Here is a 57671-nt window from a genome sequence, read left to right as displayed (position 1 = left end):
ACAATAATAAGTTTCTGCTTTAAGATTTTTAATCTTTCTTAAAGACTGTTCTGCTTCCTTAATATTTAAACAAAAGTATAGATTAGCGATAGCCAATTCATGATTCTCATTAACAGCTGCATCACCCGTAATTACACTCTTTAAACTTGGAAAATATAATGAAATATGTCCGGAAGTATGCCCTGGTGTTGCTACTACTCTACAATTGTTATCTAAAATCATATCGCCATCAAGTACCTTTTCATCAATAGAAACATGATTTAAAGTCTTTAATTGCTGTATAAACCATTTACCAAATTCAATTTTTTCATTTGACATAGTTTTGAGCATTTTTTCGGCTTGAATCAACCTTTCTGACTTCATTGCACCACTGATGTATTTTGATTCGATTTCACTAGCAATAATATTGATCCAAGGATACTTTTCTTTGAAGTCATATAAGGAACCTATATGGTCATCATCATAATGAGTAATAATTATATTCTTTAACTCCTTTATTTCATATCCTTTTTTTGAGATTTCTTTACTAATTAAAGTTAAAAAACCTGTATACCCTGTATCGACTAAGGTTAGTTCATTATTCAATATAATTAGGCTAGGATAAATGTGGTTTTTTTGTCCATTAAATTCAAATTCAATTGGTAGGTCTACTATTTTCACTTTTCTCCCTCCATACTACCCATTTGTGAACCGTTGGATAATCGAATATACTCTACATTTATTCTTCGTCTTTTTCTTTCTTTTCTAATTTTTATAAATTATATCACCGTTTTTTATGTTAATTTCACATATCAATTAGATATTGAAATCCCTTTTACTTTTTCCAACCATGATAGTCACTCTAAAATTCATCTTAAAATCACATTAAAAATAGATGAAAATAGTAGAAATTTATAAATTTAGTGGTATAGTAACAGCTACATAAGCTCTCTAAGAAAGAAACTTTATTATAAATTAGCTATATTAGATTAATAAAGACAGGAGTAATTGTAATGAAAAAATTGACCTTAATATTTGTATTAATATTTGCAATAGCTTTACCGAATGTTGCTCAGGCAAAAGGATTTAGTGGTCATAGTTCTTTCAGTCACAGTTCTTCGTTCAGTTCTCATTCAGGTAGGGGCACTTATTCAAGTGGCACTTATCATTCTGGATATAAGTCTCCGTCAAGCAACGTTACAAGAACACCATCATATGCTAGGTCTCACACGACATATAACCAGACCCCGCCTTCACGAGCAAAAAGTATACTGACTCATGCTGCAGCTTTTGGAACAGGTGCGTTTTTAGGGCATATGCTTCATCCATTTGGTGGGAATTATAACGGTGCATATGGAAATAATCCTTCAAATGGATTTTCTTTTTTAGGAATTCTTGTAGATATACTTGTGATTTTAGTCATCATTTGGGTAATTAAAAACATCTTTACAAGAAGAAGATATTAAGGAGAAATTTAGAATGGAAGTACTATTTAACGAACAAGATATTGTGGATAGCATTTGTATTTATATTGCTCTAGAAGAAAGAATTGAACCTGAACAGGTAGAAGTAGATTTGGAGCTTCATCCTTCCCTCGGGATTACTGCTTCTACCTTAGCATTAGAACGTACAGCGCGATTGCATGAACAAGACATCATTGATGCTGTTGCAGTATATTTACAGGACTATCACCAGTTCGTCGCAAATCATCTACAAGTTAATTTATCTTTTTCAGAAAAGAATGGATTTACTGCATCTATTCAAGTATTAAGTAATTAGTAATTAATTTTTGATATGAGACTTCCGAGCATTTTCCTACTGGAACCAATAAGTTCTCTCATTATAAGTTTAATTTATTATAAAAAGATATATATAAATGTGAAATAAAAAGAAGCCTCAGTCTTTAAAAAAGAAGGCTTCTTTTTAATGAATTTCTTCTATATTACATCGTTTTTATTAAGATAGGGATTTAAGTTCCTCTGTTAAACGTAAAAAAGCTTGTTTATCTTTATTCTTTAAAGACTGGTCTATTTCCTTAAGGATCTTACTTCTTTTGAAGTCGTTCATCGTTTGATCCAAAAACAATTCAGCCAGCATTTCATCACGTAAACTTGGATCAATTTCGTTAAGTACATTATTTTTCATTAAAAATCAACCCCTTTATCTTCTTTCCTTTTTAAATATTATTATCCTTTTTGACGTTGTTTATACGAGATTGATAGATAAAGTGAAATAATGAATATATTTACCCCATGTATTGATAATCCTCTTGTTATTCTGATTGTTATTTCCTACTTATAAACCCTAAAGTGAGCACAAAAACTGTTTTATTTATTTGTTGAAGGAGATCTACAAACTAACTTTTAAGAATATAGGTTTTGACAGTCATGTTTAACGACGGCAAACCACTAGCTTAATCTATTTTCCTATCAGAAACGTTCGTAAAAGTATATAGTTTTTAGAAGACGTTCGTAATTTATTTTCAAACTTAATCGAACGATGAAAATGACAGGTTTTCTATATAAGAGAAAATTTCGTAAACATATACCTTTACAGACAGTGTATTTGATTTTGTTTCAAAATGTCCAAATTTATGAAAACTAGTAATTCAAACCTTGATATTACTGTAAATTCAAACCTTTCCATATATAATAATTAACAAGGAGGTTTGGAACATGAAATCAATTCAAGTCACACAATTTGGTGGACCTGAGAAATTAGTATTTACGGACGTTAAAGATGTAGTAGCAGAAAAGGGCGAAGTATGTGTTCGTTTGTACGCTGCAGGCGTCAATCCAAGTGATACTTACACATTATCAGGTACATATGCGTTTAGTATACCTCAGTTGCCTTATACTCCAGGATTAGACGGTGCAGGGGTTGTGGAGGCGATTGGAGAAGAAGTTACAAATGTTCATGTCGGTGATCGTGTATTTATTGCGTCTTTAATGGGAAGTAAAAGTACAGGCACCTTTGCACAAAAAGTAGTATGTGATGCAACGTTGGTTCATCCATTACCATCCCATGTATCTTTTGAACAAGGTGCGGCATTAGGGGTACCTGCATTAACCGCCTATCGTGCGCTATTTCAACGTGCCTGCCTGAAGCCCGGTCAAACCGTGCTTATTCATGGAGCCAGTGGTGGAGTGGGATTACAGGTTGTACAAATGGCGAAATCTCATGGTGCTAAAGTGATTGGAACAGCAAGCAAGCCCGAGGGTAAAAAAATGGTTCAGCAAGCTGGTGCAGATTTTGTCACTGATCATGTGACTGAAACAACGATTGAAGATGTGTTAGCCTTAATGGATGGCAATGGACCTGATGTAATTATTGAGTTTTTAGCAAATAGGAATTTAGAAACAGATTTAAAGCTGATTGCACCATTCGGTAAAATTGTAATTGTTGGAAACCGTGGTTCAATAGACATAAACCCACGTCTTGCAATGCAAAAGGAATGTGATATTTTAGCAACAGCTCTTTGGAATGCACCAAAGGATGAATATGAACAAAGTATTCATGGTGTAATTGGCATGCTAACAAGTGGTGCACTTCGTCCGATCATTGGTACAACTTTGCCACTCCAGCAAGTATCGCAGGGCTTTGAACAACTAGAAAAAGGTATAGGAAATGGTAAACTTGTTTTGATAATTGACTAATTAATCTACATAATTTTAAGACATTCACTTAAATTAAATGCTGCATTAGTCTACTAAGTAAGTACTAGAAGGACCTTACAGGGTCCTTTTCTTAATTAAAAAGTGAAAATATAGGTGGATAGGTTAACAAAGTAAGCTAAATGGGTATGTACTATTAAGATGAAAGGAGTTTTTACAGTGTTAGCTTTAATTCTTAAACTTACTATCTCATTTTTTGCTGTTATGAATCCACTCGGAAACATACCTATTTTCATTACTCTTACGAATGATTATTCTATTCAAGAGAGACGTCATAGTGCAAGGAAGGCTGTCTTTATCTCTTTTATTATTCTTACCCTATTTTTACTTTTAGGAAGTTTTATCTTTTCCGCCTTTGGGATCACCATACACGCTTTTCGTGTAGCAGGAGGAATCTTAATCTTTGGCATCGCCTATAGCTTGCTTCATGCTAAACCTTCTAATGCACAAAGTCCTCATTCGCATGAACAAAAAGCTGCAGCTTCCCAAAATGATATTTCCATTACTCCTCTTGCCCTGCCGATTATGGCTGGACCTGGAACAATTGCGACAGTCATGTCTCACAGTTCTTATTTGATAGCAACTCTAGGGAGTGTACTCATTAGTTACACCCTTATATTAGGAGTTACTTTTATCCTTTTCTATTATTCTACATCTATTATCAACAAGCTCGGACAGAATGGTTTAAATGTTATCTCAAGGTTAATGGGATTAATACTGGCAGTGATGGCTATACAAATGATTGCAGAAGGTGTTCACGGGTTATTTCCTCATCTGTAATCATTCAAAAAGACTGTTTCTATAGGAACGAGCATATGAATAAAAGGTGCACTTTTATTCATCTATTTGTCACTCAGCCCGAGAGGAAACGTTGATAAATCAAGGATGTATAAAAAGCTGCATAATACAGAAACTTTACCCTCAAGGAACCCCCTCTACGCCAAGAGGGTTCCTTTTTCATGTCTTCCGGAAAGTCGTTTTATGTTAACTCATTCTGTATGTCAACTGTTTTTTCTTTCAAAAAGAGTAAGGACCAAATAAGATCATATTAATTCTTGGAGTTAACATCTTTCCCCTTTTCCAAACTATTTCGTTGGATATAGGCGCCATAATAGGCGTCTTTTTTTTGCACAAAAAAGGCAATTCACTACGTTTTCCTGAATGTAGATAGGAGAATAATGAAGAAAGGAAAGGTGTGAATGATAAGAAAGTTATCTATTCCTATTTTAACTTTAGTGATACTATGGACAATTATTCTTTGCATAGAAAAACAAGTTATGGTGGCCTGTTTTCTATGGATCGTTTATAGCGCCTTGCAATTTTTTCGAAGGGAATAATTTTTATCTTCTACCTAAAGATTTTTAGGAAAGTATATGAATTGTACATAAGTGGATTTCTAATAGATCTTTGTATTCCTTTAGCAATACTACAAACTTAACCTCCTTCCATAAACAAAAGACACTGGCTCTTAACCAGTGTCTTTTATTTTATGCTCAATAATTTTCATAGAAATGTCATTCATGTAAATCATTAGACACTTTTCAGTTCCCTTGGATCTGTTACTTTGTGTTTGTATTTCTTTTCAAATTTATTGAACATGGATATATTTGCTAGTACTCCTACAGCAAACATAAGCAATGTAAGAGAAGAACCACCATAACTTACAAAAGGTAACGTTACACCTGTGATAGGAAGAATTCCCGTTACTGCTCCTAGGTTAACAAATGCTTGAATGCCAATCATAACGGAAATACCGATAGCTAATAAAGCACCAAAAGGATCGTTGCATCTTTTAGCAATTTTTAAGCCTTGTAAAATAATTAAAAATAGCAACCCTAATACAAGCAGCACTCCCCAAAAACCTAATTCTTCAGCAATAACTGCCATAATAAAATCTGTATGAGACTCAGGTAGATAACCAGCCTTTTGAATGCCTTGTCCTAACCCTTCACCTGATAGTCCCCCAGTTCCTATAGCTAGGTAGGAGTTAACCAATTGGTACCCATCTCCTTGTTGATTTTCAAAAGGATGTAGATAACCAGTAAAACGAGCTAAACGAACAGGAGAAAACACGGTATCAATATGTCCTGTTAACAATAAAACAACTAACATAATAATAATGCCTACTACTCCTAATAAGGCAATCTTTAGCATTGATTTTATCGAAATACCTGAACATAAAACAATGGCTAAGACTGTGCCTAAAATAAGTAGGATTCCACCGTAATCCGGTTGTAAAGCAATTAAGAAACAAATAAACAAGACAATAAGAATAGGTGGAATAATAGCGCGCTTTAAATCGTTTATATACTCTTGTTTATTCGCAAAAACCGCCGATAGGTATACAATAATTGTTAGTTTCGTAAATTCTAGCGGTTGTATTCTAATCGGTCCCAGTATAAGCCAACTTTGTGCATTCCCGGCGGTATGTCCAAAAATAAGGACCAAAGCAAGAAGCGTAATTACTGTTACTAATAAGATTTTTAACACTTTTTTTCTCGATAAATTTTATAGGGAATAAAAGCAGAAATACAGAAAAAGAAGAAGCCTGCTATGAGGGCAAGTTTTTGCTTTTGATAAAAATAATCCCCTTCAACACCGTAACGACTAACAGCCGTTACCATACTAGCACTGTAAACCATGACTAAACCGATAAGGCTTAGAACAATTAAGGCTACAATAAATTTGTAATCATAACATTTTACTATTTTCTTAAACATAAAAACTCCTCGTTCCTTGCAAGTGTAAGATTCTTATTTTCATCATAAAAAAAGATTCTTAGTAAATTATATAGAGTAAAAAGAACACTCAATAGTATAATAACAGTTCCTCGCGCTTTGTGCTTTCCTACGATATAATCATTTACACCATGCAATATAAAGGATACTGAAACCATAAGAACAGCTATATTGTACCAATAATCGATATCAAAAAGCCAAGCTATACCCTCTTTCTTGGATCACACCATTTTATGTTTTTGATGTTGATGATAAATGTAATGGTCAAATATAAAGATGCTAGAATAATGAAGAATACATAACTTAATATAAACTCAAACGAAAATGAATTATAAATGTCCATATAAACAATAAAAGATATAATAACTGTACTTAATACACATAGTGTATATATGATAGATGTTATGATATTTTGTCTCAATTTATCTCCTCTTCCAGCTTTTAAACTTATCTTCTATTCACGAAGAAATGCTTTTACTGTAAACAAGCTTCGTTGCTCTTTTGAAAATATTTTATTTAATACGATAAAAACTTCGGGGAAATGAAATAAAGAAATGCTATATGTATAGTACTTGTTTCCTTTATAAAACGTACAAAATGAATTCAATAACATAAACTAAAAGACCAATCGTCCATTTTACTGTTCGGAACCATTTAAATTTATCTAATTTACTTGATAGATAAATAGCGATTATGCCGATAACAACGTAAGCCCCTGGTAACCTCCATGATTGAGGAGTCAGGGTAAAGAGTATCCAACATGTCCCTAATAAAAATGCAGCACTAAGCTGAGATGAGTACTCTTTAGTTTTATGTCCTTCACTTCTTGTCGGTAGCTGATTAGTGTTCATTCACTTCTTTCTCCTTCCTTATCGTTACATTTTATCGAAGAATTGGTATGATTTCAGTCGTTAATGAAAAATTTGTATAATAAGGGTGTATAAAGGAGGGAATTAAATGAATAAAAATATAGAAGAAATTGTTGTAAAAACCTTTTTTGAGAATAGAATTCAAGAAAGAGTCATGTTTGAACTTTTTTCTTCTAAAAAACGGGATAAAGCATTGTATCGCCTTAACCATGATTATAAAAGAAATCTACGTGAACAATATTTGATTGAAATTCCGGAGCCTAATTCATGTTCTAGCGAATTAGCTAATCTACTTCAAAAGCATGGTGCAGGAAAGCAGTGCTATGCCCTTTCTTTTAATGGAGATATTGATGGGAAAGAACTACCTTTACTTACTGCTTTAGAGCATGCAGTAGGCTATGGGTTTCCTTCTCTTATTGTATGTATTCCAAACAAACTTGCCTATTTTGAAGCTGAGCAAGTTTATGGCCCTCCACCACGTTACATTTTAAAGTGATAAATTAGAAATAAATACAATATCCAGGTTTACATAATGCGTGTTCTTAGTAATAATGTATAAAAGCCCTTTTAAAGGGCTTTTATACGGGATCCATTTATCTATTCATTTTTATTAGTAGCTTCTTGCCAATCCCAATATGACTGATATAGTTCATCATGCAAAAACTCTTCTTCCACTTCGTCTTCTTGTTTTTCCACCAACTTCAAACCAACCCAAGTACCATTATCATCTTCTAAGACAGGATCACTTACTCCATCAAGTAAACAAAAAGCACTGTGAAAAGTACCCATGATATTATCTCTTACAATCTTTTCAATTGCTCTAATACTTTCATCTTTTAACTTCTGAGATTCTAAAGCATCTATTTCATCTTGAGTTAAATTGAATTCTTCCCATAATAATTGCTCAGTAGGTTTTCTCAATTGCTCCCCTACCTCTGAATATTCTTTAATAACGGTATGTAGTTCCTTTAAAAATAACTGCTTAGAATCCATATTTCATTCTCCTATATGTAAGCATTTGTATGTTACCACTCTCTCCACTCTTCTGTGATATCCTCTTCAGTCTCTAAGCCAGCTGCATTTGCAGCTTTAATGATAAACTCGCAAAGTTCTTCTCTTTCTAATGTTTCAATGAAATAATCAAACTGTTCATTTAACTCGTTTAATCCTATAACTACCTCTTGTACATATTCTAAGATATCTTGTTCTGACATTTTATCTAAAGAACCTTCAAGTCTATTCATATAAGTATCAAGGATTTCATCAGTGGCTTTAATATTCTCTGCAGTGAAAATCTCATCATCTTCCATTCTTTGTTGCCAAGCTGCTGTCGGTTTGCTATTTTTTAGTTCTTCCATTGTATTATCACCTTAATCTTATTTGGATTTCCATTTAGCCATAAGCCTAATGCTTATATGATTATATATCAAACTTAACCTAGAAGGTTGTAGATATCTTTTTTATTTTTAGTTACTGTGAAACAGGTGATTATGGATATGAAAAATGTGTTAATTAGTGGATAAACCCTACTTTTTACCTAAATAAAAGGTCAATTTCTTCTCGATCATAATCCAAAATCCAATTATTATATTCTTCATAAAGAAAGCGTATAGATTCTTTACTGGAGGCTAAGACATCACATCCGCGATCATCATACAAATGAAAAATCATTTTTTTAGAGAGGTTAATAAAGTAAATATCATAACCACTTTGGGGATTATTCTTCAGAATAGTAGATGGATGAGCAAAATCTTCATAATTAATAGCCTTTAAAAGTTGCGCATATCTTAATTCTGTTTTCTTACAAGAAAGTACAAAGCGATGAGTCAAAGATTGATCATCGTCTTCGTCTTCATCCTGAAATACACTCGGCAAACAGTGATGGTTTAATTGATATAGCCGCTTTTTATCTTTTATGTATTTTAAATAAACGTTTAAAGGTCTTTTTTGAAGGAAAAGATCTTTGTTCGTAGTATGCACATCCGTAACAAAAAGAATCTCATCTCCCTCTCCAAATACCCTTTGAAATAATGTGATTGATCTATGGAAAGCTTGATTCAAACAATCTTTTTTGTGAGATGAAATTAATGGATCTGATATTTCAAAGCGAATGCTATATTTCCACGAATAAAACAGAGCTGGCCTTAAAGTTAATCCTTCACAGTATTCTTCTAAAAATGAAGATAGAGTGTTAGTGCTCATGTATTTTTCTCCATATTTTTTAGTTCTTATAGTTTATAAGTAACTTTTTTTACTTAAACATTAAGTAATTGTTTTAATTCTTTTTTTAAACTTTTATAATGCCAATTAATATGGTCAAGTTCTAACTCTATTTCAATTAATTGTTCTATAACTTTCTCTTTATCTAGTGAAGAGCTGAGAAGAGCTTTAATTAACCCCTCAATTTTATTACTACTCTCAGAAATGTCATTTAAATCTACTGCTAATTCAACATATTCTTTTTCAGATGATAACGGAGAAAGTTTCTTTATTAACTCATTCACAATTAGTTCATTCATTATATTCTCCCCTTGTTACTTCCTTATCAAATTTTGATTTGATAACTTAATTCCCAACAATTAAAACCTGAATGTGTATTCTATACAACCGTAGTTAGTACAAAAAATTTACATATCTTTAGTTTCAAGACAAGAATATAAAATTTTTAAACTATAGTGCTGCTTATTTCTTAAATCAGTCTATTTATTAAAATAAAAAGCACCTCAATTAATAGATGCCTAGTTTTTATTATTATTTTTCTTCTGTAATCATAAATTGTACCACGTTATTTAAATTGATGTGCACTAGCTCTTTTTCATTCGAAATGAATCTTTCATATTTTGTTATATGACTAATGACTTCTTTCTTTGATGTGGATTCGAATTTTAATTCCTTTGTCCTGCCATTTATAAATTCGAAAATAACTTTAAATTTAAGCATAGGTGTATCTCCTCATTATCTACTTATTATTCTTGTTTCATTAATTCTTCTTCAAAGAAAAAAATACTTGGATATTTAGTAACCGTATAAGAGTATCTTTTCATGTTTTTTACATAATGACTTTTTAAGATTGTTACTAACTCATTCGATACTCTTATAGTTACTGTTTTTCCATTACTAAATATTTTCACGCTTATATCCCTCATCTTCTCTCCTATTAAAAATAATAAGATTATCGTATTATTCTTATAATAGAGCTGAGAAAAGATTACATCAATCCGTATAGATTTTTTTATGACCTACTGTCACTTTTCTACCTCTCCTACGTTCTGCTCTTGCCTTTTTATTAGCAAACAGAGCCAAGGAATGTTCGCCATTAATGATGAGTGGGAAAAATGTGTCAGTCCCTAGTCATTCTTATTATCTTTGAGCTAACGTTTACATACGCATTAATGCGCCACTAGGCTTTGGTAACTCCTCAGCTGTTATCAGATTCATTTTACAAAAATGTTCAAAAAATTGTTGTGCCAGCTCTCTTTCCTTTGGATCACTTTTCAAATCAACTATATCAAGCAAAATTTGAGCCATCCATAAATTATCAAAATAACGGTATTTACCTGTATTCCATGTCATTTTTTGGGATGACCTTTCATTTACATAATATTCCCAGAAAAGCATCTGATCCGATTCCTGTTCTGTAAGTTGGAGTCTGTATTTTGAATGAGCAGGAATATATCCATCTTCACAAAGCTTACCGATAAAATCTTCATTTACCATATAGACGCCTAAGATACGTCTGTCTTTTTCAGGCATACTGGAATCTATTGCTGTTAACAAGACAGCGCTATTTTGGTGCAAACGGATGGGTTTGGTTGGCTTGCCCTTGTTATTACCACTTTTTATTACGCCTGAAAAAACCTTCCACTCTAAAAAAGAACTATTCTGTTCTTCTGTGTCACACCAAAAAACCATTTGTGATTCAGAATGAAGTTTATGATTTTTCATAAGTTTTTCAAGTCCCCAGCGAAGTTCTTGGTTTTTTCGTTGTAGTTTTTTTTCCTCTTCCTTCTTCCGTTCTTTCTCGTTGTGTTCCATTTCCTTTTTTTCTATAACTTTTTCGAGTAAATCAGCAACACTTTTATCATGCAGTTTTAGATGCTTTCCAAATACATCGGGGAAAACAAACTTTTTATTTTCCGATGCGAAATGTATTTCAATACTAGAATCATTATATTTAACTATACTGCCTATCCCAAAAAGCTTGTGTGTAACTTTCTTATTGATTAGATTCATTATTCTAGGCCTCCTTGTAGAATAAAAACTCGGTTACTATTAGATAGTAAATTAATAATTTTATTCAACTAACTTACCTTTAAAGCTCACACAACTGTTTGAGTTTTTTTCAGTTTAAAAAAGGGTATTGAAAAAATGTATCCATAATTCTATCTAAAAAAACACAGCGGAATTCGGAATACGATTGAAAAAACAATTGTAAAACTATTATAACATTTTTTGAAGATATTACAAATTTTTTCATTGACAATATATTTTAATTTGAGGTAAAATGGAGTTTTATTATTTATAATAACTTGAAATAAAAGTCTCCAACAAGTCGCGAAACTTCTGGAAAGTCCGTATCAATAACCACTTGATTACCGGTGATAAGCGAAGTGATTCCACCATTAAACTAATCTCTAAACTAATCCTCATTACGCTGGAGGCTTAGTTTAAGGATGTACTACTACAGTAAGTGTTACAAGTAAAAAGCAAAAGAAGAAGATATGAACGTTATTACCAAGTGTTTAGACATTCTCATATCAAAAATTCCGTGCATTATTCAATGAAAATAAAATGGTAATAAACACCAATTTATATAAATGATTATTACTCCTTTATAAGCTATAATATAGTATGAGGAGTAGTGATGTTAGTATGTATTATTACGGCAAAAGAAATCAAGAACCTTTAGTTCAAGAACAAACAGAGGTTTTGGAATGTACAGTAGAAGATTGTAAGGGCTGGATGAGAAAAGATTTCTCTTACGACAACCACCAAAAATGCCCTTTGTGTGGAAATCACATGGAAGCTGGAGAACGACTTATTAATAAAATCCCCCTTAATCCCCATCGAAGATAATTTGTACCAATGCTATCGCATAGATTAAAAATTACTACTATATTATTTAATTTAATTGAAAACATAGTTAATTTATTTGCATTTGCTTTCTATTTCTATTGTATGTTATAACTAGTTATACCTTGTATCGATCGTCTTGTCTAAAACCCAGGCTTTTTTAAAGCCTGGGTTTCCTATTGAATTATAGTAGATAAATCATGGTTTTCTAATTATAAGACCATAAAAAAAAGACTCCTTCACAAGGAGTCCTTTTTTTTATCACTTTTAATTATGCTTTGTGAACGTTAGCAGCTTGTGCTCCACGTTGACCTTGCTCGATATCAAAAGTAACTTTTTGACCTTCTTCTAATGATTTGAAACCTTCACCTTGAATAGCACTGAAATGAACGAATACATCGTCTCCGCCTTCGATTTCAATGAAACCGAAACCTTTGTCTGCATTAAACCATTTTACTGTACCTTGTGTCATAATGTTGCCTCCTGCTGTGGAATACTCCACAAATGTATTACCTCTCTTGCCCAATCATACTATTTCAAGATAAAAACTTCTGTTTAAGGTTTTTTCTTCTCTCAATCTTATACCGAACAAAAACAAGTTAAATATAGTGTAACACATAGGAATATTGATAGCAAATAATTGCTTTTTTTCATTTAACCGTTATAATCATACTTGTCTACGGACTAAACTAAACAGTGAGAAAGAAGTGCCATTATGAGAAAGTTAAAACCCTCTTTTCAAAACCTAGTCAATGAAAACAGACATAAAATACTAGAAGATAAAAAGGTCATGGAAAAGATTGAAGAAAAAAATTGAAGCTCGCCAGGAGCAGGCTATAAAGATGAAAACGAAATAAGAGTAGAATAAAAACATCCTATGTAAACTGTAAACGGATGTTTTTTTGTATTGTACTGCTATTGCATTTCTAGGTAAATGGCTTTTTACAGGATATTTCATCTGCTATGTCGAATCTAGAAAGTCACAAGAAAGGAGCTGTTAATATGAACTCAAAAGAGCAAAAGAGGTTGGCAACTTCTAGAGAACAAACGAGGAATACTAAAGAACAAACTGATTTATCTTCTGAGTTAGAACAAGACTTAGAGAATTTAGGATTACAACGACGAATGAAGCAATTAGAGTTAGAAAGCAAGTTCCTAAAAGACCAGAACGATGAACTTCTTTAATTCACAGCACCCGTTCAGGGGTGTTTTTTCAACATTTTAATACTTTTACCTCAGAACCCCCTATCTATGATCAATACCTTCTCCCAGAACAAACAAATATTAGCATTCCAAGTGGAAACGTTAGAACCCTATATTCTTGGACTTTTAATAATTCAGATAAGCCTTGCGTTAATACAAAAAAGCAAATGACTACTTTAAAAAACAAACTGATAAACCAAATAATAGCTATGACAACCTCAATATGATTAAAGAAGCTAAGTTGCAAAGTCTGCCCTAACATATAGCTTGGATAAAGCTGCATTCCCAAGTTCTTTTCCACAATAGTCTTTATAAACAAAAAATTTCTTTAGTATGGCTATGTCATCAGTTTTCTTTTGTAAACCAATAGAACCTACCACTTCTTTATCATTATTTAAAGCGATCCAAAAGTTTCCTCCTTCGTTAATATAATTTGATTGAATATCTAGTATATCCGGTTGTTCTTCGATACTAATCCCTACACCAGCTTCTACATTTTGTACATACAATATTAATTTAATGACTTCTTCTTTATATCTCTCATCATAAACAACAATCATTTATTAACCCCTCCTTCTTTTGATATTTCTTAACTTTAACTTGTAGTTCATTATTAGTGAAATTGAAGTTTTCGAAGTAATCTATTGATTTTTTTGATGTTATTGAATTAAGAATAATGGCCCTTTTTATAGAGAGGGTAATAGGCGTATTAACCTTTATGTTCCTTCTTAAAATAAGTTTTATGTAAACTAAAAAAGAAGAAGCCTATTTCTAAAGAAAAAAGCTACTCCCATACCCGGGGAAGTAGCTTTTCTTAAGAAAATCATATATGAAGAATAGTAGGAATTGGGGTTCCTATCCTCTTAGATTGCTCAAAAACTTTAATTTTATACTTTTATTTTGAGTAAAAAAGCAGTTCCCCAGTAAGAGACTGTCATCTTAATCCGCTTGATATAATGAAATTTCTCTATAATTTCTCCATAGAAACTCTTTTCATTAAGCGTTTTAACTTATTTTCCGTATCAGTTTCCTCTACTGGTGTGTAGATGCTACACCGCAAATCCATATCTCCTTGAACTTGGAGGGAAGTTAAATTAAATAACATTTTCCCTGCCTTTGCATGTCTAAATTCAATAACCATTTCGGGAGCTTTACTCACTTGGCTTTCATTCCATAGGGTTTGGAATTCTGGATGTAAATGACTCATCTGACTAATAAACTGGTTGTACCATTCATCACCTAAATAATGTCCATAATAGGTACGGAAAATAGCAAGAAAACCTTTCGCAAAATGCTCCCAATTGACAGCTAATGCTTTCAATTCTTTTCGGGCGAATACTAATTGAATTAGATTTCTTTGATCATTTGGGATTTGTTCAAAATCTAGAAAAACATGAGAAGCTGCGGAATTCCAGCCCACAATATGGCAATGTCGATCTGTAACTATAGTAGGACAATAGGTTAATTCAGCTATTATTCGTTTTAAAGAAGGGCTAAGCTCTGATTGATCTTTTTTAGGATGAACAATTTCTGACTTTGCTTCTAATGCCAAATCATATAAGTAGTCTCTTTCATCGTTATTTAGTTGTAGAGCTGTAGAAATACAGTCAAGCACAATAGAAGAAACTTTTATATCTCTTCCTTGCTCTAACCATGTGTACCACGTGGTGCTTACCCCTGCTAATTGTGCAACTTCTTCTCGGCGTAATCCGGGTGTCCTTCTTCGGATTCCAGTTGGCAACCCGATAGACTCTGGTTTAATTTGAGCTCGCTTAGCTTTTAAGAATGTAGACAAAGCTTTAAGCCTGGTTTTATCGTTCATTTTTAAAACTCCTCATCATACCAATTTACCCTAGTAGTAGCTATACTAGGATAAACAATCCCTTGTAATAGGATAAAAGGACTGTAAAATACAAGTATATTATTGATTTGGAGTGATGAAAAGTGGAAAAAGTTGTGATTACGGGTATGGGAGTAGTCTCGCCTATAGGCAATAACATCAGAACATTTTGGAACAACCTAATTAAAGGAGAGTCGGGTATCTCCTCTATAGATACATTTGATATTACTGACCATAAAGCAAAAATTGCAGGAATCGTTCGGGATTTTGATGCGGATAAAGTTTTAGGAAAAAAGGAAGCAAGGCGTTTAGATCGCTTTTCACAATTCGCTTTAGCTGCGGCTGAACAGGCTTGGACAGATTCTAAGTTAGATCTCAACCATATAGATCCAGAAAGGTTAGGCGTATACGTAGGTTCAGGTATAGGCGGCATTGAAACCTTAATTGAAAATATTGAGGCACTTAGACAGAAAGGGCCAAGGAGAGTCAGCCCAACTCTCGTACCAGGTATGATTTCTAATGCTGCTGCAGCACAAATCAGCATCAATTGGAATGCAATGGGCCCTTCTATGTCGCCTGTTTCTGCTTGTGCCATTGGAAATACTGCTATTGGCGAAGCCTTTAGACTCATTCGTTCTGGAGAAGTGGATGCTGTGTTTGCGGGTGGAACAGAGGCTGCTATAACAGACTTATCAGTAGCCAGTTTTGGAAATGCCACCGCATTATCAACAAGAAATGATGATCCTACTCAAGCTAGCCGTCCTTTTGATGAAGACCGGGATGGGTTTGTCATGTCAGAAGGAGCTGGAATTCTAATCTTAGAATCTCTATCTCATGCTTTACGTAGAGGAGCAAACATTCATGCAGAAGTCATTGGATACGGTGCAAGTTCAGACGCACACCATATAGTTGCTACACATCCAGAGGGTAAAGGTGCTTATCTTGCAATGAAAGCAGCTTTAAGAAACGCAAACATATCCCTTGAGGAAATTGATGTTATTAGCGCTCATGCAACAAGTACAAAAGTAGGTGACATCTCTGAAACCAAGGCTATTAAGGACCTATTTGGAAAACAAGCTTATCAGATTCCAATAACAGCTAATAAATCGATGGTTGGTCACATGTTAGGAGCAGCTGGTGGAGTTGAAGCAATTGCTTTGGCAATGAGCCTTAAGGAGGGCATCGTTCCTCCCACAATTAACTTAGAAAATCCCGATCCATTATGCGATTTAGATTACGTATCAGGTATTGCTCGTCAAGCAAAAATAAATGCAGGTTTATCTAATTCCTTTGGATTTGGAGGTCATAATGCCGCTATTATTTTAAAGAAATACGAGTGAATATGTTTTGAGTGTAATAAGAGGAGCAAACTCAGAAAAAATTCTGATTTCGCTCCTTTATCTTATGTCAGTTAAAAAAGAAGTCGGTATCTCCTTAGATAGAGGCCTCTTCCACTATTTAAGAATGCGTTCATTTCCGCATTACTGATATCACAACTTCAGATGGCAAAGAATTACTAATTAGGAAATAGATTTTAATTTACCAACTAAATAAATAACAAAATAACGAACTTAAATTTTTTTAGACGAAGTTGGTCTAAAGAGTCTTTTCAAAAGTTAGTAAGCCAGCAGAAACGGTGCCTAACTACTTACGAGGGCCCGACCCTAACTGAACTACAAGTAAATAACAAATAGCGCTCTGTAATTAGATCTCCCAGACATCTTGAGCAATTTGAATTACATGTTTAATTTTATTCCATTGCTCCTCTTCTGTTAATTCATTTCCTTCTTCGGTACTGGCAAAGCCACATTGAGGACTCAATGACAAATTTTCTAAAGGAATATATTCGCTTGCTTCTTTGATTCTTTGCTTAATAATCTCGGCTTCTTCTAATGTAGGAAACTTAGATGTTACTAATCCTAATACAACGGTTTGATTGTTACGTGTAAAGCTTTTTAACGGTCCAAAATCTCCTGAACGGTTATCATCATATTCAAGGAAAAGTCCATCTACATGTAAGTTAGCAAAGATGGCATCAGATATAGTATCATAGCCACCACTTGTGATGTACGTAGATCTGAAGTTTCCGCGACAAATGTGCATAGTAATAATCATATCTTCAGGCTTTTTAGAAATGGATTCATTTAAGCAGCTTACTCGCGTATCAATAATGTCTTTTACGTCCATATCAAGCTTCTCAACAACCGCATCGATGCGTTCTTCAGAAACAAAATCAATCCAAGAAGTATCATCTAATTGTAGGTAACGGCAGCCTGCATCATAAAAAGCTTGGATGGCTTTTTGATAGGCAGTTACAGTATCGTGATAAAACTGCTCTCTGTTTCCATTATAGTATGTATCTTCTTGAATTCGAGTGAATAACATGTTAGGGCTTGGAATGGAGAATTTAGCAACTTGGCTTCCATCACCATACTGTTCGACTGCTTCTTTTAAGAACGTGAAGTGTTCCAGCATATAATGCTGATTGAAATCTACTTTACCTACTACCTTAATCGCTTTATTTTTGGTTTTTGCGCCTTTGAATTGGCTGATATATTCTGTTTCAAACTCCTCTACACCTTCTAATCCTGATAAGAAATCCAAGTGCCACCATGAGCGTCTAAATTCACCATCAGTAATAGATTTAAGCCCTACCTCAATTTGTTTCTGGACAAGTTTCTCAATTTCTTTGTCCTCTACAGATTTTAAATCAGTTTTATTGATTATTCCCCTCGCGTATGCTTCTCTTGCTTCTTTAAGGGAAGTTGTTCGTAAGAAGCTGCCTACGTGATCAGCTTTAAATGGAGCCTTCACTAATGTCTTTGTCATGGTTTTGTTTCCTTCTTTCTTTTCAATATAAAAAACCTCTTCTTAACAAATAAGAAGAGGTTAATAATCGTTATGGATTCTCTTCTTATCTTCAAGCAAATTGCTACTGGAATTGGCACAGTACCTTAATAGTCTGTTGCCGAGGCTTCCTAGGGCCAGTCCCTCCACCTCTCGAGATAAGAATATTTAATTTAATTTAATTAACTAAGAAAAAGGTTACACTTGTTTTCTTAACTTGTCAATAAAAAGATTGAAAAATCAGAAACAAAACATCTTTTATCTCACAATTTACTCATTACCTAATGCAGGGGACCGTCAATAATTTTGTGTAAATACGAATTTCCTTTTCTTATAGACGTTACTCACTAGTTTGTTTTAAACATCATTTGTAGCTCTGCGCGAGCTTGATCAAAACCAATGTGACATCTTGTGGCAAAGCGCTGATTATACTGGTCAAATTGAGAAACGAGGAAGCGTTCAAGTGACTCTTCGTTTGGGAATTGTTCCTTACGCTTACTATATTTCTTGATTTGTTTATTAAAAGATTCAATGAGATTGGTCGAATAAATACTGCGCCAAATAGACTTAGGAAAGTGATAAAACGTGAACAAATAAGGGTTATTGAGCAATGGTTTTGTCACTTTTGGATACTTAGATTTCCACTTTTCAATAAACGAATGCAGGGCCTGTTGGCCCATTTCAAGGCTTTCTGCACGGTACACAGATTTAAAGTCTTCACAGATTTCAGCTCGATCGGATACACGAACTTTATGAGCAATCGTCCGTGAAAGATGGACGCAGCATGTTTGATAAGAAGAAGCTGGATAGATAGAAAAAACACTGTCTGAGATTCCTTTTAACCCGTCGGAAATAAACAACAGAATCTCCTCTACGCCACGAGATTTGATGTCTTCTAAAAGTTCTTTCCAGACAAAGGCGGATTCGTTAGGAGCGATTGTATAGCCAAGCACTTCTTTTGAACCGTCTTCGCGAATGCCAACGGCAATATAGACAGCTTCTTTAGACACTGTATCCCGTTTTAAAGCAATATATGTAGCGTCTAAATAAACGCACGCATAGCGTGCACACAACGTTCGATCTCGGAATGCTTCTACCTGTTCAGACATCACCTTTGTCATATTTGAAATGGTTTGAGGTGTGTAATGGTGACCATACATGCGCTCCATCAAATGGGCAATTTCAGCAGTCGTTACGCCCTTTTGGAACATATGAATAACAAACGCTTCAAGCGTATCATTGGCTCTTTTATAAGGAGCCACCGTCTGTTGCTTAAAGTCGCCATTCCGATCACGAGGAATAACGAGATGAAGTTCTCCAAACTCTGTGTGCAGTGTGCGTTCGTACGAACCATTTCGTGAATTCCCGGTATTAAATCCAATACGGTCATATTTTTCGTAGTCCAAAAAAGCTGTCAATTCGCTCGCTAAGAGCGTATTAACCGCATTTTCTAAGTGAGAACGGAAAATTTCCGTCACATCTTCTTTTTGGACTAGAGCTTGAACAAGATCTGTTGTAAACTGATTCATAGGAAGACCTTCTTTCTTTGAATTGGTTGTGGTGACTTAATTCTACAAGAAAAGGTCTTCCTTTTTGTATTTATTCATTTACACAAGATATTTTACGCTCTCTAATGCAGTAAGAGTTCTTCTTTATTTTTTGTTTGATAGGTAAGTTTACTGCAGTAGCTCCATCATAGTATCTAAAGAATTATGACTTGATTACTAATCAGTATCTATTTCAGTATCGTTGTCGTGTTAATACTCATTGTGGACATACAGTTTTAATTAGCCACTTTTCCTTTGTTAATCCGGATTACACTTTATCTTTCCATATCTCAATGCATCATAGATAGCCCGTCCATCACTTAAACTCGTTTCTGAATATTCAAAGGGTAAGAGTGAGAAAACAATATAATAAATAGAGAAATAAACAAATTGGTAAGAAAAGAGATTCTTTGAGAGAACGCCCAACACAATTAAACCATACACAAGAAGGATAGACGCTAAATTAGCTATGGTACCTCCAGCATAAACACAAACATGGGTAAACCGGTTGTCATACTTTAATTTTTCGCAAATACAAAAGGAGTGCAAAAAATAAATAGATTTTATTTTGATTTTTTTCCACCTAAAAATCGTTCTCCCTTGTCAAATGGTAAAATCGACCTTTCCTCCTAAAATAATTGCCATAAGTGAGTGCCCCAGTTGGTGAATAACAGACACAAGTGGAATGACAATTAAAAAAGAAAATAATAATTTCGGCATATCACTCCATCCAAACATACCTGTCTCCCCTTCATCCTAAAATAATCTTACATTTGATATTCCACATTTTCGTCTATCAAAACCGGTGATTTTATGAGGACTGTATAAGAGAATGGTGCTTTTCTATGCTCTGTGTTTATGATTTCCATTAGGTTAAGTAAATAATTAAACCGGACTTTTTTTACAATAAAAAGAGCTACCTCCAAATAGAAAAAGGTAGCTTGCTCTACTCAAGAAAAAAATTACATACGTTAATCGGGTTAAAACAATTTAAGCATTTTAACATGATAAAAATATGAATAAAACACTTTTATTTTTTGTTCTATTCACTTATTTCCTTTGTTACAACGAAATTATAGGGATTAGAGTAGAAAGGTGGATGGAAGATATGAGTACAAATCTATTGATAACTTTATTGGTTATATTTCTGACAACAGTAGCTATTACTATTTTAATTAAGATTCCGGAGGGAGATTAAACGACATTATAAAATAAAAAGCACCTCCTTCTATTGGCTTGGAGAGTGAGGTGACTTTTTTGATTTTGAGTTATACTTTACGAAAGTATAAGAAAGGTTAGGTCTACTAGTAATTATAACACATTAATTAAAAGGTTGTCATACAAATTTCGTTATAGAGCACCCTTTCATTCACATACATACAAGGGTGCTCCTTAACAGGGTTCATACGTAAACAATCTATGAGAGAACAAAAGTTCAACATGCCCCCCTATGAATGTAATCTTTTTCAGAAAAAACCTATATATAAGGCAGGGTTTTATACATCTTTCTTTCAATCATCTGAGAAGAAAAATTCGTTATATCAAGGATGTATAAAGAGCTGCATAAAAAAGAAATCCGTAGCCTTATCGAAAACTTTGCCTACCGAGGGTTCTTTTTGTTGGTGTGTTCGAGAAAGAGTGTTTATGTAAACTCGGAAAGAAGAAGCCTGGATCTCCTTAGATGCAGGCTTCTTCCCATACTGTTTAAGAAGTTGTTCATTTGCCCTTGTGAGGCCCTTTCGTTACGTATATCGGTTCATAACCAAAGTGCCTTGTGTGAGATACGAATATCTACTTTCAATTTGAGGCAATACGTTTGTTGAAGTCGCTGTTAATTCTTTCAAAACTAATCAGTCCCTTCATAAATTAAGTATTTACCTTCCCACAACAACCAACAATAATATTAGCGTTGTACTATATGTGTACCACATGTTTTAAAGTTAAAACGTTAATCCAACAGATTTTTTATGGTTTTCTCCTTCATATTAAACAGTTTGTTAATGTAAAAGAAGAGAGCAATTTAATTATTAAAGTATAAAAATTGCCCTCTCATTATTAGTTTTTGCCTAACAATGAAAGGGCAGTTCGAATGAATCAGCAGTTATTTTACTAATACTATTTAATTAAAGAATCAAACAGATGATGGCAGTGAATTTCATTTCATATTAAAACCTGTTTATTCTCTATCAAAAAGGGAGTTTCCAGCAATCCCTGGATTCGTCATTTCAAAAGGATTTAAAATTAGATCTAATTCTTCTTCTGTTAAAACATCATACCTTAAGCATAATTCACGTACAGATTCACCTTTTAGGATTGCCTCTCGTGCGATTCTAGCAGCCACTTCATATCCAATATGAGGATTAATAGCCGTAATAATACCTACACTTTTTTCTACGTATTCTTTTAAATGTTCTTCATTCGCTTCAATCCCCTGCAGGCAATAATCCGTGAATGTCTGAAAAGCATTATTCATAATGCTAATTGATTGAAGTAAATTAAAAACAAGAACTGGTTCCATAACATTAAGTTCAAGCTGACCTGCTTCAGAAGCTAAGCAAATTGTATGATCATTACCGATAACTTGAAAGGCAACCTGGTTAATCATCTCTGGCATGACAGGATTAACTTTTCCAGGCATAATAGAAGATCCTGGCTGACGAGCTGGCAAAGTGATTTCTGCTAGTCCTGCACGGGGACCAGACGCCATTAGACGTAAGTCATTCGCTATTTTCGACATATTTACCATACAAATCTTTAATGTTGCAGAAACTTCTGTATAAGCATCTGTATTTTGAGTCGCATCTACAAGGTGATCGGCATTTTTAAGTGGTAAACCACTGATATTTGCTAGATATCTTACAACATTTTCAATATAACGTGGATCGGCATTCAAACCCGTCCCAACTGCAGTTGCTCCCATATTCACCTCATATAAATGTCCATAGGATTGCTTAATACGTTTCATATCGCGCTCAAGAACACGACTATATGCTTCAAATTCTTGACCAAGACGGATTGGAACAGCATCTTGTAGGTGAGTACGCCCCATTTTTATAATAGAATCAAATTGTTCTGCCTTTTTATGAAATACACTGTGCATATAATGCATTGTTTTTAGTAACTTATTTAACAGATTAAGCGTTGCAATGTGGATAGCAGTTGGGAATACGTCATTTGTTGACTGTGACATGTTTACATGACTATTAGGGCTTAAATCGGAGTAAGAACCTTTTTTATAACCAAGTAACTCTAAAGCCCTGTTTGCGATAACCTCATTTGCATTCATATTCATGGAGGTCCCTGCACCACCCTGTATTGGGTCAACAATAAAATGATCGTTTCTTTTTCCTTCAATAACCTCGTCTGCTGCTTCAATAATTGCATTACCCAACCCATCATATAACCTTTTTGTTTTCATATTAGCAAGAGCAGCAGCTTTCTTAACAATTCCTAATGCTTTAATGAGTTCCGGATGAATCTGGTAACCTGTTATTGGGAAATTTTCAACTGCACGTAATGTTTGAATCCCATAATAAGCGCTGACAGGCACTTCTTTCGTTCCTAAGAAATCTTTTTCAATTCTTACATCTTGTTTTTCAAGTGTTCCTATATTTGTCATAATATTGATCTCCTTCTTTATAAACAAATAAATTATTTTAAGCTACATCTGATTTTTTAATAGAATCTGTATAATGCTTTGCTTTTTCTTTATCGAATCCGCCTTCCCACTTAGACATCACAATAGCAGCTAATGCGTTACCTACTACGTTGACAGATGTACGAAGCATATCTAAAATGCGATCAATGCCAGCAATGAATGCCATACCTTCTAAAGGTAATCCCATTGAGCCCAATGTTGTTAATACAACAACAAATGATGCTCCTGCAACTCCTGCCATTCCCTTAGAAGTCAACATCAACACAAGTAAAAGTGTAATTTGTTCTATGAAAGATAGATGAATGCCATACATTTGTGCAATAAAAAGGGCAGCAATGGCTTGGTAAATGGATGATCCATCAAGGTTAAAGGTATATCCTGTCGGAATAACAAATGATGTGACAGCTTTTGGACAACCAAAGTTCTCCATTTTAGTCATTAACCTTGGCAATACTGCTTCAGAGCTGGCGGTTGTAAATGCTAAAATCAACTCATCTTTTAAGATTTTTATAAGTACTAAAACATTAGTTCCAGCCATTTTCGCAATAATACCTAATACTACAAAAACAAAGAAAATCATGGTCAGATATATAACGAGTACTAACTTTCCTAAAGGGATTAATGAACCAATTCCAAACTTTGCTACATTCAAACCAATTAAAGCAAATACGCCAAACGGGGCAAATTTCATAACTAAGTTTGTCATCCAAAACATGGATTCTAGTACGCCTTCAAAAAAGTTTAAAACTGGTTTGCCTTTTTCTCCAATTGCTGCAACTCCTAGACCAAATAAGACTGAGAAAAAGATAATCGCTAATAAATTCCCTTCAGTCAACGATTGGAATATATTAGTTGGGATAATATGAACGATTTGAGCTGCTACACCTGCACTCTCAGTTGTTTTAGATGTTTCTTCATATTTGGATATATCACCTTTCTCGAGGTTCCCCATATCTATACCAGTACCTGGATGGAATAAATTTGCGGCTAATAAGCCCACTGCTAATGCAACTGTAGTAACAATTTCAAAATAAAGAATGGTTTTTCCACCTAGTCTTCCTAACTTTTTAATATCACCTACACCAGCTATAGATACGATTAGTGCAGATACAACGATAGGAATAACAATCATTTTAATTAGGTGAAGAAAAATATCCCCTAAAGGTTGAAGAATGGCCATCACTGTATTATTTCCATAAAAAATAGCACCTATAGCAATACCGAACGCAAGTCCAATAAATATTTGTGTAGCTAATCCAAATTTCTTCATAGTTGTAACCCCTTTCAATTTGCGGTTCATTAAAACACTTAAAGAGAGCCTATGCTTAGGCTAGCGTCTATAAAAAAGACAATAATTAAAAATAAGTCTAATGTGTGTATTATCTTTGAAGTAAATAGTAATCATATGAGTTGAAATTAGCCCCACCTTTCAGTAAAGCGTTTTCATAATCTTCATTGTAAAAATACACTTTTTCGGCTTACCTTATATACTTGAGCATATAAGGTCGTTTATAAAGAGATTTTCTATTATCCTTTTAACCTTTTTGGAATCCTGTTTTTTGTCTAACATTCATATAAATATACTAACAGTCACTTCTATATTTATATGAATGTTAGACAAAAATATCCTAATCTATTATTCCCTCATTTCATATAAAGAAATATCTTCTCTTTTATCTAGTGTCTAGAGATAAGGTAGCGATAACACTAGATATCTCTATAATTTATTAAAATAATTAAATTTCTTAAAATGTTTTTCTTTGAATGAAATGATATCGCTTTCAAAAATCTCGATCGCAGTAATTACATATATCTTCTCTGAAAGCAAAAGGAATTTAGGATTTATTCCATGTGTAACTTAATTAACGAAACTACAGCATTAAGTTGGGGTATCTTCTTCAATCTCTTCATACTGTAATCTCATTATAATAAACATCTGTTTCTTGTATAGAGGTAATGAATGGAATCAAAAAAATTATAACAACGAAAAGTGTATTTTTAATTTCACGTTCTCTTTTTGCGTACCTCAGTTATATTATATTTATATACAATAGATAAATCAAGAAAATTATTATTCATTTCGCGTACATTTTATTGTAGGTTTCATAGAAGTGAGTGTACTTTAATAATGATGAACTGTTATTTAAATATTAACAGTTTTTAGCGTGAAAGAGCCTATGCTCTCAAGAAATGCTATAAGCAAGGCCGATGCGATAACTGCAACTCAGCTTACTTCAAAAGTTTGGTAAAAGGTGGCGTTTTCTTGCGCGAATACTAGAATTGCGGCATGAAGAAAAGTATATAAGCATAGATGATTATATATGAAAAGGAGAAGGTTTTTAGCCTTCTCTTTCTTTAATTCAACCTTGTTTTTTCAAATAAGCATCCTTCTTTCGAGCATGCGTCTTTTACGCTGGTGAAGTTTTACACGTATCTCGGCTGAACTCCGTTAAATAACTAAAAAGCCACCGAGTGGTATCAGTGGCTTAGGGAAGTCCTCATTACTAATCATTCTTATTGCTATTCCGATTTAACCAAAATTTCAAGAATAAATAAGGCTGGTTAGAATCACCCTCTATAGAAGGTGACAGATGGAATAAGCTAAAGATGAGGTTAGAAAAAAACCAGATAAGCAATACGAAGCTCATATAAGCTTTCTCAAGGATAATTTAAAGCAGCTAATCAGGAAGAGACATAAGAAACAAGGAAAGAGCTTATGGTGGTAAATAAACTGAATGAAAGAAAGAGAATCATTGATTTCTTCATTTCAAATCAGTTAATGGTCGGTATTGTTCAGAGGTAATTAAATCACCTTCCATGAGAATATAAGGATGTGTTTCCATCAAAATAGTTTTGAGATACTCTGGCATCCTCTCTCCTTTGTATGCACAAATTAATGGGAATGAGCGTTTATTCACCGCACTATCGACTATTTTTTCAAAATCTTCGATTAGATATAAAGGATCTTCCATCTTACTTACTCCATTCTACATGTGCCCATGATCTGAAAGGAATTCTATTTTCTAAGTAGGGCTGAACGCTCTTATTAAAATAATTAGGAATGGCAGGAGGATGATAACTACCACTTGAATAATAGAAATCGAAGTTATTTATACGATGTATCATTTTCATTTGACCCGTGGTCAATAGTGTTTTCAAATAATTATGAATGAAGAGATAAAAACGGTCAATTTCAATAAGAAGAATGAAATCTCCAGCAAAAATCCCCTCTTGGATATAACTTACAACTTGTTGTATATAATTTTCTTGCTGGTCGTAGGAATAAAGTATATGAACACTCTTTTGTTCTGCAAACAACTGATTCATTTTACTTTTCAACACATAACCCCTTCTTTCTTCTCTTTCTCATTATACTGGGATTATCGTAGCTAACATTAATAAGTAAGCCTATTTATGTTAGAGTGTACATAGAAACATGTATGAGTTTGGAGGCAAGGTCATGAAACGTGCAATAGGGATATTTCTTATTGCTCAGGCTTTATTAACGTACTTAACTATTAAGATGATTTATACTCCGTTTATCGTTAGAACATTAGATAGAGATACTGGAGTTATGACAGTTTCATATAGTTTCCCTTTAATGTACTGGTTATTTTTTACAAATTCAGGCATTATGCTTATAGTGGGAACGTATTTAGTTTTTGCTAAAGAAAAAAAACAGATCTTTAACTAAAGGTCTGTTTTTTTATTTCTACCGATAATACGTTTTATGGTGCGACAAGAAGTCGCTTTTATATAGCGTGGCTCACGTACGGTTCTTAGGGGAGTTAGGGGCAGCGATGCCCCTCGCTTACCCGACATAACTAGATAACCATTGAAAAAAATAAATATACTCTGCTTTTCCATACTGATCACTTCCCTTTTTCAGAGTACTAATATCAGCATGTTTAAGTTTTAGAGATTGCTTACAAGTGAATTCAAGATTTCCCACCAGCACCTCATCAGTATCTTATTGTTAGTTCAATTGTGACTCTGGTTCTACAGATTCTATCTTAGATGCCTCTAGAAGAATAATATCGCGCCAACTTGAGGGTATTGAGATACGCTAAAGGATAGTGGTTATTGTACTTTCTTACCTATGCTTTCAACAGACTAGAGCTAGATATCTGTGCTCTGACTTCTTTATTCATACATTTCCACTAATCTCATATTAAGCCAGTTACAGCTTGTCCTTTTTAAACCATAAAAAATCCTCCTCCAAATATAATGCAACACCCACTTTTAAAGAGTGCTTTTCTTACACTATATTTGGAGAGGATCATACTAAAGTTTATTTATTTTCTTGCATTACTTGAGCTAATTCAGTGAAGATTACGCCCAAACCATGTGCACCCGCGTCTGGATAACCAAGACTTCTTTCTCCAACCGTACCGGCGCGCCCCATACGTGCAACAATCTGTTCGGTTGATTTTGCTCCTTCAACAGCAGCTTCTGCTGCTTTGACAAGAGCATATTTCAAACTTTCACCTTCAACAGCACTTGATGTTAACGCATCTGCATAAGGTACTAAGGCATCGATTAAAGTTTTATCTCCCACAACAGCTCCACGTCCAAAAGAACGTTCTCCTGTTGCTTGAATTCCTTTTACAGACGCTTGGACCATTTCAGCAAGTTCTGTTAAAGTCAGTTCGGTTTTAGATTCAGTGTTCTTTCCATCCGCACGAAATGCTGATCCCCAAATAGGCCCTGATGCTCCACCACAATGCTCCATGATAACGATGGAACAAGCCTCTAAGAAGTTGCCAATATCATTTGATTTATTTTCTAGAATTTCGTGCCATTCAGCTTTCAACTGTTTGAACCCTTTAGCAACACTCATACCAAAGTCTCCGTCACCAGCATGGGAATCTAATTCACAGAATGGTACTTCATTTCTAATAATACATTCACTCATTTGGTCAACCATAAAAATAATATTATTCAACGTCAATCGATTTTCCGTTACTACGGAATATTCTTTGTTGGTTTGCACCTCATAAGACACTTTCGGGGCCTCCGCGGTACCGATGATTTCATCATAAGTGACAGCTGGTACTTCACCTTTGATTTTTAGCGCAGGAGTATCGCACTCTTCAGATAAGAGACTCTTTAAGTTTTCATCTAATTTCATAACCGAAATAGAAGCACCCGCCATATCAATGGCTGTCATATAGTTTCCGACAAACGTTCTTGCAATCGTTACGTTTCTACGTGACAATTCACGAATGACAGAATGATTTAATAAATATAGTTCTTGAAGAGGTGTGCTTCCAAATCCATTAATTAGAACAGCCACTTCTCCATTTCCATCTTCTATCCCTACTTCTTTTAATAATGACGTTACCGTACGCTCTGCAAGTTCGTCTGCTGAAATAATTTTTTCACGACGGATACCAGGTTCTCCATGAATGCCAACGCCAAACTCCATCTCATCTTCTGCAATCTCGAAAGTAGGAGTTCCTTTAGCAGGAACTGTGCAGGAAGTTAGTCCAAAGCCAATGCTTTTGACATTCGCAATAGCGTTTTCTGCTGCCTCTTTCACTTTTGGTAGATCATATCCGCGTTCTGCTGCAGCACCTGCTATTTTATGAACAAGAACAGTACCAGCCACTCCCCGTCTTCCAACGGTATATAAACTGTCCTGTACAGCAATATCATCATCTACTTTTACATAATCCACTTGAATTCCGTCTTCTTCTGCTAGATAAGCAGCATTCTTGAAATTCATCATGTCACCACTGTAGTTCTTAATTACTAGTAAAGTTCCCTTATCGCTGGCTATTTCTTTAATGGCTTGATAAATCTGTATTTGAGAAGGTGAGGCAAATACATCACCACAAACTGCTGCATCTAACATACCCTTCCCAACATATCCAGCGTGGGCAGGTTCATGTCCACTGCCGCCCCCACTAATTATACTTACTTTATTTTTATTAATTTGCTCTTTTTTAATAACTTTATATTTTTCAATTAAATTCAATTCAGGATGTGCTAGAACCATTCCTTTACACATCTCAAGGACGACATCTTCTGGTTTATTAATAATTTTTTTCATCTTATATTAACCTCTTCTTATAATCATTTCCAATTTGATCTGCTGCAAGGATAGCTGCAGCTACTGACTCTGGAGTAACAGGGAATGGCATAGAATAGATAGATTCCTCTGGGATACAAGCTTTATTGGCTACTTCCATTAACTCTTCTTGTGTAATTTGTTCCACTCCAATATCAGCAAGACAAACTGGGAGTCCTACTGCTAAACAGAAATCTAGCACTTCTTCTATTTCCTCAGTTGGCGCATTTTCCAATACCAATTGTGCTAATGTACCAAAAGCTACTTTTTCACCATGGAAGTAGTGGTGTGCACTTTCTAAAAGAGTAAGTCCATCATGAATCGCATGTGCTCCAGCTAATCCGCCACTTTCAAATCCTAATCCTGATAATAAGATATTGGCTTCAATAATGTTTTCTAAGGATGGAGTAACAACATTATGATCGCTTGCAGCTTTTGCTTTAACTCCATCCTCTAATAGAGTGTTATAACAATGTTTTGCTAAAACTAATGCTGCATTTGTACCTTTTGCTGGTGAACATAAGTCCTCACGTACTCCACAAGGTAATCCAGCATTTACACTAGAGAAAGAACGTGCTGTTGCTCTTGCTTCGAAATAAGTGGATAACGCATCCCCCATACCAGATACTAAGAATCTAGTAGGTGCATTAGCAATTACTGTTGTATCAATTAATACAACACTTGGGCTTTGCTTAAAGTATGCGTAATCATCAAAAGCACCATCTGGTGTATATATAACTGCGGAATGACTTGTAGGTGCATCTGTAGCAGCGATTGTTGGGACGATAATTAATCCCTCTCCCTCTGCCACACATTTTGCTGTATCAATTGCCTTACCACCACCTAAACCAATTGTACAATCACAGTTGTTTTCTTTTGCTATTTCCTGCAATCTAGAAATTTCTGGTCTTGAACATTCGCCATTGAATCCGCCTTCAAAAAATGTAATACCATATTTTTCTGCTGTTGCATCTAATTTGTCTTGTACACGTTTAATATCTTCAGGATGTGCTATTAAAAGTGCAGAAGTACCAAATGTTTTCACGAAATAACCTAGGTTTAAAATCTCATTTTCACCTTGAATGTATTTTGAAGGACTAATAAATGCTTTCCTCATAAGTAAAACCTCCTAATTAACTTTGTAATCCCTTACAATTGGAATTTTACTATCTTTTGTCCAAGATTACATTAGTCTTAAATGACGAGTTTTTACAACCTTTTATCGTATTTTTTTGCTCTTTTCATTTAATATGGTATTATTATGACATTATTTCAGGTGAAAATCCTACCAAGTTCATGTTGAGCAGAGATTAACTTTATCGCTAAAAACTCTTTTATTTCATGAACTAAGGAATAAAGAAAAAGTATTCTCAAATAGTTGATTTAAACTACCACAAGGTAAGTAAGGGAGATAAAAACATCATTGAAAACTACTTACATGAATTTAGATAAAATACTAGATTTAAAAAAGTGGCGAAATCTTCAAGATTCGCTTGCGCTTGTTACAAAATTAGCGATTGTCACGGTTAACTATAAAGGAGTGCCAATTTCTCAACACAGTGGCGTACGTCCATTTTGTGAGGCTATGCGTAAAAATCCTGATACAGCAAAACTTTGTGAAAAGTGTGATGCGAGGGGAGGATTAGAGGCAGTCAGAACCAATGCCCCTTATATCTATTTATGCCACTGGAATATTATTGATATTGCCATTCCCATTATAATTGATGATAAATATGTAGGTGCCATCATGGCGGGAGAAGTGAAAATTAAGGATGGTGAAAAACATCCTCCCTTGGAACAAATGCTTACTGTTCCATCTAAGGGATTTGAACAGAATTTAAATAATGAGGAAATACAGCGTCTATATGATTCTATCCCTACTCTATCCTATACAGAAATTAATGACGCTGCTCAAATGTTATATAGGCTTTGTAACTACATTGTAGAGGAAGCTATGAATAAAAACTTAATTTTAGAAGTATATGAAAAGATGGCTCCAGTAAAAGAGGACCTCTCTACTGAAGATATTTCTTACGGTTATTCCCTAGATAATATTCAAAATATAAAAAAGGAATTAGCCAATACGGTTACTAATGCTTACGTAAAAACGTCTATTAACGATCATTTAGTTTGTAAAAACAAAGTATTACAGCCAGCCTTTGACTACATTTATAAACATAAAAGGGAAAAAATATCTCAACAAAAGATGGCTGATTTATGTCACATTAGTACAGGTTATTTCAGCCGTATATTTGTCAAAGAAACGGGTATGAATTTTTCTATTTTTATTTCGCTGAAAAAAATAGAATGGTCCAAACAATTATTAGAAAAAACGGATTTGTCTATCGCTCAGATTAGCGATGAATTGGGTTTTAACGATCCCGGGTATTACATCAAGACATTTAAAAAATATGAAAATATAACTCCTAACGTCTATCGGAAATATTATCAAGAAAAGCTGTAGAGTTTTCAGTACTGACGTAAGAAATATATAACTTTTCCATACTGATACTAGTACTCTAAAAAAGGATGTTCTCAGTATGGAAAAGCAAAATCTCTTTTATCGGTTTAGCTCCTAATCCCTTAACAGATTCACTTCTGATATTTTAATCAAAAAAATCGTTTTGGGGTTCAGTTCATCAGACACAGTGGCTTTTTTGTCTTTACGCTATAAATAACATATAAACCTCTATTCCGCACGCTTATAAACATCCGGTCTCAGGTTTTTAAATATTGGGATGTTTTTTTGTTGTTCTGTAACTTTCTGTAGATGGATCTCCGCTGTTATGATTTCTTCTTGGTCTCTCCCCTCTTCTACAATGTTTCCATTTGGATCAATGACCATTGAATGTCCCGCGTATGTGTTGCCTGCATGATTTTTATGATTCACCTTCCCCACGCTGTTGCATGCAATGACGTATACACCATTTTCTATAGCTCTTGCCTTCAACAGTGTTCTCCAATGGTCTATATTTTTGGTAGTCCATTGTGCAACGTAGAATATAACTTTTGCACCTTGAGACGCTGGATAGCGTGTAATTTCTGGAAAACGTAAGTCGTAACATATAATTTGACTAGCTTTAATACCGTTAATTTCAAATACTTCCGGTACTTCATCTCCGCCGGTTAAATAATGATGTTCATCTAACATCGGCACAAGATGTATCTTATCTTTTTGGTAGAGTAGCTCCCCTGTTTTTGATACCGCAAAGGCTGTATTATAGATGTTGTTATGCCTTTTATTCGAAACTGAACCTGCAATGATATTCACTTGATGTTTAGTTGCTAAACTTTGGATAAAAGGAAAAGTTCTCTTTAAATCAATGTCTGCTTTTTCTGCTACATTTTTTAAATCATAACCAGTATTCCACATTTCAGGTATCAGAACAATCTCCGTATCTATATCCAGCTTTTCTTCAAATAAGGAGTTAATACGGCTTTCATTTTGCTTAACTTCTCCTTCTATAATCTCCATTTGAAATAATTGTACTTTCATGTTTCTCCCTCTTATTCATATATAAATTTATAAATAGAATATAAATCATTATTGTATTTGACATCTTCACCATGTGAAGAAGAAATAATAGACGGTTTAATTCTGTCTATAATTCGTCCACTATTAATGTTTTCGTTCATATCGACTGTAAACTTTCGAATCGGTGGATGTAAGGATTCAGCATTAGAAAAGAATAAGTCTCCAGTTAGCAGCACATTGTCATTTTTATGGTGGTATATTACATGTCCGGGCGTATGACCAGGTGTTAAATATACATCTAAAGGTAACGTTTTAATGATGTTGTCACTTAGACTTTCAACTTGATGTGCCACGCCTGTTGTTTCTTTTTCTACCTTGTTTGGATAAGGCTTTTCACCATTGATAAACGGAGTTTCAATTTCGTGGGCATAAATAGGAATATTTAAATGGTCTTTTAAATACCTGGCACCATTAATGTGATCTAAATGACCATGTGTCAGTAAGATACTGTTAGGGATGCCTAAAGATTTTGCTGCATTCAACTGTGCATACGCATAGTCTTCCATTCCGGTATCCATGATATAAACATCCTCACCATTCACTACATACCATGTACTAATCTTAACTGGAATACCAACGACGGTTTCATAAGTGAGCTTATAAATATGTTGGGAAATTTGAACGAATTCCAATTCATCCACCTTCTTCTCATTTATTTGATATCATAAGTTTAATAAGAAAAAACAGGCGTAACAAGAAGGCACAAATTTGTTACTACCCATTGAGGTGAGAAAATGTCAGACTTTAAAAGTGATCAATACGGTGCTTGTACGTTAACTGTAAAGCAAGCCTGTCCAATTGAATTAGCGATGCATATTATGGGCGGTAAATGGAAAGGCATTATTTTATCTTTATTATCAAAATCACCTATGTACTATAATGCAATGCGGCGTGAAATACCGGGTGTTACTCAGCGCATCCTTACACTACAGCTTAGAGATATGGAAAAAAACGGATTAATAGAAAGAGAAGAAACAAATGATAACCCTAAAAGAGTTTTATATTATTTAACAGAGCTTGGAGAAAGTTTTATCCCAATACTTAAATCTTTAGAACAATGGGGCAATGCTTATATAAGCAAGCAGGAAGAAGGATTAAAAGAATCTCAATAATTAAGAAGAATCCCTCACTTTATTCCTTTAATATTTAACATGAAATCAAATCTATCGTTCATATGAGCATACATTTTTAGTTACCATAATAAAGTATTGGGATAGGAATAAGTTCTAACTCTAAGCAAGAAAATATATATCAATTGAATACTATAAAAGATTTACCAACTTATATTTAAATTTAAAAGGCAAATATCACAAACAGCCTTAGTTGTCATAATGTAATATAAATCAAAAATTTCTATATTTCGTAAAAGTAATTGGGTGGTTGCACAATTCCAATATGTGAACGTAAATTTGCTAATAGTACAGTAGTTATGCGTAGTGGACTAGTAAATATCAGCGAGAGGAAACCTGAAACAGTCTGTCTTCTAAATAAAGAAAATGATGATGCATGAGAGTGGATAATGCCTTGTAAAAGACGTTCTCTTCTTATGCATCCATTTTAAATATAATAATAAATAAACGTTAGAGGTCTCTGTTCAAGTTACTTAAAAAATCTGCCCCCCAGCGTTGGGGATTTTACTTTTTACCCGTTGAGCATGTTGTAATTTATTAGAAAGAGAAAGAAACGCTTCTTTATTCTGTGCATCAAGTGCTTCGTTTATTTTGAAGTTCAAGTAATTAATCTTTAGGTCCAAATCTGAAATAGAGCAAATACTGCCCTTAATATGTAATTCGTGAATATCGTCTACATAGATAAAGAACTGAAATTCGTTATTAATATCGATTAAACAATGCCATCCTAAGCAATCGACGTACTTGCGGTTGTTTGTAATTGTCCAAACATCTCCTTCACGGAAGTTAATCATATGTCGATGCTGCTGTTCTGGACAATAGCATCCTACTTCATGACAAAATGTTTATCCATAGCCGATTCTCCTCTATTTCCTTCTATTTTGTTAAATTTCCTTTTTATTATAAATACCAACACAATTATAATTGATATTGATAATCATTATCATTTTATATGATGTTTATGATCGATGTCAATTGTGTTTTGGTTACTCTTACCTGTTCTCGTACAAAAGTTTTATGACTTACAATTAATACATATAAATAGAGAATACTGTGCACCTTTTAAAATTCTGAAAAATCTTTATGAAAGTTGGCGTTGTTATTTTTGGTAACAGACCCTTTGGAATTTAGTCTATATATGACTATAAACTCCCAAATTTAGTTTTTTATAAATGATATCTATAATTGCTTTAATGAAGATTAAAAGATAGTGATAACGATACAAATACTAAAGTTTCTACCATTTTTTTTAGAATGGCATGATTTTTTCATTTTCCTTTAGAAAAGGCATATGTTAATAGAAGATACTTTTATTGTTGAAAGGAAAATTGTGCCTATGATTGCGTCAAAGGTTAAATTTGCTGCCTCGTTATATGCAATAATGTCTATTAGTTTTTGGGGAGTCTCCTTTGTCTCTACCAAAGCTGTCTTAGATAAGCTTGATCCATATACACTCCTTGTCCTTCGGTTTGGAATTGGGGCACTTTTTTTATTGGTATTATTAGTGCTAAAGCGATATCCATTAAACATTCCACTTAAGTATATTCCTCATCTGATTGTGTTAGGTATCCTTGGGGTGTTTGTTCACCAAGTGATTCAGGCAACAGCACTTCTCACAATAAATGCTTCTGCAGCAGGGTGGATCATTTCGTTTTCTCCCGTATTTACGGTCATTCTCTCAGTATTTTTTTTACATGAAAAGATGACCGTATTAAAAGCATCAGGGATGATTGTAGCCATCATTGGGGTTCTGCTGGTGACCACCGCTACCAATCAGCAGTCCTTTCAGCCCTCAATCAATGTTGGTTACTTGTTAATGATCTTAAGTACGTTAAATTGGGCAATCTATTCTGTCCTATTAAAAAGGTTACATATCCAGCTTCCCTCTCTTGTTGTTACGTTTTATATGTGTTTAATAGGATTTACTCTAACGACTCCCTTTCTCGTAAGGAATAAAGGATGGGAGATGATTCCTTTTTTAACAAGGGTTGAGTGGGCTCATTTATTATTTCTCGGTGTATTCGTTTCAGGTGTTGCCTATTGGTACTGGGCAAAGGCATTAGAGGTTTTAGAGGCGTCCCAGGTATCTGTGTTCCTTTATTTAGAACCAGTAGCGACATTGATAACAGCCATTCTACTGTTACAGGAAAAGATTATTCCCGTAAGCATATTAGGAGGCATCATAATTATAATGGGAGTCATTTTAGTTAATGGAAGATTACTAACTTTTCTAAGCTACTTGCCATGGAGAAACAAGAATTTGTAACTATATTGAAACTACCAAATTTGCTCTACTCATAAGGAGGTAATCTTTGTATGAGCTTAATTAAACAGGTAAAGAACATTTTAGATAACTTGAATTCCCCTACCAAATTGGAATTGAGAGAAGCTCTTTTGGCTTTAGATCTAAATTTTAATGAGTTAAAGCCACTATTGCAGTCGGCAGAAGACAAGCCATATTACAGAAAGCTTCTCTACCAAAATGATGAAGTAGAATTACTCGTTATGAATTGGTCGGGAATAGAGTGTGCTCCTCACGATCACGGTCATTCATATGGATGGATCCAAGTAGTGAATGGCACAGCTATAAATACCGTTTACGAAGTGAAAGAAAACCAAATGCCGGAAGAGCTGTTTTCCCAGTATCAGGGCGAAAGAAGAATTTTTTTTGCTCCTAAGAAAGGAGTACATAAGATGAATAGTGCAGAAGATACGAGTCTCGTTACTCTTCACCTCTACTCTCCACCGATTAAAGAGATGATGGTTTATGATTTAAAAACATGCGCTGCTTGCATTGTGTCGGATGATTGTGGAGCATGGTGGCCAGATCATCTTCGTCAAAGGGTAAGAGAGATTCAATTAAAGAAGAGAGAATGATGTTTATTGACCCTTATAATATTTCTCATGCAGAAGCAAACCAACTGTAAGTCCAGCCAAAGGAAGTGCATCATAAGATTTTCTCCCTTACAGCTGTTCAGCTACCTTAGTAAGAAAACTAAGAACAGAAATTGTTGATTTATCCGCACATCATCATGTAGAGTTTAACATAACCCACCTTGAAGATTTCGCTGAGAGATTGCACAATATTTTAGATGGTTACGAGAATAAGATATAGTAAGAAAATCTATAAAAGCCCAGCTAATATGATAACAATATTAACTGAGCTTTTGTTACCAATCATAATAATTTCAGTATAAACAAAGTATCTCGTTAAATTGATTAGGTTTATTATTTAAATAAATCGGCGAAAAATGGAGGTTTTAATCTCTTATCATATACCACGCTCTCTTCTGTTTACCTTTTAAAAAATTGTTTTATTTATTTCATCTAAACCTAAATTTTATAAGTATTTAGTATCAATGTATATTTAACAAGATACATTGATACTAAAACATGAAGCTAATTTCTCTTATATAAAGAAGTAAATAAACTTACTTATAAAAATTAAAGTTTCACTATTTACTCTAACTGACGACAAATACAACGTTTTTCTACACGATGTGTAATAGATTAAAATATTATAATTGTAACTAAAATAGGTTAAATATTATTTAAGACTTGAAAGGAATTTAGTTTATATAATAAGAGCCATAATACCTAAGAAAGCATATATAAACGTTAAAAATAATTTCGACTTGGCATCTAAATCTCTGAGGAAATTAACTCTAGTTTTACATATAAAACAAATCATTCGAAACAAATTTCAGTAATTTAGAAGTCCTTGTATTCTTGCTATTATTAATTTTCCCAGAAACCACTACCCAGTTAATATCATAGACTTTTATTTTTTAACCATTTATAAAACATAGGTATGATTATTCTTCCTTTGAATAGGCTAATTGTAAAAAACAATATAGCCGAAAGGAAGTAGCAATTATGCATATAGAAATGAATCTCTTATTTACTTTAGGTTCTTTACTGGGTTTATTAGTAGGAGGAGGACTTCTTAAATTAGTAAGTCATCTGGCTAGGGGAAGAATTCAATTTATGTACGCTATATGCGGAGGAATCTTACTAGGCTTATTGCTCTTTGATATCCTTCCGTCCACTTGGCATCTATATGATTTAAAAGGAGTTTTATTAGGAATTGTAGCCGGATATATCATCATGCTATGTATTGACCTCTTTTTGCATAAACAAAACAAAGAAATTCCACCTTTACAGGCACTTATCTTATTAACAGTTGCTATCTTTTTTCATAATGTCATCACGGGTATTACCTTTGGAATAACAGATATGCACCAATCAGCTTCTGTATTGGCAGCTACACTTTTACATCAGGTCCCAGAGGGGATGGCAATTATGACAGTCCTCTCTATAGCAAAAGTACCTAACCTCTTTTTTTTACTAATTATAGCCCTTCTATCTCTATCCTTAGGTGGCAGTTTATTAATTGGTGATAGTGTACAAGCTTCCTCGCTTAAACTACAAGCTTTATCGACTGGTGCAGCAATTGGTACATTGTCCTTTGTTATCTTTCATGAAATCATAGGCAAAACTATCACTCACTTTAGAAATCTGCATGTATGGCTATTAATTTCACTAGGCGTGCTAGTCATTTATGTTTATCAATATTCACTCTCATTGTTACACGGACATTAGAATGACTAAATTTAATTGTGTTAAAAAGACAACTGTAAATGTATGTACTTCACTCTGCTTCATTTATAAAATTAGAACATTTCCCTCTATAATTATTGATAATTTTCAAATCGCAGAATATAATAATAACAAGAGTTTACCACAGGAAACTTTTTAGCATACGGCAAATAAGCGTTTAATTATTTAAAAATGATTCCCTCATTACGAAATAAAAAGAGTGAGAGGTAGCCTGGAACTATCTCTCACTCTTTTTATTATTATTTTACTTGTAGCTCAGCAATCATATCTTCTAAACGCTCTTTCTGTGCTTGAAGCTCTTCCATAGAAGGTTGATAAGATGAAATAGCTTGTTGTCCACCATATGCCTGTTTAGGCTGGACTAGACGTTGTAGCTGACCACCATTTTGTTCATATAAACGGTAGCCTACTGCGCCTACCACTGTTCCTGATACAAATCCCATTAGAAAATCGCGGTTAATCATTATAAAACTCCCCCATAATCATAAGTTTTTTTATATCAATTCATACAAAGAGCATGAATGAATATCTTAAGTAATTGCAGATAACTTTTGTGATTGCACTTTCTGCTTTTCATGTAACAATTCCAACACATTTACAATCCATGTAATCATCGCTACATAGAGCATGTTTGATGGCCCTAGAGATAACATCGTAACAATGCCGGTTAAAATGTCTGGGTGCCTCATTTTATTACTCGTACCATGAGACAAGACCGTGTAACCTGTTGCGACTACTGCCCCATATACAAGTGCATCTGGTTTATAAAAAGATGATTTTCGAATACCTGCTAGTAGGAGTAATCCTCCGGAAAACAGTGTACGTAGCCAATCATTTCGTGTGGCAGGATCCATTTGAATCATAATATCATCTAGTGGATCTAAACGAGTTTGCTGAAAAAAAATAGATACATAACGAAAAATGGTATTGCGAGAAAGTTGTGAAACATCGTAGTGAATAAGCATTGTTTGAATGGTAGGTTCTATTCTCACACTCGTTATACCTTTTAAAGCAGAAAACATATGCTCAATTTCCACATGATTTTTCTTATCTCTCAATGCGGGGATATGAAATCGAATACGACCTGGTATATCATGCAGAACGTAGAATTTGGGATTCATTGCTTTCCCTCCCTAACCATAAAATTCTTGCACTATTTATTACTACACCAATAGTGGCGGCATTATGAATAGCTGCTCCCACAATTGGAGAGAAGATACCTAAAGCACCGAATAAAATTGCTATACCATTAATAGCAAATGTGGCAACAAAATTTTGTTTAATAATGTTCATTGTCTTTCTAGACAATCCAACTAACTCAGAAAGCATCTCTGGGTTATCAGACGTAATGATAACGTCGCTGGCTTCTGAAGCAATATCTGTTCGTTTAGCGCCCATCGTTACACCTACATGGGCATGAGCTAGAGCTGGAGCATCATTAATGCCATCACCTACCATCATGACAGCCCCTGTTCTCCCATACCTTTTTACATAAGAGGCTTTATCCTCTGGCAAAGCCTCTGCATGATACCAGTTCAATTTTAAACGACGCGCCATTTCTCTTGCGACCGTTCTCTTGTCTCCTGTGAGCATAATGATGTCGTTAATACCTTGATGACGGAGATTATGCACTGCGCGGTGCATACCAGAACGTATTTTGTCAAAAATACTAACTACTCCTACAAGTGTTTGATCATAAGCTACATAAATCACATTTTCGTCGTTTTGCATTTGTTGAAGTAAGGTAGTTGTTTTAATCTTTAATTCATTCATAAAACGTAAACTTCCAACAACAACTTTTTTGCCATTTAACCAAGTGGAGATTCCTTTTCCTACTGTTGTTTCTACCTGAGTATTATTGTCTCTAATAGGAATCAAAATGTTCCAATCTTTCGCTTGTTTTATAATTGCATCAGCAATAGGATGGGTAGAATTTTTCTCAGCTGCTGCAGCTAAACGAATGACATCTTCTTGATTAAAGCCTTCAGCAGCAATCACTTGCTGAACCACAGGCGCTCCTTCTGTAATAGTTCCGGTCTTATCAAGAATAACTGTATTTAGCTTAGACATCTTTTCAATATGATCACTGCCTTTAACAATAGCTCCTTCTTTAGCAGCACGTCCAATGGATGCGTATAAAGCTGTGGCCGTTGATAATTTAATCCCGCAAATAAAATCAATAACTAACATACTCATAGCCCTATTAAGATTTCGAGTGAAGAAAAATGTAAGTAGTGCTAACCCAAAAGAAACAGGCACCATTTTTTCAGCTACTGTATCGGCTATATTCTGAATAGGAGCGCGTTTATCTTGTGCTTCCTCTAACAGTTTTATAATTTTAGAAAGAGACGTATCCTCTCCTATTTTCTCCACTGTCACCGTAAGGTGCCCACTCTGCAAGACACTTCCAGCGTACACATTATCTCCGCCACTTACCTCTCGCGGCATATACTCCCCAGTAATGGAAGCTTCATCTGCTGTACCGTTCCCCTCTATTATAATGCCATCTACAGGAATTTTTTCTCCAGTAAACACAACAATCTGATCACCAACTTGAATATCCTCTACTAAAACCTTTTCTTCAACGCCCTTTTCCTTTACTCTCCAAGCATATGAGACGTCTAATTTTAGGACGGAGTGAATATAATGCTTGGTTTGTTCAGACGTATAGTCTGTTAATAGCTCACTAATAGTAGACATCAAAGTAATAATTAAAGCGGATCCTGGATTCTTCATATACAAAGAAGCAAATATAGAGGCAGCTGTTAATGTATTGGCATTCCCTCTTTGTTCCTTTAGGACATGAACAATGCCGTCTTTAATTACCTCATAAGAAGTACTGATAGCAGTAAGGGTGCTAAGCCAATAGGAAACTGCCTTTACTATGGCAGGATACGAAGAACGTTGCAGATACCAGTTAACTAAAAATATAGTCCCACAAGCTAGAATTGGTATAGCTTTCTTCCATGAATATGTTGCTTGCTTAAGTGTGTGTTTATATTTATAGATGAATGATTTTAGATTGTATAAAGAGAGAGTAATATGATGATAAATAAGTAGACTTCCGGTTACTTGATTATAGCTTGCAGAATATACCCCTGGAAAAGAGCGTAACCAAGTTTCAATATGACTTATTTCTAGCTGTTTAGGCATATAAAACCGGGTTCTTCCAGGAAGAGAATGAGCTACCTTTATCCCAAACACCATCACCTATTCTTTTCCCCCTTACCCTTAATGATGTTGTATGACCAATAAAGTAAGCTGGCAGAAAACGCAGGCGCACTTCCAAAGGTCTGAATTCCTTTTCCTAATAAAAACAGAACAAATAAACTATCAAAGTCGGCAAAGCCATTGGTTTGCTTTTTAATCCCTTTATCTATCAATCCAAGGGTGTTAGTCATACCATTCATTAAGGTAGCACCTTTGTTTAAAATGGCATTAGATGCTATTTGTACGATATAACTCATCAGTTCGTCTAGCTCTTCCTGGTTAATATGCGGTACAACAAATTGAAGCACTAAACTTCCCGTTAGTTCTGAAGCTTTTGATGTTAGAATAAGAGGATGTTTTTTTACTTCTTCTGTTAGAGCATGTGCAATGATACGGTGCTTCCAGCTGTCACATTGTATACGCAGCCGCCCTGGCATCGCATGTAATACTTTTATTTTTTGATCACGGAATTGAGACATAATTTTAGGAGCAATAAAAGAGGCACCTAAACCAATTACAGTAGGAAGCATGCTTATTCCTCCCTCTCCTTAAAATCTAGATTCTTCTTGATATATTTGCTCAATAAGTTGAAACCACTCTTCGATTTCTTTGCTAGTTGTCATATGAGAAGCATTATATGTAACAAGTAAACTTCCCGTATCTGGTGTAAATACTGCGTCATAGACAAGAGCTTGAGATTTTAAATTTAAAATAATTAATTCAACTAGTTTTTTATTTTCTTTCCAAACAGTTGATCGAAGTCTAATTCTTCCTGGAATGAAATGTACAAGATCGATTTGTAATTTATGTAATTTTCTTTCTGCATGCTTCATTAGTATCTTTTCTTTAATACTCATCAATTTCTAGATACCACCAATCTTTTTCCTTTATTTTACCAACTTATATATTTTATAACAATATAAGTATTAAAATACTGTAAATTTTATTACGTACAAGTAAGTAATAAAATTCTCTCCGTTTTAGGATAACAATAGATATATTCTTTATAGAAAGAATTAATTTATACAAAAAAGCATGAAAGGGATTATTTTTCATGCTTTTTCTTTATTGTAGATGTTTAAAGTCTCTTTATTTGATAGTTAAAGAACATTTTATTGATTTCTTTATAACACCTCTCTCTTTTTAATTAGTTTATAATGAAATTTCACCCCTCTACTTCATTTTAGAAATAACTACCCCTATGACCATAATGAAAATTCCTAGTAAGGTTTTCCATGTAGGGGCTTCTTTAAAGAAAAGGTAACCCATTAATACGGCAATTATTATTTCCATCCCTTTCGATGTCAGTAAAACAAATGTTAAGTTATGAACAGCTTTAAATCCAAATTTGATTCCATATCCAATTAACATATTAGCGATTAAAAATAATGGGAAAGCGTAAATTTGATATTTTAATGTAGTCCAAAAAGCTGGATCAATATGCTTATTTTGATATGAAAACAGAAGATTAATCAAAAATAGGCCAATAAACAAGAAGGTTCCACCGTACAAACAATTCATATATCCACTCTCACTATATCCATATTTAGTATTATAATGAACCAAATATTTTTCTTTATACCATAAATTTTTCCTTAAGGAAAAATGTTAACTCAAAAGCAATAAATATGGATGATAATAAAAATATTGTTATCCTAAAACTGATTATAAAGAGTAATATTTATAAGAAATTCTATATACTGTCTTAGTCAGTCATCTTCCTCTTAATTTAGTTTAGTGTCCAGTTTACCGTACTACTTTCAATTTCCTTTACGTTAACGGTAAGAATATTATGGAATCGACTGTCTCATTGGTTTCTTTACGAAAAGCTATCTATTTATTTGAGCCTAATCCTCCAAAAATATATTTCCATAATATTTTACAATGAAACTATAAGATTACAGAAAGCCAAATCCCCAATTAGTAACTATGTTATCGAAAAATTCACTATATTCTTATTACTAAATTTCAATTAAGAAATTGAAAAACTAAATGTGTTAATTTTTCTCAGTTCTTTAGCTTATACTTTTCACATAATATATAAAGTAAATCGTAAACACTACGTTTTATTGAAGGTGTAAAATTATTATTTTTGATTTTTTTTATCTTTTTCCAATAAAATTTTTTATATATTATATAGCGTATGTAAAATTGTACTTGTCTTGAGATTTTATATTAACTCTTTTTTATTAGCTGCACAATTTGTTCAAACTCTATCATATAGTTCTAGTAATTGGAGGTGGAACGATAGATTATGACAACTCTATCACAGTTAAGTAAAGACCTAATAGGTGTGCTGTTACTAGTGCTTTTTGGTTACTGCTTTTTCTTTGTGGATATAAATACAAATGATTTAGCTATTCCAGCATCTCTATTAAATGTAAATTCCATTTTTTTAAGTATTGTACTTGAAGCTATACCCTTCATTTTGCTCGGAGTATTTGCATCTGCTCTTATTCAAGTATTTGTTTCTGAAGAACTCATTCAACGTCTGATTCCAAAAAATCCATATATAGCTCTTTTACCAGCTGTTCTAGTAAGTGCTCTTTTACCTGTTTGCGAATGTGCCATTATTCCGGTTATACGGAGATTATTAAAAAAAGGATTGCCTCTTCACATTGGCGTTGTCATTCTAGTGGGGGCACCTATTTTAAACCCCATTGTCTTTGCTGCTACTTTTTATGCCTTTCAATCAAATACTTCCATAGTCTACAGTCGTATGGGCCTGGCTGTTGTGGCTTGTCTGTTAATTGGTTTATCCGTTTATTTCTTTTTTAAAAATTCGAATCAGCTACGGCATGTACACGTTCACGAACATGAAGAAGCAAACGTAGGCAACAAATTAAAACAAACGTTATATCATGCCGGTGATGAATTTTTCGACATGGGCAAATACTTATTATTTGGTGCACTCGTAGCAAGCCTGTTTCAAACCTTTTTAGATAGACACCTATTAACAAGCCTTGCAAGCAATGATTTTATGTCTTCTGCCGTTATGATGGGATTTGCTTATGTACTGTCACTTTGTTCAGAAGCAGATGCTTTTGTTGCTTCATCTTTTTCTCATACATTTTCACCTACAGCTCTTCTTGCCTTTCTACTATATGGGCCTATGATGGATTTTAAAAACACAATTATGCTATTGTCTTTTTTTAAAAAACGTTTCGCATTTAGCCTTATTTTTATCATCACTGTGATTGTGTATCTCGTCGTCATGACTTATGGAATAGTTAGTAGATAGGAGAAGTGGTATGAAAAAAATTGATCGGCAGTTTGTTCTCTATATAAGGGGGATATTACTAATTGGCTTTTCACTACTTATGTTTAAACTCATATTAACAGGTAAAATCGTTCAATTTATCGCGCCCAAAATGATGCCTTTTATATTATTTTCTTCTGGCACCTTTTTTTTGTTGGGCATTCTCCAAATTTGGCGAAGTAGCGTAAATAAGGATCTAACTTGTGAATGCGGTCATGATCATGCGGAAAAAGGCAAAATTCGAACAACGTTTATTTACTCTTTATTTCTATTACCTATTATGACGGGCTTTTTATTTTCTAATCACACACTTGATAGTTCCGTTGCAGTAAAAAGAGGATTAACTTTTTCAGTTACTGAACCTGATACTCAGAAACAAACCGGAAGTGATAAAAACATTGACGCCACTAATTCAGAACTAGAAAAAGATACGAATGATTTATTGTCTGGAAATTCAGAGGAAGCACCAAAGAATGTTCCCACAACACATCAAAATAGTATTGCTGCTAAAGTGGCTCCTAAAGGTTTCTATGAATTACTTGAAAAGAAGCTAGTCAAACAAACGAAGATTTCTATAAATGACACCGATTATATTCCAGTTATGAATATTATTGAAAACAACACAGAGCAGTTCATTGGGAAAAAAATCGAGGTCAATGGCTTTGTATATCGTGAAAAAGGATTTAAAGATAACCAATTTGTTGTTGCTCGCTTTGGTATATCTTGTTGTGCAGCAGATGCATCTGTATACGGTTTATTATCTAAATTGGAAAATGCGTCAACATTAAAAAACGATAGCTGGGTTCGTATAAAAGGGATAATACAAAAAACTACGTATAATGGAGAAGATGTCCCTTATGTTCAAGTTCAACAGATTGAGGACATTCCCCAACCGGATAACCCATACGTATACGAACTTTACCAAGGTGAACAACTGATAGGTCCTGGTAAATAAAAAGAATATATGACAGTTTTAAGGTAGGCCACTACGAGCTAGCTGCATACCATCCATCATTTACATACTCAAATTATTGTGCTAGAGTATTGTAAAATATATGTTTAGAATTAAGAACAAGAAATTGTTAAACGGCATTTCACCAACCTTTCATTTTTCTATGGTAAAGTAAAAAGAAATGTTCATGTAAATATTAAAGGATCTGGTTTTGATTATGTTCACTTTCCCAGAGACTACTCTTTATTTATGTTATTAAGATCATTTTTTATTAGGGCTATTGTATATATGCATTTAATTGTAAGCTTGTCCCCTTTAGGTAAATAGTGTAATATCACTGTTTATAAGTGATATTACTCTCTATTTAAAGGGGCTTTTTCTATGTTTAAAAACAAATAGAAAACAACATGATTATTTCTTAGTTGGAGTGAGTATAATGAGTTCATCTCTTTTACAAATGAACACCATTTTTATAAGTATCTTAATTGAAGCTTTACCTTTTATATTACTAGGTGTAATTATTTCTGGTATTATTCAAATTTTTGTAACGGATGAAATGATGGCAAAAGCTATCCCTAAAAATAAATTTGGTGCGATTGTTCTGGCAAGTGTAATTGGGGCTTTATTTCCAGCTTGTGAATGTGGGATTGTTCCTATTACAAGACGTTTAATGGCAAAAGGGGTTCCCTTATATGCTGCTATTCCGTTCATGTTAACAGGCCCTATTATTAATCCTGTTGTCCTATTCGGGACATTTGTGGCTTTCGGTAACGATTGGAAAATCATGATTGAACGTGGTGTTGTTGCCTTTCTTGTATCTTTAACAGTAGGTTTAATTTTAGCCTTTCAATTTAAAACGCCACAAGTTAAAAATGAAATCCATGCACACACTGCTTCCAAGAAGATGAGTGAAAAAATAGGAAATGCTCTGAAACATACTATTAATGAATTCTTTTCTGTTGGAAAATTTGTCATTATCGGTGGGTTAATCGCGGCCGGCATGCAAACTTATGTAAAGACCTCTACCCTCATGGCTCTCGGGCATGGAGCAGTATCTTCAAATGTAGTAATGATGGGCCTATCTTATATTTTATCGCTATGTTCTTCAGCTGATGCTTTTATTGCTTCATCGTTTCGAAGTACATTTAATGATAGTGCAGTTATTGCCTTTCTAGTATTTGGCCCTATGTTTGATATAAAAAATACATTAATGATGTTGAGTCAATTTAAGACAAAATTTGTTTTCTCGCTATTTGCATACGTGTTTATTCTCGTACTAGTCCTATCTCTACTCATTGTTCATTAATAAGGAGGGACATTTATGTTTAGGGTTTTGATTTTGTTAGGCTTTACTATGATTTTTATGCATCTTCATGCCACTGGAGATATTTCAAAATATATAAACATGAAATATTCATGGATTTCATATGGAACGATTTTTTTACTGTGGTTTTTAACTATTGCAGAACTAGTTTTTTATATGACAGGATCTGATGAGAAAGAGCAAGGTCATGACCATAATTGTGACTGCGGATGCGGTCATAGTCATGAATCACCGAACAAGTGGAAAAGACGGGCATGGTACCCTCTTTATTTCTTACCTGTTGTAACTGTCTTCTTTTTACCTGTAGCTACACTCGATTCAAATATTGTTGAAGCAAAAGGATTTCATTTTCCTATTTATGATAAAAAAGATCCTTACTCTTCGCATCAGTTTCTACAGCCCGATACGAGTTCTTTTTATGGAGAAGATGCATACGATAAAATGATTCATAAGGATTTAAAAAAGTTTTCAAAAGGAAAAACCATTAATTTAGAAGATGAAGAGTTTTTAAATGCAATGGAAACCATTTATCGATATCCTGGTGAGTTTACCGGAAAACAAATTAAGTTTAAGGGATTTATGTACCACACGAAAGAATTAAAAGACAATCAGTACTTTTTATTTCGTTTTGGTATCATTCATTGTATAGCTGATTCAGGTGTGTTTGGTATGTTAGTTCAATTTCCGGATGATGTATCATTTAAAAATGATGATTGGGTAACGGTAACGGGTGAAGTAAGTACGATGTATTATCAACCATTTAAAAAGACAATTCCTATTGTAAAAGTAACAAAAGTAAAACGTGAAGAAAAACCAGATGATCCTTATGTATATCGTAATAATCAATAAATAAGAATAGAAAACGCAGGTTAACAAATGTTAACCTGCGTTTTTAAATTGCTGTATAATCGAACTTTTAATAAAAAACAAAAGTTAACTCTAATCTTCAGACGAATTAGCTTACTTTTATTTTTATATCTTTTTTTAATAATTAGCTCCGCTTCTTTCTTCTTAAACTTAAAATTAATGAAACAATGCCTAATACTAACGCAATAATGGAAAGAGTAGTAGGAAGCGTAGCATTGGAGCCATTGCTAGTTGCTTCATTAGTAGCCGTGTTTTCGTTAGTAGCTGATATATGAGAATCTCCCTCTGCACCGTTTCCTTTTACTACCGTTGTAATAGAGGCAGGTGTATCTGCATCAGCTGGTCCTTCCCATGCTACTGTTGATCCATCTTTATATGTTTGATAAGCCTTCCAAACAATCTTCTTAGCATTATCCCCTACTTTTCCTTGCATATTGAATTCCCCAAACTCTGTAGGTGACAAACCTGCATTAGTAGCTGTCCATGTAACACTTGTAATCAAACCTGAAGAGTCTTTTTGAAGCTCATATTTCCATCCTTCTTTAGGCTCGAATCGAGATATTTCTACGTCTTTTGGAATATCGATTTTCACTTTTGTAGTTGGAATATCTTTTTCAGTTGGAACGCGTACAGTAAATTTTTCATAAGAGCCTTGTGTCGCTTCTTGAGGGTATACGACAACATGAGCACTCGCCGTTCCCGCAAATGCAATCGTTGAAAGAACTAATGTAGATAAAAGAGCTGTTATTTGTTTTTTCATTTCTTTTCCTTCTTTCTAAAATTATTATTTAACATCATAAACAACAATGTCTTTATAGATCACAACCTCATCTAAGTTGGATGTAACAAGCCGTACGGTAATTTGCCATCTTCCGGCATAAGGAATGACAAGGTTGTTTGTTTCATACATCTTATACTGTACTTGTTGTTTCTCCTGAATTTCGTCTTTATTTACTTTTAAGGGCACGCCAATTGGTGCAAGCTCTCCTTTATTTTTAGGAGAAAGTGCGACGTCTATCGATTGAATAGAAGATCCATCCTTTGGTAAAGATGCTTTTACCCAGAGAGAACCCTTACCAGGAGATAAGGTTGACGTTTTTATGAGAAACTCTATATCTTGCTTGCTTTCTTTCCATACCAAGGGTTCATTCTGTGGAATAGGATTTAAGTGCGTAATCATTCCTACAATCAGAACAATAATCAGCATAAAACTTACATCGGAAATTAAAAACTTTGCAAGGCTTGGTGAATCATTCTTTCGGAGATGTTCTCTAATGAGTATCCCTACACCAGCTACTAACATGACCATAAATATTTTAGCTAACAATAACAGTCCCCATGTGGTTTTAAAGAGTGCTGTTATGTCTGGAAGAAGCTTTAGTGTGTAAAGAACACCCGAAAGGATTAATAGCATAAGACTCCCAAAGGCTATACGCGAAAAAATCGGAAGAAAAGCTAGAGCTTGTTCTCTCTCCTTACGCCACATCATGAAAAGATAAACTAAACCAGCTGCCCATAAAGAGGCTGTAACCAAATGGATAAAGTCTAGAATGATTGTATAACCTGGTACATCTGATGCTACTGCGTGACCGTTTAACGTAGTAGCTACTAACAGCAAACCTGCCCATATAAAATCAATCCATTTATTCTTTAGTAGGAAGAGAAACCCTACACACGCAAGAAGAATACAAGTCATCCACGACCAACCAGTAGCAGAATGAATGATAAATGTTTTTATTTGGGGAAGGCTAGAACCCTTTAATAGCGCAGTAATTCGGACTCCTATACTAATCAGTAAAAAAATGATATATCCAGCTTGGAGGTACCTTACATTCGTTTTATAATCTTGTTTTTGTTGACCTGATTGATAAGGAACATACCATTTCCATAGTACAAAGCCAACTAACCATAATAAAGCCAGATAATAAAATGTCTGTACTACAGAAAAACCTATATTATAGAAAGCACTCGGCTTACCGTTTTCGCCTTGATTACTATTGTCATTCGTAATAGCTTGATCTATTTTTTCTCCTATAGAAAAGACGTACGTTCCTCGTACAGGGTGGCTATCCGCAGAAATAACTGAATAGCTAACGGTATAAATACCTTTTTTGGAAGGTGGCACATCCAGAGAAATCGTTTTGTGAGTTCGATTCATTGTTGCTTTCTTAGTGGTAATAAGCTCCCCTTTATCATTGCGTACTTGAAGATTAAAAACACCTTCTCCTAGTCGTTCATTAAACGTCAATGATACCTTGTCAGGCATTTGCTTTAGTTGACTTCCTTCTTTCGGTGATGCATCCAAAAGGACTGCGTGTGCTGATACATTAAGAGGAGCACCAAAAGCAAAAAAAGAGATGGATAAGAGTAAAGCTATCTTTTTTAACATACATTTTTCACCTATAGATTCTTGTTTTATAACACTCATTCTTAGTATAAGTTTAGCCTTAAACAAAGAAAATCACTCAGTAGAGTGATTTTTTTAAATAGCAGGCAAAAACATTAAACATTTTAGAACAAATGAGAAGCAACACAATGAAATAGAAATGTTTTTTTAGGTGTTAGGCTCCTAGAAAATCCATTATTTTAACTACAATTGTATAGAGTATACATCTTATAAATGTTTATTATCCTTTGGTTTAGTTGGTCGTTGATGTCCTATATTCTAACATGAGAACTAAGCTTAAATAATTGAGCTTAGTTGCAGATTTGAACTGATTATGTAGCATAAATAGGCTAAATTTTTGACATACTTATAGAAATAAACTATATTATCATAGCACGAACTTTCGTTAGTTGTTAATTATTGATTATTCGTTTTTAGAGGTGTATTTAATGGAAAATGTGTTTGATTACGAAGATATCCAGCTAATTCCTGCGAAATCAGTAGTGAACAGCAGGACTGAGTGTGATACGACTATAACATTTGGGGAGCGTAAATTTAAGCTACCTGTCGTGCCCGCCAATATGCAAACAATTATAGATGAAAAACTGTCAATTTACTTAGCAGAAAACGGCTATTTTTATGTAATGCATCGTTTTCAGCCAGAGAAGCGAATGTCTTTTGTTAAAGGTATGAAAGAACGTGGGTTATTTGCTTCTATTAGTGTAGGAGTTAAAGAAGAGGAATATAAATTTATCCAACAACTAGCAGAAGAAGAACTTTCACCTGAATACATTACGATTGATATCGCACATGGTCATTCAGATGCCGTTATACAGATGATTCAGCATATAAAAAAATACTTGCCTCATAGCTTTGTTATTGCAGGAAATGTGGGAACTCCAGAAGCAGTAAGAGATCTAGAGCGTGCTGGTGCTGATGCAACAAAAGTAGGAATTGGGCCAGGGAAAGTATGTATTACAAAGATTAAAACTGGATTTGGAACGGGTGGTTGGCAATTAGCAGCTTTGCGTTGGTGTGCAAAGGCAGCAAGCAAGCCTATCATTGCAGACGGTGGTATTCGTACTCATGGTGATATTGCGAAATCAATTAGATTTGGTGCGTCCATGATAATGATTGGATCACTATTTGCTGGACATGAAGAGTCTCCAGGTGAATCAGTTGAGAAAGACGGAATTCTATATAAAGAATACTTTGGTTCTGCCTCTGAATTCCAAAAAGGTGAAAAGAAAAATGTAGAAGGTAAAAAGATGTTGGTAAAACATAAAGGGTCTATGAAAAATACTCTTATAGAAATGGAGCAAGATCTTCAGTCTTCTATTTCTTATGCGGGAGGAAATAAGCTAGAAGCAATTCGTAATGTTGATTATGTTATTGTAAAGAATTCTATCTTTAACGGAGATAAGACATATTAAGAACCTTTTAAGTAGGGTAAGAACCAAATAAGATCATGTTAATTCTTAGAGTTAACATCTTTCCCTTTTTCCAAACTATTTCATTGGATATAGGCGCCATAATAGGCGTCTTTTTTTGCACAAGAAAGGCAATCCACTACGTTTTCATGAATGCATATGGGAGAATATAGTTAATTAAAAACAGCCCTAAAGAATGGGGCTGCTTTTTTAAGCCTTCCGACAATTATGAACATGTTGACCAAAGTATATATTTAAAGTAGATTTCTTAGCCAATAAGAATCTTTTCTTCTGCATACCGAATTTTTGATTGCTTATTTGAGCGAATTGCAAGCACAAAACCAATGGTAAGAGGCCCCACTCTGCCAATGAACATCATAATCGTAATGAGAATTCGTCCGATAGGACTTAAGTCGCCTGTAAAGTTAGCACTTAATCCAACTGTTCCGGAAGCAGAGAACGTTTCAAACAAAAGAGTAGACATATCTACACCTTCTTCTGTGATTGTGAGTAGAAAGAAAATAATAGAAACAAAAATAATTCCAGAAGTAGCAATAGAAAAAGCTCTATAAACAAGCGATTTAGGAATTCGGCGTCGAAAAACATTAATCTCTTCTTTATTTGTCAATACTGACCATAAAGCAAATAATATTAAGACAAACGTCGTTATTTTAATTCCACCGCCTGTTGATCCTGGGGCTGCTCCAATAAACATAAGCCCCATCATATACACTTTCGAAGGTAATGTTAGTGCCCCGATATCCAAGGTATTAAAACCAGCAGTACGGGGAACTACTCCTTGAAAGTAAGCTGCCCACCATTTATCGCCCATGCTCAATTGGCCTAAAGTATGAGGGTTATGATATTCTAAAGCAAAAATAATGAGTGTGCTTACGACATTTAGGAGGATAGTTGAAACTAATACGATTTTAGTGTGAAGAGAAAATCTCCTTATGTTTCGTTTTCGAAAAACATCTGCAATGACAAAGAATCCAGTCCCTCCTATTATGAAGAGTAACGTAATCATAATATTTACAGTTGGATCTCCTACCCATTTACTTAAATTGTCTGGTTCCAAACCAAATCCGGCATTGTTAAAAGCCGATATAGAATGGAATATCCCATAATAGATTGCTCTTCCCCAGCTCATTTCTTGTGACCAACGAATAGCTAGGATAAGCGCTCCAATACCTTCCACAGCCAATGTAATTAGCACAACACGTTGGACTAATGCAATAACGCCCTGCAGCGAAAAAGCATTTAGAGATTCTTTAAGTATTAACCTTTGTTGTAATCCAATTTTTTTACCTAGTACAATAAACATGAGTATACCAATAGTCATGAATCCCCATCCACCAACTTGGATGAGCACAAGCAGAATGAGCTGTCCAAATAAAGTAAATGTAGTTCCGGTATCTACCACAGCTAGACCTGTTACACATACAGCAGAAGTGGCTTCAAAGAGAGCATCAATAAAACTTAAATGATGTCTATCACTTGTAGCAGCCGGGATCATTAATAAGCCGGTTCCCAGCAATATTAATCCTAAAAAACCTACGAACAAGATACTTGCAGGTTCTAGGTGCTTCACTTTATGCTTTTTGCGTGACTTAGAAATTATCATATTACATTTCCCTTCAAAATATTTTGAGTAAAAGCTTATTATATATCATACCTATTTATTTGAAAATATGGTTATTTTTTATTGCACTCATAACTTCCAAGTACATGCTTTATGTTAACTAAGATTGCATATCATATATAGTCGAAAAATAGAAAAACCTACTGCTCCTCTACAGTAGGTTTCCCATGTTTAGAATAGGAAATTTGGTATGATGCCTCACGGAGTCTTGGGTAGTTTGCTCAAGAATCGCATTTATAATTCTTACTAATAAGAGTTGTATTTTAAGATGGAGAATTAACAGCAAGAATTATTTGCAGGTGATTTTTCAGTTGGTCCAACGTTATCCTCAGTCTTATGAACCTCGCTATTTGATTTTGTATAGAAGAATTCCCATTCGTTTCCGTCAGGATCTGTTATCCAGAATTTATCTTGTACAGCGTAGCAGCAAGTTTTATTCATTTCTTCACGAGCAAAGAATCCCTCATTTTCTAATCGTGATATATGAAAATTGATTTCTTCAAGAGTTTCTACTTGGAAGCCGAAATGGTTTACTTGATTACCTTTTACTTCTTCACGTACATTTAAGGTGAAATTTAATCCTGGTTCATCTAATAAGAATTTAGCATAATCTACTTTAAATCTGTTTTATGGTAACTAGGAATATGAGGAATACGTTATTAGTCTAATCAGATTGGTAGATTCATATACATACAAATTTAAAAATGGTTCTTATTTAATTTAACTTATGTAAAAGCATAAACTTACTTTTTATGAATATAAGATATTCTTTTAGCTAGTTTGTAGAAAAACTTTCGCCTTTACAATTAGATGCGTTTATTGTATGATTACATAACAAGAACATCTGTTCGATATTAAGGGTTTAGAGATGAATAAAGGAATAACAGAACAAACTAAGACGGTTAAACACAAAACTTTCTCGCACGGAGCAAAAACATTTGAGCCAACTCTTATTCTTTATCGAAATACCTTGGCGTTTATTGTAAACGTACTAACAACCGGAGGTTTCAAATTATGAATGATAAAAAAGCAGCACTAGATATGGCTCTAAAACAAATTGAAAAACAATTCGGCACAGGATCAATTATTAAGATGGGAGAAGGCACACATACAAAAGTTGAGGCATCTAGCTCCGGCTCATTAGCTTTAGATATAGCTCTTGGAATTAATGGTTATCCCAAAGGAAGAATTATGGAAGTTTACGGACCCGAAAGTTCAGGTAAAACAACCGTTTCCTTGCACGCAATTGCAGAAGTACAAAAAAATGGAGGGCGAGCTGCCTTTATTGATGCTGAACACGCACTTGATCCAGTTTACGCAAGAAAACTAGGTGTAGATATTGATGAGCTGCTGTTATCGCAACCAGATACCGGTGAACAGGCACTTGAAATTGCTGAAGCATTAGTTAGAAGTGGTGCTGTAGATATTATTGTGGTTGACTCAGTAGCAGCATTAGTTCCACAAAAAGAAATTGAAGGAGAAATGGGAGATTCTCACGTAGGTCTACAAGCTCGTTTGATGTCTCAAGCTCTTCGTAAATTATCTGGAGCAATCAATAAGTCTAAAACCATTGCTATCTTTATCAACCAAATTAGGGAGAAAGTAGGCGTTATGTTTGGAAATCCGGAAACAACGCCAGGCGGAAGAGCACTAAAGTTTTATTCTTCCGTTCGCCTTGAGGTTCGCCGCGCTGAACAACTTAAACTAGGAAATGACATAGTTGGAAATAAAACAAGAATTAAAGTAGTCAAAAATAAGATGGCACCTCCTTTCCGCATTGCTGAAGTAGATATTATGTATGGAGAAGGTATCTCAAAAGAAGGAGAAATCTTAGATATTGGTTCTGAAGTAGACATTGTTCAAAAGTCTGGATCTTGGTTTTCATATAATGGGGAGCGTTTAGGACAGGGACGAGAAAACGCTAAGATTTTCTTAAAAGAAAACCCTGAAATTAGAGAAGAAATTAGAAAAAGAATTATTGATTTCAAATATAGTGATAATAATAACAACAATAATGGTATTGATAACCATAGCGAAAACGAAAACCAATAAAAGTATAAAACGCCTTTCCCACGGCTTGAACTCCACTCCAATTGTTAGATAAAAAACTCTAATGATTGGAGTGTTTTTATTGTTGCAGCTAAATAAGCGCAAATTATATAGAGAAACAGCATAAATCTTCCTGCATCCATTTGAATAAATAGATACTCGAGGAACGCCTTCACACTTTCCCTCTGGTACCTTTTGTCTTCATATCGAAAACATAATTATCAATAATTCGAATGTCCTTTCCACTTCCCCCTGCTAAAATACCTCATGGTGTATTTTGTTCCTTAGAAGTAGAAAAATGACCTATATTAAAATCTTGAATTGTTATGTAGCTTTTATTCTCTATGCTAACTAAACTTCCATCTGTGGAAAGGCTCTTTATTTGTTCTCCACTAGTAAGTGGCTTTTTACTTTTATAGTTCCTGAAGATAATAGGCTCTTGTGTAGTACCTGAACGACTAATGATTAATTGCTCATAATAGATGCCACCCCCTGATATAAACCTTAGTTCCAGGTTGAGCTACTTTACTTGCCCTTCTTAGTGTTTTAAAAGGCTTGCTTTTAGTATCTAGGTTTTTATTACATCTCCTGTAGGAAAAACCTAGATTACATGATGTATTATAGGAACTGCTGAAGGTTGATTAGCTGTCTCACCCCTTTGGTTTATACAGCACAGTAAAATAAGAAGATACCAACTGCTTTTTTCATAAGATACTCCTTAAAGTTAATGAATTTCACTTACAAGATTTTTAAATTATACTATGGTTCTTTTAATAAAGATGTAAATAATCGCACTATATCTTATTATTTTTAAAGCTACAGCAATTTTTACATTTAAAACAGAAAGTGCTAAAGTAATGCTAGAATGTGGAGGTTTTAGAGATGAATAAGGAACTTAAGTTACGTCCTTTGGAAAGAGAAGATTTAAAATTTGTCCATGAACTCAATAATGATGCAAATATCATGTCTTATTGGTTTGAGGAGCCTTATGAAGCTTTTGTAGAGCTACAGGATTTATATGATAAACATATTCACGATCAAGGTGAGCGTCGTTTCATACTAGAAAAGGACGGGGATATGCTTGGATTAGTGGAATTGGTCGAAATTGATTATATTCATCGTAGAGCAGAGTTTCAAATTATCATTGATCCTACGTATCAAGGTCATGGTTACGCCATGGTTGCCACAAACCTAGCAATGAATTATGCCTTTTCGGTATTGAATATGCATAAACTTTACTTAATTGTAGACAAGGAAAATGAAAAAGCAATCCATATCTATAAGAAGGTCGGTTTTTCTATTGAAGGTGAGTTAAAAGATGAATTTTTTGTCGATGGAAGCTATCATAACGCTATAAGAATGTGTATGTTTCAAAAAGAATACTTACAAACCAAAAATAAAAACTAAGTTTGAATTATTATAAGCGTCCTGCCCAATAAAAAGAGACGCAAGAATGAAAAACAGGCTTTTATTAGGGAACAAAAAACAGTTTAATATAGAATTAGAATAGAGATCAATTAAAATAAAAAATAAAATCTATCTCATAGAATGAGATAGATTTTTCAGGAAGTGGTGATTAAGTCGGGCAGGAAGATACTCTCACGAGTGCCTCCCTACCCGACTTAACTATATATGTAGTTTGCAACCACATTGTAGCAATTAATGTATTTGCTTTAATTATTCAATCCTTAAGAAGAGAGTAGCTCCAATATGCCCAAATATAGATGATTCCCTTAATTTCTATGTCGAAGCGCTCTATTTAAGAA

At 34.1% G+C, this 57671-nt stretch carries 57 protein-coding genes, 4 pseudogenes and 1 riboswitch (2 of these 62 only partly in view); of the genes and pseudogenes, 23 read left to right on the top strand and 38 right to left on the bottom strand.

All coding sequences use genetic code 11. The annotated features are described in order from the left end of the window. Positions 1-660, bottom strand: the 5' portion of a protein-coding gene (locus tag Q5794_RS09310; RefSeq protein WP_374989006.1) for an MBL fold metallo-hydrolase. The gene continues 27 nt to the left of window position 1, outside the view; 660 of the gene's 687 nt are visible here — the first part of the coding sequence; the start codon lies at positions 658-660; its stop codon lies beyond the left edge, outside the window. Between the two features lie 332 nt (positions 661-992). Here Q5794_RS09310 and Q5794_RS09305 point away from each other — a divergent pair, with 332 nt between their 5' ends. Continuing rightward, positions 993-1445: a hypothetical protein gene (locus tag Q5794_RS09305; protein ID WP_025749067.1), complete on the top strand. Its 453-nt coding sequence runs from the start codon at positions 993-995 to the stop codon at positions 1443-1445. A 13-nt stretch (positions 1446-1458) separates the two neighbouring features. Further along, on the top strand, positions 1459-1758 hold the full coding sequence (locus Q5794_RS09300; RefSeq protein WP_192997652.1) for a DUF2653 family protein: 300 nt from the start codon (positions 1459-1461) through the stop codon (positions 1756-1758). Positions 1759-1935: 177 nt separating this feature from the next. Here Q5794_RS09300 and Q5794_RS09295 read toward each other — a convergent pair whose 3' ends face one another. After that, positions 1936-2124: an IDEAL domain-containing protein gene (locus tag Q5794_RS09295; protein WP_214987735.1), complete on the bottom strand. Its 189-nt coding sequence runs from the start codon at positions 2122-2124 to the stop codon at positions 1936-1938. A gap of 530 nt (positions 2125-2654) precedes the next feature. On the opposite strand from Q5794_RS09295, the gene Q5794_RS09290 reads away from it, so the two are divergent. Together Q5794_RS09290 and Q5794_RS09285 are read left to right on the top strand one after the other, a co-directional pair. Continuing rightward, the gene (locus Q5794_RS09290) at positions 2655-3635 is read left to right on the top strand and encodes an NADPH:quinone reductase (RefSeq protein WP_328244804.1); all 981 of its coding nucleotides are present in this window, start codon (positions 2655-2657) and stop codon (positions 3633-3635) included. Between the two features lie 177 nt (positions 3636-3812). Next, a complete protein-coding gene (locus Q5794_RS09285; protein WP_192998938.1) occupies positions 3813-4433 on the top strand; it encodes a MarC family protein in 621 nt (206 codons plus the stop codon). 750 nt (positions 4434-5183) lie between these two features. On the opposite strand, the pseudogene ftsW reads toward Q5794_RS09285, so the two are convergent. Both ftsW and Q5794_RS09275 read right to left on the bottom strand, forming a co-directional pair. Then, a pseudogene (ftsW, locus tag Q5794_RS09280) lies at positions 5184-6373 on the bottom strand (putative lipid II flippase FtsW). A gap of 599 nt (positions 6374-6972) precedes the next feature. Next, positions 6973-7242: a hypothetical protein gene (locus Q5794_RS09275; RefSeq protein ID WP_374989005.1), complete on the bottom strand. Its 270-nt coding sequence runs from the start codon at positions 7240-7242 to the stop codon at positions 6973-6975. Positions 7243-7348: 106 nt separating this feature from the next. Between Q5794_RS09275 and Q5794_RS09270 the strand changes: the two genes are divergently transcribed. Beyond that, positions 7349-7756 (top strand): hypothetical protein, encoded by a 408-nt coding sequence (locus Q5794_RS09270; protein ID WP_214987724.1) that lies wholly within the window; start codon positions 7349-7351, stop codon positions 7754-7756. A 101-nt stretch (positions 7757-7857) separates the two neighbouring features. On the opposite strand, the gene Q5794_RS09265 is transcribed toward Q5794_RS09270, so the two are convergent. From Q5794_RS09265 to Q5794_RS09235, 7 genes are all read right to left on the bottom strand, one after another. Next, positions 7858-8253, bottom strand: coding sequence for a hypothetical protein (locus tag Q5794_RS09265; RefSeq protein ID WP_214987722.1), 396 nt, complete (start codon positions 8251-8253; stop codon positions 7858-7860). 32 nt (positions 8254-8285) lie between these two features. Beyond that, entirely contained in the window at positions 8286-8618 is a 333-nt protein-coding gene (locus tag Q5794_RS09260) for a hypothetical protein (protein WP_214987720.1), read from the bottom strand. 175 nt (positions 8619-8793) lie between these two features. Continuing rightward, on the bottom strand, positions 8794-9462 hold the full coding sequence (locus Q5794_RS09255; RefSeq protein WP_374989004.1) for a DUF3885 domain-containing protein: 669 nt from the start codon (positions 9460-9462) through the stop codon (positions 8794-8796). Between the two features lie 53 nt (positions 9463-9515). Next, positions 9516-9779 carry a hypothetical protein gene (locus Q5794_RS09250; RefSeq protein ID WP_214987715.1) on the bottom strand — a complete coding sequence of 88 codons (264 nt, stop codon included), beginning with the start codon at positions 9777-9779 and terminating at the stop codon, positions 9516-9518. Positions 9780-10011: 232 nt separating this feature from the next. Further along, positions 10012-10200: a hypothetical protein gene (locus Q5794_RS09245; RefSeq protein WP_214987713.1), complete on the bottom strand. Its 189-nt coding sequence runs from the start codon at positions 10198-10200 to the stop codon at positions 10012-10014. A gap of 26 nt (positions 10201-10226) precedes the next feature. Next, on the bottom strand, positions 10227-10406 hold the full coding sequence (locus Q5794_RS09240) for a hypothetical protein (RefSeq protein ID WP_226897864.1): 180 nt from the start codon (positions 10404-10406) through the stop codon (positions 10227-10229). Positions 10407-10638: 232 nt separating this feature from the next. Beyond that, positions 10639-11493, bottom strand: a complete 855-nt coding sequence (locus Q5794_RS09235; RefSeq protein ID WP_214987711.1) for a malate synthase — start codon at positions 11491-11493, stop codon at positions 10639-10641. Between the two features lie 639 nt (positions 11494-12132). On the opposite strand from Q5794_RS09235, the gene Q5794_RS09230 reads away from it, so the two are divergent. After that, on the top strand, positions 12133-12336 hold the full coding sequence (locus Q5794_RS09230) for a cold-shock protein (RefSeq protein WP_192998946.1): 204 nt from the start codon (positions 12133-12135) through the stop codon (positions 12334-12336). A 268-nt stretch (positions 12337-12604) separates the two neighbouring features. Here Q5794_RS09230 and Q5794_RS09225 read toward each other — a convergent pair whose 3' ends face one another. Next, positions 12605-12805 (bottom strand): cold-shock protein, encoded by a 201-nt coding sequence (locus tag Q5794_RS09225; RefSeq protein ID WP_013056497.1) that lies wholly within the window; start codon positions 12803-12805, stop codon positions 12605-12607. A 243-nt stretch (positions 12806-13048) separates the two neighbouring features. On the opposite strand from Q5794_RS09225, the gene Q5794_RS09220 reads away from it, so the two are divergent. Both Q5794_RS09220 and Q5794_RS09215 read left to right on the top strand, forming a co-directional pair. Further along, the gene (locus Q5794_RS09220) at positions 13049-13150 is read left to right on the top strand and encodes an FbpB family small basic protein (protein ID WP_277717671.1); all 102 of its coding nucleotides are present in this window, start codon (positions 13049-13051) and stop codon (positions 13148-13150) included. Positions 13151-13335: 185 nt separating this feature from the next. Then, a complete protein-coding gene (locus Q5794_RS09215) occupies positions 13336-13518 on the top strand; it encodes a hypothetical protein (RefSeq protein WP_214987709.1) in 183 nt (60 codons plus the stop codon). Between the two features lie 70 nt (positions 13519-13588). Here Q5794_RS09215 and Q5794_RS09210 read toward each other — a convergent pair whose 3' ends face one another. The 3 genes from Q5794_RS09210 to Q5794_RS09200 all read right to left on the bottom strand — a co-directional run bounded on the left by Q5794_RS09210 (position 13589) and on the right by Q5794_RS09200 (position 15358). Next, on the bottom strand, positions 13589-13798 hold the full coding sequence (locus Q5794_RS09210; protein WP_374989207.1) for a GerAB/ArcD/ProY family transporter: 210 nt from the start codon (positions 13796-13798) through the stop codon (positions 13589-13591). Continuing rightward, positions 13773-14096: a GNAT family N-acetyltransferase gene (locus Q5794_RS09205; protein ID WP_214987706.1), complete on the bottom strand. Its 324-nt coding sequence runs from the start codon at positions 14094-14096 to the stop codon at positions 13773-13775. Before Q5794_RS09205 ends, Q5794_RS09210 begins: the two co-directional genes overlap by 26 nt. Before the next feature lie 407 nt (positions 14097-14503). Beyond that, on the bottom strand, positions 14504-15358 hold the full coding sequence (locus Q5794_RS09200) for a helix-turn-helix transcriptional regulator (RefSeq protein WP_374989003.1): 855 nt from the start codon (positions 15356-15358) through the stop codon (positions 14504-14506). A 122-nt stretch (positions 15359-15480) separates the two neighbouring features. On the opposite strand from Q5794_RS09200, the gene fabF reads away from it, so the two are divergent. Continuing rightward, the gene (gene fabF / locus Q5794_RS09195) at positions 15481-16716 is read left to right on the top strand and encodes a beta-ketoacyl-ACP synthase II (protein WP_374989002.1); all 1236 of its coding nucleotides are present in this window, start codon (positions 15481-15483) and stop codon (positions 16714-16716) included. Between the two features lie 364 nt (positions 16717-17080). On the opposite strand, the gene Q5794_RS09190 is transcribed toward fabF, so the two are convergent. From Q5794_RS09190 to Q5794_RS09160, 7 genes and pseudogenes are all read right to left on the bottom strand, one after another. Continuing rightward, the gene (locus tag Q5794_RS09190) at positions 17081-18205 is read right to left on the bottom strand and encodes a 5-methyltetrahydropteroyltriglutamate--homocysteine S-methyltransferase (protein ID WP_214987700.1); all 1125 of its coding nucleotides are present in this window, start codon (positions 18203-18205) and stop codon (positions 17081-17083) included. An 82-nt stretch (positions 18206-18287) separates the two neighbouring features. Continuing rightward, positions 18288-18388, bottom strand: a riboswitch (SAM riboswitch). A gap of 182 nt (positions 18389-18570) precedes the next feature. Then, positions 18571-19752: an IS256-like element ISBame1 family transposase gene (locus Q5794_RS09185; protein WP_374988656.1), complete on the bottom strand. Its 1182-nt coding sequence runs from the start codon at positions 19750-19752 to the stop codon at positions 18571-18573. 276 nt (positions 19753-20028) lie between these two features. Next, a pseudogene (locus Q5794_RS09180) lies at positions 20029-20508 on the bottom strand (hypothetical protein). Between the two features lie 1438 nt (positions 20509-21946). Further along, a complete protein-coding gene (gene aspA / locus Q5794_RS09175) occupies positions 21947-23389 on the bottom strand; it encodes an aspartate ammonia-lyase (protein WP_374989001.1) in 1443 nt (480 codons plus the stop codon). 37 nt (positions 23390-23426) lie between these two features. Further along, complete coding sequence (locus Q5794_RS09170) at positions 23427-24698, bottom strand: cation:dicarboxylate symporter family transporter (protein WP_214987698.1); 1272 nt, start codon at positions 24696-24698, stop codon at positions 23427-23429. A 1492-nt stretch (positions 24699-26190) separates the two neighbouring features. Next, a complete protein-coding gene (locus Q5794_RS09165; protein ID WP_374989000.1) occupies positions 26191-26400 on the bottom strand; it encodes a hypothetical protein in 210 nt (69 codons plus the stop codon). 1 nt (position 26401) lies between these two features. Further along, a complete protein-coding gene (locus Q5794_RS09160) occupies positions 26402-26767 on the bottom strand; it encodes an MEDS domain-containing protein (protein ID WP_374988999.1) in 366 nt (121 codons plus the stop codon). A 121-nt stretch (positions 26768-26888) separates the two neighbouring features. On the opposite strand from Q5794_RS09160, the gene Q5794_RS09155 reads away from it, so the two are divergent. Further along, entirely contained in the window at positions 26889-27122 is a 234-nt protein-coding gene (locus Q5794_RS09155) for a hypothetical protein (RefSeq protein ID WP_214987695.1), read from the top strand. A gap of 597 nt (positions 27123-27719) precedes the next feature. Here the strand turns inward: Q5794_RS09155 and dhaK are convergent. Beyond that, complete coding sequence (gene dhaK / locus Q5794_RS09150) at positions 27720-29483, bottom strand: dihydroxyacetone kinase subunit DhaK (RefSeq protein WP_374988998.1); 1764 nt, start codon at positions 29481-29483, stop codon at positions 27720-27722. Between the two features lies 1 nt (position 29484). After that, the gene (locus Q5794_RS09145; protein WP_214987691.1) at positions 29485-30618 is read right to left on the bottom strand and encodes a glycerol dehydrogenase; all 1134 of its coding nucleotides are present in this window, start codon (positions 30616-30618) and stop codon (positions 29485-29487) included. A gap of 306 nt (positions 30619-30924) precedes the next feature. Between Q5794_RS09145 and Q5794_RS09140 the strand changes: the two genes are divergently transcribed. Beyond that, positions 30925-31965 (top strand): PocR ligand-binding domain-containing protein, encoded by a 1041-nt coding sequence (locus Q5794_RS09140; protein ID WP_374988997.1) that lies wholly within the window; start codon positions 30925-30927, stop codon positions 31963-31965. Between the two features lie 225 nt (positions 31966-32190). Here the strand turns inward: Q5794_RS09140 and Q5794_RS09135 are convergent, their stop codons facing one another. Continuing rightward, positions 32191-32997, bottom strand: coding sequence for a carbon-nitrogen family hydrolase (locus Q5794_RS09135; protein ID WP_192997423.1), 807 nt, complete (start codon positions 32995-32997; stop codon positions 32191-32193). A gap of 11 nt (positions 32998-33008) precedes the next feature. Continuing rightward, positions 33009-33668, bottom strand: a complete 660-nt coding sequence (locus Q5794_RS09130) for an MBL fold metallo-hydrolase (RefSeq protein WP_374988996.1) — start codon at positions 33666-33668, stop codon at positions 33009-33011. Positions 33669-33770: 102 nt separating this feature from the next. On the opposite strand from Q5794_RS09130, the gene Q5794_RS09125 reads away from it, so the two are divergent. After that, positions 33771-34148, top strand: a complete 378-nt coding sequence (locus tag Q5794_RS09125) for a helix-turn-helix domain-containing protein (RefSeq protein ID WP_214987688.1) — start codon at positions 33771-33773, stop codon at positions 34146-34148. 491 nt (positions 34149-34639) lie between these two features. Here Q5794_RS09125 and Q5794_RS09120 read toward each other — a convergent pair whose 3' ends face one another. Continuing rightward, the gene (locus Q5794_RS09120) at positions 34640-34960 is read right to left on the bottom strand and encodes an IDEAL domain-containing protein (RefSeq protein WP_328244784.1); all 321 of its coding nucleotides are present in this window, start codon (positions 34958-34960) and stop codon (positions 34640-34642) included. Positions 34961-35502: 542 nt separating this feature from the next. Between Q5794_RS09120 and Q5794_RS09115 the strand changes: the two genes are divergently transcribed. The 3 genes from Q5794_RS09115 to Q5794_RS09105 all read left to right on the top strand — a co-directional run bounded on the left by Q5794_RS09115 (position 35503) and on the right by Q5794_RS09105 (position 38768). Continuing rightward, positions 35503-36432 (top strand): DMT family transporter, encoded by a 930-nt coding sequence (locus tag Q5794_RS09115; protein WP_374988995.1) that lies wholly within the window; start codon positions 35503-35505, stop codon positions 36430-36432. 50 nt (positions 36433-36482) lie between these two features. Continuing rightward, positions 36483-37043 (top strand): cysteine dioxygenase family protein, encoded by a 561-nt coding sequence (locus Q5794_RS09110; protein ID WP_192997428.1) that lies wholly within the window; start codon positions 36483-36485, stop codon positions 37041-37043. A 999-nt stretch (positions 37044-38042) separates the two neighbouring features. Then, positions 38043-38768, top strand: a complete 726-nt coding sequence (locus Q5794_RS09105) for a hypothetical protein (RefSeq protein WP_192997429.1) — start codon at positions 38043-38045, stop codon at positions 38766-38768. Positions 38769-39025: 257 nt separating this feature from the next. Here the strand turns inward: Q5794_RS09105 and Q5794_RS09100 are convergent, their stop codons facing one another. The 6 genes from Q5794_RS09100 to Q5794_RS09075 all read right to left on the bottom strand — a co-directional run bounded on the left by Q5794_RS09100 (position 39026) and on the right by Q5794_RS09075 (position 43490). Continuing rightward, entirely contained in the window at positions 39026-39250 is a 225-nt protein-coding gene (locus tag Q5794_RS09100; RefSeq protein WP_129707665.1) for a hypothetical protein, read from the bottom strand. 66 nt (positions 39251-39316) lie between these two features. Next, positions 39317-39907, bottom strand: a complete 591-nt coding sequence (locus Q5794_RS09095) for an HMA2 domain-containing protein (RefSeq protein WP_129707663.1) — start codon at positions 39905-39907, stop codon at positions 39317-39319. Beyond that, positions 39879-41993, bottom strand: coding sequence for a heavy metal translocating P-type ATPase (locus tag Q5794_RS09090; protein ID WP_374989206.1), 2115 nt, complete (start codon positions 41991-41993; stop codon positions 39879-39881). Before Q5794_RS09090 ends, Q5794_RS09095 begins: the two co-directional genes overlap by 29 nt. Continuing rightward, positions 41993-42526, bottom strand: coding sequence for an HMA2 domain-containing protein (locus tag Q5794_RS09085; protein ID WP_214987680.1), 534 nt, complete (start codon positions 42524-42526; stop codon positions 41993-41995). Before Q5794_RS09085 ends, Q5794_RS09090 begins: the two co-directional genes overlap by 1 nt. Positions 42527-42544: 18 nt before the next feature. Then, positions 42545-42853, bottom strand: a complete 309-nt coding sequence (locus Q5794_RS09080) for an HMA2 domain-containing protein (RefSeq protein WP_226897658.1) — start codon at positions 42851-42853, stop codon at positions 42545-42547. Between the two features lie 316 nt (positions 42854-43169). Beyond that, on the bottom strand, positions 43170-43490 hold the full coding sequence (locus Q5794_RS09075; protein ID WP_374988994.1) for a hypothetical protein: 321 nt from the start codon (positions 43488-43490) through the stop codon (positions 43170-43172). Positions 43491-44250: 760 nt separating this feature from the next. Here Q5794_RS09075 and Q5794_RS09070 point away from each other — a divergent pair. From Q5794_RS09070 to Q5794_RS09055, 4 genes are all read left to right on the top strand, one after another. Beyond that, positions 44251-45237 carry a permease gene (locus Q5794_RS09070; protein WP_214987676.1) on the top strand — a complete coding sequence of 329 codons (987 nt, stop codon included), beginning with the start codon at positions 44251-44253 and terminating at the stop codon, positions 45235-45237. Positions 45238-45247: 10 nt separating this feature from the next. After that, complete coding sequence (locus Q5794_RS09065) at positions 45248-46210, top strand: TIGR03943 family putative permease subunit (protein ID WP_214987674.1); 963 nt, start codon at positions 45248-45250, stop codon at positions 46208-46210. A 433-nt stretch (positions 46211-46643) separates the two neighbouring features. Further along, on the top strand, positions 46644-47513 hold the full coding sequence (locus Q5794_RS09060) for a permease (protein WP_214987673.1): 870 nt from the start codon (positions 46644-46646) through the stop codon (positions 47511-47513). Positions 47514-47528: 15 nt separating this feature from the next. Beyond that, a complete protein-coding gene (locus Q5794_RS09055) occupies positions 47529-48380 on the top strand; it encodes a TIGR03943 family putative permease subunit (protein ID WP_025749111.1) in 852 nt (283 codons plus the stop codon). A 142-nt stretch (positions 48381-48522) separates the two neighbouring features. Here Q5794_RS09055 and Q5794_RS09050 read toward each other — a convergent pair whose 3' ends face one another. Both Q5794_RS09050 and Q5794_RS09045 read right to left on the bottom strand, forming a co-directional pair. Further along, positions 48523-49158: a YcnI family protein gene (locus Q5794_RS09050; protein ID WP_214987672.1), complete on the bottom strand. Its 636-nt coding sequence runs from the start codon at positions 49156-49158 to the stop codon at positions 48523-48525. A 24-nt stretch (positions 49159-49182) separates the two neighbouring features. Then, positions 49183-50787, bottom strand: coding sequence for a copper resistance CopC/CopD family protein (locus tag Q5794_RS09045; RefSeq protein WP_374988993.1), 1605 nt, complete (start codon positions 50785-50787; stop codon positions 49183-49185). 446 nt (positions 50788-51233) lie between these two features. Here Q5794_RS09045 and guaC point away from each other — a divergent pair, with 446 nt between their 5' ends. Continuing rightward, on the top strand, positions 51234-52217 hold the full coding sequence (gene guaC, locus Q5794_RS09040) for a GMP reductase (RefSeq protein WP_192997436.1): 984 nt from the start codon (positions 51234-51236) through the stop codon (positions 52215-52217). A 265-nt stretch (positions 52218-52482) separates the two neighbouring features. Here the strand turns inward: guaC and Q5794_RS09035 are convergent, their stop codons facing one another. Continuing rightward, positions 52483-53838: a TrkH family potassium uptake protein gene (locus Q5794_RS09035; protein WP_192997437.1), complete on the bottom strand. Its 1356-nt coding sequence runs from the start codon at positions 53836-53838 to the stop codon at positions 52483-52485. Between the two features lie 294 nt (positions 53839-54132). Continuing rightward, positions 54133-54480: pseudogene (locus tag Q5794_RS09030) on the bottom strand (ArsI/CadI family heavy metal resistance metalloenzyme); the annotation flags it as partial. A 244-nt stretch (positions 54481-54724) separates the two neighbouring features. Here Q5794_RS09030 and Q5794_RS09025 point away from each other — a divergent pair. The 3 genes from Q5794_RS09025 (at position 54725) to speG (ending at position 57312) form a co-directional block, all read left to right on the top strand. Then, positions 54725-54874, top strand: coding sequence for a hypothetical protein (locus Q5794_RS09025; RefSeq protein WP_214987670.1), 150 nt, complete (start codon positions 54725-54727; stop codon positions 54872-54874). Then, positions 54871-55908: a recombinase RecA gene (gene recA, locus Q5794_RS09020; protein WP_214987669.1), complete on the top strand. Its 1038-nt coding sequence runs from the start codon at positions 54871-54873 to the stop codon at positions 55906-55908. The genes Q5794_RS09025 and recA overlap by 4 nt, the downstream gene beginning before the upstream one ends. 879 nt (positions 55909-56787) lie before the next feature. Further along, positions 56788-57312, top strand: a complete 525-nt coding sequence (speG, locus tag Q5794_RS09015; RefSeq protein ID WP_013056444.1) for a spermidine N1-acetyltransferase — start codon at positions 56788-56790, stop codon at positions 57310-57312. Positions 57313-57664: 352 nt separating this feature from the next. Here speG and Q5794_RS09010 read toward each other — a convergent pair. Next, positions 57665-57671 (bottom strand): annotated as a pseudogene (locus Q5794_RS09010) (MATE family efflux transporter) (it continues 1303 nt past the right edge of the window).

The organism is Priestia megaterium, assembly GCF_041941685.1.
GTDB classification, from domain to species: domain Bacteria; phylum Bacillota; class Bacilli; order Bacillales; family Bacillaceae_H; genus Priestia; species Priestia megaterium_C.
The sequence above is the reverse complement of the archived record's forward strand: the minus strand, read 5'-3'. Positions and strand labels throughout refer to the sequence as shown.

What these genes read in the sequence shown, in the direction of transcription:
- Q5794_RS09185 (WP_374988656.1), bottom strand. Translation starts at nt 19,752, where the DNA reads ATGAATCAGTTTACAACAGATCTTGTTCAAGCTCTAGTCCAAAAAGAA.
- Q5794_RS09265 (WP_214987722.1), bottom strand. Translation starts at nt 8,253, where the DNA reads ATGGATTCTAAGCAGTTATTTTTAAAGGAACTACATACCGTTATTAAA.
- Q5794_RS09170 (WP_214987698.1), bottom strand. Translation starts at nt 24,698, where the DNA reads ATGAAGAAATTTGGATTAGCTACACAAATATTTATTGGACTTGCGTTC.
- Q5794_RS09225 (WP_013056497.1), bottom strand. Translation starts at nt 12,805, where the DNA reads ATGACACAAGGTACAGTAAAATGGTTTAATGCAGACAAAGGTTTCGGT.
- speG (WP_013056444.1), top strand. Translation starts at nt 56,788, where the DNA reads ATGAATAAGGAACTTAAGTTACGTCCTTTGGAAAGAGAAGATTTAAAA.
- Q5794_RS09055 (WP_025749111.1), top strand. Translation starts at nt 47,529, where the DNA reads ATGTTTAGGGTTTTGATTTTGTTAGGCTTTACTATGATTTTTATGCAT.
- recA (WP_214987669.1), top strand. Translation starts at nt 54,871, where the DNA reads ATGAATGATAAAAAAGCAGCACTAGATATGGCTCTAAAACAAATTGAA.
- Q5794_RS09190 (WP_214987700.1), bottom strand. Translation starts at nt 18,205, where the DNA reads ATGACAAAGACATTAGTGAAGGCTCCATTTAAAGCTGATCACGTAGGC.
- Q5794_RS09245 (WP_214987713.1), bottom strand. Translation starts at nt 10,200, where the DNA reads ATGCTTAAATTTAAAGTTATTTTCGAATTTATAAATGGCAGGACAAAG.
- Q5794_RS09120 (WP_328244784.1), bottom strand. Translation starts at nt 34,960, where the DNA reads ATGATTAACTTCCGTGAAGGAGATGTTTGGACAATTACAAACAACCGC.
- Q5794_RS09215 (WP_214987709.1), top strand. Translation starts at nt 13,336, where the DNA reads ATGAACTCAAAAGAGCAAAAGAGGTTGGCAACTTCTAGAGAACAAACG.
- Q5794_RS09240 (WP_226897864.1), bottom strand. Translation starts at nt 10,406, where the DNA reads ATGAGGGATATAAGCGTGAAAATATTTAGTAATGGAAAAACAGTAACT.
- Q5794_RS09135 (WP_192997423.1), bottom strand. Translation starts at nt 32,997, where the DNA reads ATGAAAGTACAATTATTTCAAATGGAGATTATAGAAGGAGAAGTTAAG.
- Q5794_RS09115 (WP_374988995.1), top strand. Translation starts at nt 35,503, where the DNA reads ATGATTGCGTCAAAGGTTAAATTTGCTGCCTCGTTATATGCAATAATG.
- Q5794_RS09100 (WP_129707665.1), bottom strand. Translation starts at nt 39,250, where the DNA reads ATGATTAACCGCGATTTTCTAATGGGATTTGTATCAGGAACAGTGGTA.
- Q5794_RS09200 (WP_374989003.1), bottom strand. Translation starts at nt 15,358, where the DNA reads ATGAACGATAAAACCAGGCTTAAAGCTTTGTCTACATTCTTAAAAGCT.
- Q5794_RS09305 (WP_025749067.1), top strand. Translation starts at nt 993, where the DNA reads ATGAAAAAATTGACCTTAATATTTGTATTAATATTTGCAATAGCTTTA.
- Q5794_RS09165 (WP_374989000.1), bottom strand. Translation starts at nt 26,400, where the DNA reads ATGGAAGATCCTTTATATCTAATCGAAGATTTTGAAAAAATAGTCGAT.
- Q5794_RS09290 (WP_328244804.1), top strand. Translation starts at nt 2,655, where the DNA reads ATGAAATCAATTCAAGTCACACAATTTGGTGGACCTGAGAAATTAGTA.
- Q5794_RS09070 (WP_214987676.1), top strand. Translation starts at nt 44,251, where the DNA reads ATGACAACTCTATCACAGTTAAGTAAAGACCTAATAGGTGTGCTGTTA.
- Q5794_RS09235 (WP_214987711.1), bottom strand. Translation starts at nt 11,493, where the DNA reads ATGAATCTAATCAATAAGAAAGTTACACACAAGCTTTTTGGGATAGGC.
- Q5794_RS09300 (WP_192997652.1), top strand. Translation starts at nt 1,459, where the DNA reads ATGGAAGTACTATTTAACGAACAAGATATTGTGGATAGCATTTGTATT.
- Q5794_RS09045 (WP_374988993.1), bottom strand. Translation starts at nt 50,787, where the DNA reads ATGTTAAAAAAGATAGCTTTACTCTTATCCATCTCTTTTTTTGCTTTT.
- Q5794_RS09090 (WP_374989206.1), bottom strand. Translation starts at nt 41,993, where the DNA reads ATGGTGTTTGGGATAAAGGTAGCTCATTCTCTTCCTGGAAGAACCCGG.
- Q5794_RS09125 (WP_214987688.1), top strand. Translation starts at nt 33,771, where the DNA reads ATGTCAGACTTTAAAAGTGATCAATACGGTGCTTGTACGTTAACTGTA.
- Q5794_RS09035 (WP_192997437.1), bottom strand. Translation starts at nt 53,838, where the DNA reads ATGATAATTTCTAAGTCACGCAAAAAGCATAAAGTGAAGCACCTAGAA.
- Q5794_RS09095 (WP_129707663.1), bottom strand. Translation starts at nt 39,907, where the DNA reads ATGAATCCCAAATTCTACGTTCTGCATGATATACCAGGTCGTATTCGA.
- Q5794_RS09025 (WP_214987670.1), top strand. Translation starts at nt 54,725, where the DNA reads ATGAATAAAGGAATAACAGAACAAACTAAGACGGTTAAACACAAAACT.
- Q5794_RS09230 (WP_192998946.1), top strand. Translation starts at nt 12,133, where the DNA reads ATGTATTATTACGGCAAAAGAAATCAAGAACCTTTAGTTCAAGAACAA.
- Q5794_RS09295 (WP_214987735.1), bottom strand. Translation starts at nt 2,124, where the DNA reads ATGAAAAATAATGTACTTAACGAAATTGATCCAAGTTTACGTGATGAA.
- Q5794_RS09260 (WP_214987720.1), bottom strand. Translation starts at nt 8,618, where the DNA reads ATGGAAGAACTAAAAAATAGCAAACCGACAGCAGCTTGGCAACAAAGA.
- Q5794_RS09275 (WP_374989005.1), bottom strand. Translation starts at nt 7,242, where the DNA reads ATGAACACTAATCAGCTACCGACAAGAAGTGAAGGACATAAAACTAAA.
- Q5794_RS09110 (WP_192997428.1), top strand. Translation starts at nt 36,483, where the DNA reads ATGAGCTTAATTAAACAGGTAAAGAACATTTTAGATAACTTGAATTCC.
- Q5794_RS09060 (WP_214987673.1), top strand. Translation starts at nt 46,644, where the DNA reads ATGAGTTCATCTCTTTTACAAATGAACACCATTTTTATAAGTATCTTA.
- Q5794_RS09050 (WP_214987672.1), bottom strand. Translation starts at nt 49,158, where the DNA reads ATGAAAAAACAAATAACAGCTCTTTTATCTACATTAGTTCTTTCAACG.
- Q5794_RS09220 (WP_277717671.1), top strand. Translation starts at nt 13,049, where the DNA reads ATGAGAAAGTTAAAACCCTCTTTTCAAAACCTAGTCAATGAAAACAGA.
- Q5794_RS09210 (WP_374989207.1), bottom strand. Translation starts at nt 13,798, where the DNA reads ATGTTAGGGCAGACTTTGCAACTTAGCTTCTTTAATCATATTGAGGTT.
- Q5794_RS09145 (WP_214987691.1), bottom strand. Translation starts at nt 30,618, where the DNA reads ATGAGGAAAGCATTTATTAGTCCTTCAAAATACATTCAAGGTGAAAAT.
- Q5794_RS09065 (WP_214987674.1), top strand. Translation starts at nt 45,248, where the DNA reads ATGAAAAAAATTGATCGGCAGTTTGTTCTCTATATAAGGGGGATATTA.
- aspA (WP_374989001.1), bottom strand. Translation starts at nt 23,389, where the DNA reads ATGACAAATATAGGAACACTTGAAAAACAAGATGTAAGAATTGAAAAA.
- Q5794_RS09270 (WP_214987724.1), top strand. Translation starts at nt 7,349, where the DNA reads ATGAATAAAAATATAGAAGAAATTGTTGTAAAAACCTTTTTTGAGAAT.
- Q5794_RS09255 (WP_374989004.1), bottom strand. Translation starts at nt 9,462, where the DNA reads ATGAGCACTAACACTCTATCTTCATTTTTAGAAGAATACTGTGAAGGA.
- Q5794_RS09105 (WP_192997429.1), top strand. Translation starts at nt 38,043, where the DNA reads ATGCATATAGAAATGAATCTCTTATTTACTTTAGGTTCTTTACTGGGT.
- Q5794_RS09250 (WP_214987715.1), bottom strand. Translation starts at nt 9,779, where the DNA reads ATGAATGAACTAATTGTGAATGAGTTAATAAAGAAACTTTCTCCGTTA.
- dhaK (WP_374988998.1), bottom strand. Translation starts at nt 29,483, where the DNA reads ATGAAAAAAATTATTAATAAACCAGAAGATGTCGTCCTTGAGATGTGT.
- Q5794_RS09085 (WP_214987680.1), bottom strand. Translation starts at nt 42,526, where the DNA reads ATGCTTCCTACTGTAATTGGTTTAGGTGCCTCTTTTATTGCTCCTAAA.
- Q5794_RS09205 (WP_214987706.1), bottom strand. Translation starts at nt 14,096, where the DNA reads ATGATTGTTGTTTATGATGAGAGATATAAAGAAGAAGTCATTAAATTA.
- guaC (WP_192997436.1), top strand. Translation starts at nt 51,234, where the DNA reads ATGGAAAATGTGTTTGATTACGAAGATATCCAGCTAATTCCTGCGAAA.
- Q5794_RS09155 (WP_214987695.1), top strand. Translation starts at nt 26,889, where the DNA reads ATGAAACGTGCAATAGGGATATTTCTTATTGCTCAGGCTTTATTAACG.
- Q5794_RS09080 (WP_226897658.1), bottom strand. Translation starts at nt 42,853, where the DNA reads ATGAGTATTAAAGAAAAGATACTAATGAAGCATGCAGAAAGAAAATTA.